At 42.7% G+C, this 40917-nt stretch carries 30 protein-coding genes and 1 pseudogene; 12 read left to right on the plus strand and 19 right to left on the minus strand.

Features of this window, described 5'->3' with window-relative positions:
* Positions 1-208: 208 nt before the first annotated feature.
* From ACEW80_RS17100 to ACEW80_RS17110, 3 genes are all read right to left on the minus strand, one after another.
* Positions 209-1156: a hypothetical protein gene (locus tag ACEW80_RS17100; protein ID WP_373527740.1), complete on the minus strand. Its 948-nt coding sequence runs from the start codon at positions 1154-1156 to the stop codon at positions 209-211.
* Between the two features lie 241 nt (positions 1157-1397).
* On the minus strand, positions 1398-1862 hold the full coding sequence (locus ACEW80_RS17105) for a hypothetical protein (RefSeq protein ID WP_373527741.1): 465 nt from the start codon (positions 1860-1862) through the stop codon (positions 1398-1400).
* A gap of 206 nt (positions 1863-2068) precedes the next feature.
* Entirely contained in the window at positions 2069-2917 is an 849-nt protein-coding gene (locus ACEW80_RS17110; RefSeq protein WP_373527742.1) for a helix-turn-helix transcriptional regulator, read from the minus strand.
* A gap of 298 nt (positions 2918-3215) precedes the next feature.
* Here ACEW80_RS17110 and ACEW80_RS17115 point away from each other — a divergent pair, with 298 nt between their 5' ends.
* Complete coding sequence (locus ACEW80_RS17115) at positions 3216-5324, plus strand: M3 family metallopeptidase (protein WP_373527743.1); 2109 nt, start codon at positions 3216-3218, stop codon at positions 5322-5324.
* A gap of 264 nt (positions 5325-5588) precedes the next feature.
* Here ACEW80_RS17115 and ACEW80_RS17120 read toward each other — a convergent pair whose 3' ends face one another.
* From ACEW80_RS17120 to ACEW80_RS17140, 5 genes are all read right to left on the minus strand, one after another.
* Positions 5589-6419 (minus strand): DUF928 domain-containing protein, encoded by an 831-nt coding sequence (locus ACEW80_RS17120; protein WP_373527744.1) that lies wholly within the window; start codon positions 6417-6419, stop codon positions 5589-5591.
* A gap of 37 nt (positions 6420-6456) precedes the next feature.
* On the minus strand, positions 6457-8787 hold the full coding sequence (locus ACEW80_RS17125; protein WP_373527767.1) for a CHASE2 domain-containing protein: 2331 nt from the start codon (positions 8785-8787) through the stop codon (positions 6457-6459).
* A 183-nt stretch (positions 8788-8970) separates the two neighbouring features.
* Entirely contained in the window at positions 8971-9939 is a 969-nt protein-coding gene (locus ACEW80_RS17130; protein ID WP_373527745.1) for a DUF1822 family protein, read from the minus strand.
* A gap of 264 nt (positions 9940-10203) precedes the next feature.
* Positions 10204-12906 (minus strand): CHAT domain-containing protein, encoded by a 2703-nt coding sequence (locus tag ACEW80_RS17135; protein ID WP_373527768.1) that lies wholly within the window; start codon positions 12904-12906, stop codon positions 10204-10206.
* Positions 12907-13223: 317 nt separating this feature from the next.
* Complete coding sequence (locus ACEW80_RS17140; protein WP_373527746.1) at positions 13224-13874, minus strand: sigma-70 family RNA polymerase sigma factor; 651 nt, start codon at positions 13872-13874, stop codon at positions 13224-13226.
* 304 nt (positions 13875-14178) lie between these two features.
* Between ACEW80_RS17140 and ACEW80_RS17145 the strand changes: the two genes are divergently transcribed.
* The gene (locus tag ACEW80_RS17145; RefSeq protein ID WP_373527747.1) at positions 14179-15867 is read left to right on the plus strand and encodes a SulP family inorganic anion transporter; all 1689 of its coding nucleotides are present in this window, start codon (positions 14179-14181) and stop codon (positions 15865-15867) included.
* Positions 15868-16033: 166 nt separating this feature from the next.
* Here ACEW80_RS17145 and ACEW80_RS17150 read toward each other — a convergent pair whose 3' ends face one another.
* Both ACEW80_RS17150 and ACEW80_RS17155 read right to left on the minus strand, forming a co-directional pair.
* Entirely contained in the window at positions 16034-17413 is a 1380-nt protein-coding gene (locus ACEW80_RS17150) for a DUF2330 domain-containing protein (RefSeq protein ID WP_373527769.1), read from the minus strand.
* A 47-nt stretch (positions 17414-17460) separates the two neighbouring features.
* Complete coding sequence (locus tag ACEW80_RS17155; RefSeq protein ID WP_373527748.1) at positions 17461-18288, minus strand: RnfABCDGE type electron transport complex subunit D; 828 nt, start codon at positions 18286-18288, stop codon at positions 17461-17463.
* 425 nt (positions 18289-18713) lie between these two features.
* On the opposite strand from ACEW80_RS17155, the gene ACEW80_RS17160 reads away from it, so the two are divergent.
* The 3 genes from ACEW80_RS17160 to ACEW80_RS17170 all read left to right on the plus strand — a co-directional run bounded on the left by ACEW80_RS17160 (position 18714) and on the right by ACEW80_RS17170 (position 22899).
* Positions 18714-20798, plus strand: a complete 2085-nt coding sequence (locus tag ACEW80_RS17160) for a TonB-dependent receptor plug domain-containing protein (protein ID WP_373527749.1) — start codon at positions 18714-18716, stop codon at positions 20796-20798.
* A gap of 251 nt (positions 20799-21049) precedes the next feature.
* Entirely contained in the window at positions 21050-21748 is a 699-nt protein-coding gene (locus ACEW80_RS17165) for a polysaccharide deacetylase family protein (protein WP_373527750.1), read from the plus strand.
* Between the two features lie 329 nt (positions 21749-22077).
* Positions 22078-22899, plus strand: coding sequence for an alpha/beta fold hydrolase (locus tag ACEW80_RS17170; protein WP_373527751.1), 822 nt, complete (start codon positions 22078-22080; stop codon positions 22897-22899).
* 20 nt (positions 22900-22919) lie between these two features.
* Here ACEW80_RS17170 and ACEW80_RS17175 read toward each other — a convergent pair.
* A pseudogene (locus tag ACEW80_RS17175) lies at positions 22920-23192 on the minus strand (ferritin-like domain-containing protein); the annotation flags it as partial.
* The gene (locus ACEW80_RS17180) at positions 23179-24252 is read right to left on the minus strand and encodes a DUF3616 domain-containing protein (protein ID WP_373527752.1); all 1074 of its coding nucleotides are present in this window, start codon (positions 24250-24252) and stop codon (positions 23179-23181) included. The pseudogene ACEW80_RS17175 and the gene ACEW80_RS17180, both read right to left, overlap by 14 nt.
* Positions 24253-24529: 277 nt before the next feature.
* Between ACEW80_RS17180 and ACEW80_RS17185 the strand changes: the two genes are divergently transcribed.
* Entirely contained in the window at positions 24530-25513 is a 984-nt protein-coding gene (locus ACEW80_RS17185; protein WP_373527753.1) for a CHAD domain-containing protein, read from the plus strand.
* Between the two features lie 5 nt (positions 25514-25518).
* On the opposite strand, the gene ACEW80_RS17190 is transcribed toward ACEW80_RS17185, so the two are convergent.
* A complete protein-coding gene (locus ACEW80_RS17190) occupies positions 25519-25770 on the minus strand; it encodes a hypothetical protein (RefSeq protein ID WP_373527754.1) in 252 nt (83 codons plus the stop codon).
* Positions 25771-26235: 465 nt separating this feature from the next.
* On the opposite strand from ACEW80_RS17190, the gene ACEW80_RS17195 reads away from it, so the two are divergent.
* Positions 26236-27834: a B12-binding domain-containing radical SAM protein gene (locus ACEW80_RS17195; RefSeq protein ID WP_373527755.1), complete on the plus strand. Its 1599-nt coding sequence runs from the start codon at positions 26236-26238 to the stop codon at positions 27832-27834.
* Between the two features lie 225 nt (positions 27835-28059).
* On the opposite strand, the gene ACEW80_RS17200 is transcribed toward ACEW80_RS17195, so the two are convergent.
* From ACEW80_RS17200 to ACEW80_RS17220, 5 genes are all read right to left on the minus strand, one after another.
* Positions 28060-28767, minus strand: coding sequence for an actin-binding WH2 domain-containing protein (locus tag ACEW80_RS17200; RefSeq protein WP_373527756.1), 708 nt, complete (start codon positions 28765-28767; stop codon positions 28060-28062).
* Positions 28768-28809: 42 nt separating this feature from the next.
* On the minus strand, positions 28810-29514 hold the full coding sequence (locus tag ACEW80_RS17205; RefSeq protein ID WP_373527757.1) for an actin-binding WH2 domain-containing protein: 705 nt from the start codon (positions 29512-29514) through the stop codon (positions 28810-28812).
* Between the two features lie 22 nt (positions 29515-29536).
* Positions 29537-31084 carry an FAD-binding oxidoreductase gene (locus ACEW80_RS17210; protein WP_373527758.1) on the minus strand — a complete coding sequence of 516 codons (1548 nt, stop codon included), beginning with the start codon at positions 31082-31084 and terminating at the stop codon, positions 29537-29539.
* Between the two features lie 321 nt (positions 31085-31405).
* The gene (locus ACEW80_RS17215; RefSeq protein ID WP_373527759.1) at positions 31406-33541 is read right to left on the minus strand and encodes a pentapeptide repeat-containing protein; all 2136 of its coding nucleotides are present in this window, start codon (positions 33539-33541) and stop codon (positions 31406-31408) included.
* Positions 33542-33616: 75 nt separating this feature from the next.
* Positions 33617-33799 (minus strand): hypothetical protein, encoded by a 183-nt coding sequence (locus ACEW80_RS17220; RefSeq protein ID WP_373527760.1) that lies wholly within the window; start codon positions 33797-33799, stop codon positions 33617-33619.
* Between the two features lie 346 nt (positions 33800-34145).
* Between ACEW80_RS17220 and ACEW80_RS17225 the strand changes: the two genes are divergently transcribed.
* The 5 genes from ACEW80_RS17225 (at position 34146) to ACEW80_RS17245 (ending at position 40317) form a co-directional block, all read left to right on the plus strand.
* Positions 34146-34331: a hypothetical protein gene (locus ACEW80_RS17225; RefSeq protein ID WP_373527761.1), complete on the plus strand. Its 186-nt coding sequence runs from the start codon at positions 34146-34148 to the stop codon at positions 34329-34331.
* Positions 34332-34698: 367 nt separating this feature from the next.
* Entirely contained in the window at positions 34699-36576 is a 1878-nt protein-coding gene (locus ACEW80_RS17230) for an NAD(P)H-quinone oxidoreductase subunit F (RefSeq protein ID WP_373527762.1), read from the plus strand.
* A 52-nt stretch (positions 36577-36628) separates the two neighbouring features.
* On the plus strand, positions 36629-37342 hold the full coding sequence (locus tag ACEW80_RS17235; protein WP_373527763.1) for a carbonic anhydrase: 714 nt from the start codon (positions 36629-36631) through the stop codon (positions 37340-37342).
* A gap of 72 nt (positions 37343-37414) precedes the next feature.
* Positions 37415-38911, plus strand: coding sequence for an NADH-quinone oxidoreductase subunit M (locus ACEW80_RS17240; RefSeq protein ID WP_373527764.1), 1497 nt, complete (start codon positions 37415-37417; stop codon positions 38909-38911).
* A 98-nt stretch (positions 38912-39009) separates the two neighbouring features.
* Positions 39010-40317 carry a CO2 hydration protein gene (locus tag ACEW80_RS17245; RefSeq protein ID WP_373527765.1) on the plus strand — a complete coding sequence of 436 codons (1308 nt, stop codon included), beginning with the start codon at positions 39010-39012 and terminating at the stop codon, positions 40315-40317.
* A gap of 190 nt (positions 40318-40507) precedes the next feature.
* Here the strand turns inward: ACEW80_RS17245 and ACEW80_RS17250 are convergent, their stop codons facing one another.
* On the minus strand, positions 40508-40762 hold the full coding sequence (locus ACEW80_RS17250) for a hypothetical protein (protein WP_373527766.1): 255 nt from the start codon (positions 40760-40762) through the stop codon (positions 40508-40510).
* Positions 40763-40917 lie beyond the last annotated feature (155 nt).

Here is a 40917-nt window from a genome sequence, read left to right on the forward strand (position 1 = left end):
CTCCTGAAGGGGACTTGACGCCACGCTCACGTGAGCTAGATCAAATTCTTCGTTTAGCCGCCTAGACCACCAGTTGCAACTTTTTGATACTTAGCTCAGGAATTTAATTTCTGGGTCAATTTCTGCAAAAGTATAGAAGTAAATAATCCATTTGTTATTGCTAGAATACCAACTCAGTAATCGAAGTTTTCCATCCAATAAGAAAAAACTAAGATTTACTCTTATCGGCTTCTTTCTGCGCCGCCTCACTATATTTCTTATATAGCTGAGTACGAATTTTAGCTTCTTGATAGCGGCTGTGCTTTTGCGGCACCGTACCCATTAAATCCGAAGCCCGTTGCCATCTAGCAGCTATCTCCAACCACTGAGTTGAAGTTGTGGCTGTTTTACCAGATGCAGAAGCAAGGTTTGCAATTCGCACAGATATTCCAAATGGGTCAGAAAGGCTATTGTTATCAGCACGAGGTGGTATCTGGGCTTTCCTCTGGTTAGTATTTTCTGTAGTTAAAGATTTGGAAGTTTCTAGTTGCATTAGGTTTTTCAGTTTGTTACCTAACTGAGCATAAACAATCCAACCAAGCAATAACAGTGAGCATAAACCTGCTGCTGCTGCTAATATCTTTGTTTGAGATTTGTTTTTGGGTTTTTCTTTGTTAATAAGTACTAAAGGACGAGAAACTGGAGTTTTAGGGAAATTTGGCTTTCCTAGTTCAGCTTGAGCTTCTGTGAAATCTTTAATTAGTTGCTTTACAATATTGGGCTGAATTAATGTAATTTCCTGTGACCAAAGCAATTGGTTCTCGCGATCGCTGTATACTTCCTTTAACCAAAGTAATTGTTGTTCCCGAACAATTCGACTGTTGATATTGACTCGGCGAATGTTACGCGGGGCGATAGACTCAAGAATTTGCTGGATTTGTTCTACCAGGGAAGATTGCTCAAGTTGCTCTACCCTAGCCGCCTCGCACAGAAGTTGTAAGACACCATCAGAAAAAATGGCTCTAGTTCTGACACCAGACTTGGCTAGCTTTTCGTTCAATAGTTGAATAATCGCAGCAACGCTACCTTGGTGAGCTTGCCAAGAGATATCGTTTATCCGGTCTACGATCTGAAATTTAGTGATAGCTCTTCCACCCTGACTGATTAACGTACTCATTAATTTAGGGACTCTTTTCTACTGACCTTGATCTTGTCTTCGATTTTACTTGTAAAAAGATGAGTTGCCAAATAAAATCATAAAAATAGAGCCTTCCTTCTTGGTTCGCTAAGGAGGAGCTATCACGCTCAGTCAATGCAAGGCTTAGGCTGGCACAGAAGCTACCTGTTTGACATAGTACATTAATTATGTGTTTTAGCGATCGCCAATGTTCATTCGGAGTCTCTCTAATTACAATTTTTTACCGCGATCGCTCGGTTAATTCTGTCGGTGCGGTTAACCAATAGCCCACGATGGCGATCGCAATGGTGATCATAGCCGCTACAACATTTGGATAAATCGAAATTCCACCTAACTCAGGTTCACGAATATTGCCTAGAACCGGATCATTGAGAAAGCCATAGGACGTTCCAGGCCAAAATCCGGCAGCAATCAGCCCAATCCAGAATGCAGAGCCGAGAAATGCAGCTAGCCCCATTGAAAAGCGATCACTCGTCGGACGTACCTTCAAAATTGCTAAGGCTGCACTTCCTAGCGATGCCGCCGCAAAGAATGACATGGCACAGTGAAGCTTGGCGTGAGGCAACCAGGCAGGGTTGTTCATGTGACCCTTTGCCAATAAAACTGCATCAACGCCAATCGGAATCGTCAGGGTTGAAATCGCAGCAGCGACAAGCAGCCATTTAGCGAGTTTTTCTCGATGCATACTGGTATATTTCGGTGCAATTATTAGGATAAGAAAACGAATTTAAGCCTATCTAAACCGTATAACTTACTCACAGAGTCTACTTTATTTATGGGATGTAAGATAGGCGTTTCTTGCGGAATTTATGGAATGATTGAGGTCATTCTTGCTATTGGGCGACCAATAGCAAAGTTCTAGATTGCAGAATCAAGTAAATTTTTGGTACATTATGGCAACTTTTCATTTAGCAACAACCCTGGTGTAACTCCAAAATGCTTTTTGAATTGTTTGGCAAAACGGCTTTGATCAGCACAGCCAACGAGCAGAGAAATTTCTGCGATCTTGTGTTTCCCTTGGTGCAATAGTTCCTTTGCTTTTTCCATTCGCTGTTGAAGCACATATTGATAAGGCGCGATACCCATCGACTGCTTAAACAATCGGCAAAAATGATACTGACTCATACCCGCAACTGCTGCCAGTTCAGCTAAATGAAGCGGTCGAGCTAAATAGCTGTGAATGTAATCCAACACAGGCTGGAGCCGATGTCTAGGCATTTCCCCAATGTGCTGAATTTTGGGTTTGAGTGTACAGTATTGTCTCAGCAGGTGAATAATGAATACTTGCATCAGCGATTCGGTGTAAAGTGAGCCGCCTATACTATCGGTGTCAAGCTCTGTCTGAAACAAGTGCGCGATCGCCTCAATCTGTGGATCGCGTGCACCTATGGTACTGAGTAATTCAACATGGCTTGCATCTAATCCACTCACTTCTGCTGCTGTTCGACTTAAAAAAAGTGGGTCAATTACAAACATTAGTGATTCGTCAGTGCTGTCCCATGCCCAAAGCCCTGATGTTTTAGCAGGACAAATCCAGAAATCTCCTTTGATTTGAGATTTTTCTGATTCCTGTTCACCAATACGGGTGATTTTTTGTTGATTGTGATCGCTTAACAGAAAGCAAAGCAGATGATCGTTGCATCCGAGAAAGTCCAGCTCATTCGGTTCCGAGACATGGCGATCGATGGTCAATCCAGATAATTGCAGGGTGCGGCGCTGAGAAATCCATGCTTCCTTCATCGGAGTCTAATGAGTTCATCGACATTCAGGATACGCCCAATAGAAGACTTTTTATCAGAGGCATTAGCGATCGCTAATGCCTTGGTTTGCAAAGCGCAAATTTTTCTACTTCCTTGAAGATTTTGGTTGAGTTATGGGAATTTCAGTAACAAATATCAGCATAATTTTGTGAGTAATTCTCGTTTTTTTGCCTTTTTTCGAGAATGTCAAGATTATTTAGCACAGCGATCGCTACATTAGAAGATATATACATAAAAATCATTGTTGATTTTTCTTCATCCGCAGTTCACACAAAACCATGAGTGCAAATACTATTATTTCTAACAACCCCCTACTCCAAGGCAATGGTTTACCTGCCTTTGCAGAGATTAAACCAGAACGAGTAGTACCAGCCTTCAATCAGTTGCTGACAGAACTTAACCAGCAGCTTACCACCTTAGAGGCTAGTATAGAGCCTACTTGGAGTGGTTTGGTGGAACCTTTAGAAAAGCTTACAGAACGGCTTACCTGGAGTTGGGGGGTGGTGAATCATTTAATGGGTGTTAAAAATAGCCCGGAACTGCGCGAAGCTCATGAAACCGTACAGCCACAAGTCGTACAATTTATCAACAAGCTTAGTCAAAGCCAACCAATTTACAATGCTTTTAAGGCAATCCGCGTTAGTGATAGTTGGGCAACTTTAGAATTAGCCCAACAGCGCATTGTCGAAGCCGCCATTCGAGATGCACAACTTTCTGGTGTTGGCTTAGAGGGAGAGGCAAGAGAGCGGTTCAACGCCATCCAAATGGAGTTAGCAGAACTTTGTACCAAATTCTCTAACCATGTACTTGATGCCACTAAAGCCTTCAGCTTAACCCTGACAACAAAAGCGGAAATTGACGGCTTACCCCCAAGCTTAGTGAGTTTAGCTGCTCAAGGCGCTCGTGAGGCTGGTGAAAGCAACGCCACCCCAGAAAATGGCCCTTGGCGGATTACTTTGGACTTCCCCAGCTACGGGCCTTTCATGCAGCACAGCACCCGTCGAGATTTACGTGAAAAGCTCTACAAAGCTCATATCACCCGCGCTTCTGGTGGCGATTTAGATAACAACCCCTTAATTGAGCGCATTTTAGAGTTACGGCAAGAACTCGCAGATTTACTTGGTTTTAAGAGTTTTGCCCAGTTGAGCCTTGCGAGTAAAATGGCTCCTAACGTTGAGGCAGTCAACGCCCTGTTAGAAGAACTACGCGGCGCTAGTTATGATGCTGCTGTCAAAGACTTAGAAGAACTCAAAGCTTTTGCAGCAGAACAGGGAGCCGCAGAAGCTCAAGATTTCAAACACTGGGATATCAGCTTTTGGGCAGAACGCCAACGAGAAGCAAAATTTGCCTTTACCTCTGAAGAATTGCGTCCCTACTTCCCCCTGCCCCAAGTGTTAGACGGCTTATTTGGATTAGTTAAGCGGCTGTTTGGTGTCACTGTCACCTCTGCCGATGGTCAAGCGCCAGTATGGCATGAGGATGTCCGTTATTTCCAAATTACTGATAAAACTGGTTCTTCCATTGCCTACTTCTACTTAGACCCCTATAGCCGGCCAGCAGAAAAACGCGGTGGTGCTTGGATGGATGTGTGTATCAATCGGGCTAAAATTACCGAAAATGGTGTCACGTCCATCCGCTTACCTGTAGCTTATTTGGTATGTAATCAAAGTCCTCCCGTAGATGGTAAACCTAGTTTGATGACCTTCTATGAAGTAGAAACTTTGTTCCACGAGTTTGGTCATGGATTGCATCATATGCTCACCAAGGTTGACTATACCGGAGCCGCAGGCATCAATAACGTAGAGTGGGATGCAGTGGAACTACCCAGTCAGTTTATGGAAAACTGGTGCTATGAGCGACCCACTTTGTTTGGAATGGCTAAACATTACGAAACTGGTGAAGCTCTACCGGAACATTATTATCAAAAGCTGCTAGCGGCACGTAATTATATGAGTGGTACTACGATGTTGCGGCAGATTCATTTTAGCAGTGTTGATTTGGAATTACACGATCGCTATCGCTCTGGCAGTAACGAAACTCCGGCGGATGTGCGTTATCGCATAGCCAAGAGTACTACCGTTTTACCACCACTTCCAGAAGATTCAATGTTATGTGCTTTTGCACATATTTTTGAGGGTGGTTATGCAGCCGGCTACTATAGTTACAAGTGGGCTGAGGTACTAAGCGCTGATGCTTTTGCCGCTTTTGAAGAAGTTGGGCTAGAAAATGAAGAAGCGATAAAAGCTACAGGTCGGCGTTATCGGGATACGGTACTGGCACTTGGTGGTGGCCAGCATCCAATGGAGGTGTTTAAAACTTTCCGGGGTCGTGAGCCGAGTACGATCGCTTTGCTCAGGCACAATGGTTTAGTTAGTGCTGAGTGCTGAGTGCTGAGTAAAGAGTGTTGAGTCAATACTTTTCGGTTAAGGTACACAGTCTTTAATGATCCCCCTTAGTCCCCCTTAAAAAGGGGGAAATAGAGCCATTCTTAGCCCCCCCTTTTTAAGGGGGGGTTGGGGGGATCGAGTCTTATCCGAAAAGTATTGAGTGCTGAGTAAAGAGTGCTGGTGTCAACTAAAAACACCTCTGTAGAGAGGTTGCAATAATGCAACATCTCTACACCTATCAAATCTTGGCTTGTGTTTCCTAATCTAAGGTTTGTCCGATAAAATCGGTTCTGCTGCAATATCATCCAAGCTAATACTACCTAGCAAATTCCGCCACTCTGCTTTCAGTGCTGCATCTTTAGGATTTTTTTGACGCAGTTCAGCTAGAGTCGTCAGTGCCTCGTACCATATCCCCTTTTGGGCATAGATAGCATAGCGCTTTAGAAGTTCTGTGGTTTCTAGCTCTTTGATTGTGGCTGGATTCAGTTCGACTCGTTGTATTACCCCTTCGACGAAAGTCGGGGGCGAATTCTTTTCCTTGTCACAGTTAATAGTGAAAAACCAGCGATATTGTTTGTTTAGCGCCAAGGCGGGAGCAGTGCTAGGTAGGGAAACGCGGATGACTCCTGGTTTATCTGGTAGAGCGATCGCTTTTTTGTATACCTCGTTCAAGTCCAAATCTTGCAGCACAAATTCAACTGTATAGTCCAAATCTTTGGTATATGGTACATAGAAAAACCAACTTGGGTGTTCTACTGTTGTCTGTCCCCAGACATTAATCACTGAGTTCTCTTCGGTAAAGGACACTAAAGCAGTCAGGTCAGGTTTAGTAAATGGACATCCACGAGGGCCTCGCCTAGCTCCACCACGAACGCGACCTCCAGGAGGTGGACCAGATGGGGGTGGGGGTTGATTAAAGGTTGTGGCTTGAGCCAGAAGCGTTTTAGAATCAGAGCGTAGACGTAGCCCGCCGTAGGCATCGTGTAAACTACCAGGGGTAGGTTTTGCCAGTATTGGAGTCAGGCTACCTAGCAAACTGGTACAGCTAAAAGCTACTACTAAAGACAGTTTTATCGGTTGTAAATTTGATTTCATAAAAACCTTACTTTTTAGATTTTGGGTTAGTTGAATACTAAGTATTTGAATTTTTAATTGTTGTTTTTGAATCATAAATTGACATCAAGCCCACCATCGCTACCAGCGACAAAGCCGACGGTACAAACGGCACCCAAGCACCCGAAATTAACAGACTTAAGCAAACTACATACAAAATACTAGAGGTAATACTGACTGCCAATGCCAGCCAGGGTAAGGAAAGCTTTCGCCAAGCCAGGACTCCCCCCACTAAAGACCAGCCCCATATCCAGACCACCTCAAGCCACAGTGACCAAACCCGCAGCAATGGTCGCCCATCTTGGACAGCACTAAGGATCTGGCTGACCATATGGGCTTGTACTAATACTCCTGGCATTTGTTCATCTAAGGGAGCGCCATAGGGTGTAGGCCAGGTGTCTGGCGAATCTCCTTTTGCCACCACACCAATCAGAACAATCCGGTCTTTGATAGCACTGGCGTTAATTGGACTAGATAAAAACTGCGTTAGCTTCACCTGCTCGGCTATTTGTTTTGGGGAATGGTAGTTGAGTAAGATTTGACCGCCATTAGCATCAATATTTTGATAGCCGCCGGTGCGAGATTTCAGATTCGGAAAAATAGTTTTACCCAACTGCAAATTCCCTTCAGGGGTAAACTTTGTTTGAATTCCTAAAGGTCGTAGATAGAGGGAGGCTAGTTGTACACTGAATGCGTAGGGAGCAGAACAGAACGATGTCGTCTCCTGGTTCATGAACAGGAGATGCCGACGGATAACTCCATCGCGATCGTGAATAAAGTCACTAAATCCGAGGTTTCCCGTGGGGATTTCTGGCGGCGCCTTAATACCTTTAATATTTGCTGTGCGATCGCTTCCCTTGCAAATTCCAATCAAGTTCTGAGTTTGCTGGAGACGAGTAATTAAATTTTTGTCTGTGGCCTTAAAATCTCGGTAGATATCCAAGCCGATCGCACGAGGTTGGTATTGATTCAGTTTTGCCAGTAGTTTGTTGAGAGATTTTTCCGAAAGGGAAGTTCCCATTAAGGATTCGTTATTTTGTCTTTGAGTTGCCAGATCATCATCGTCAATTGTAATTATTAACAGGCGTGAATCAATTCGCTCGGCAGGACGCGATCGCATCATCAGATCAAAGGCTTGAATTTCTGGACTTTCTAGCAATCCCAGCCATCTCACCCCACAAACCAAGGCTGTAATCGCCAAGCTAGAGAACAAAGTTATCTGAAATCTACGTCCTTTAGACAAAGCTAAATTCGGTATATCTTCACTTTTGGCACACCTTAATTCATCCCAAGTCGGTGGTATCTGCGCTGGATTTTGGCAAATCACTGGTAGCCAAGTCGCACAGGGAAATCGATCCTCAAGCCCTTGCAACCGTTCCCGCGCTTGGCGTACCGCTTGATATAAAGATTCGCCACCGGCAAAACCTTGGAGAAAATACTTTAAGAACTCCTTCGCAACCTGATCTGGGACAGGTTCGCGCATGACAATTATTTGAGGGATTTGCAAATCAGCGAGTTCTCGCGCCAATCCCAATCCATCACAGGAGTTGAATATAGCTAGTTGCAAGCCGTTTCCAATGGCTTTTTTGAGAGCATACTTTAACTCGCCAATGGTGAGGCTATCAGTTTTATTTAGGTAAATTCGTCCGCATTCTCCATTTCCCTGACTGGAACTGTGTCCGGCAAAGAAGAGAATATCCCAGTTTTTTTCCCAGAGATGTTCAGTCAATTCCTGACGTTTTGGTTCTACCAAAAAACTGACCTCTGCATTACTACACTGTTGCAGCAAAGCTTGATCAGCCTGGGTGTCAATTCCCTGACTATTGCCGACGATCGCTAAAATGTTGACTAATGGATTTAGAATGCGTGACTTGTGAATGCGATCGTAGGATGGTGAAGAAAGAGCGATTTCAGCCTTGGGGTAGCGTTCCAATAAGTCCCACAGATGCCAGGGTAACATCTGCAATTGGCTATTTTCTGTTTGCAAAATTACCCGTATTTCTTCCGTGGACGACAATCTTTCTAACCATTTTTCCCTTAAAGGGCGAAATTCATCAGATCGCAGCCAGGTATTAAAGCGTGCCCGCAAAATATGGGAAGTGTTTTCGCAGTCTTGGATCATTGATACATTCGTCACCTGCATTTGGTCAGCATAGAGACGATAACGATTGCCTATCTGCCGATAACTAGACTGCCAATGACTATAGTACAAAGGCATTTCGGGGAATGCGGGTAGCTTCCCCGCAATTTCTGTTGTAGGACGCTCATGTTCTTCCCCAATTTGGAGGGTAACAGCAAACCCCTGCTCAAAACTACCCTCTCCGAATTTCAGAACCACTAACTTACCCATCACCGTCGCTATCTCCCTATGCAAAATCACGCCCTGTTCTAATATCTGACAACAAGCTCCACGAGCGTTTACAGACTTTTTTCCCAATCCCCAAAAGCCGGGTTAAATTTTTAATTTTTAATTTTTAATTAATCAATTACCACTTAATAAGTTAGCGACGAAGAAGGAAGATAGCTAGATGTTTCAAATCCTAAAATGTTCGGTAATACTGGTATCATTCAAGGCTACCCTAACGCTAAATTGCTCTGTGGGTTCACCACGAAACTGTAACTGAATGTAATTGTCTAATTTTCTAGATTGAGCATTTAGAAATACTGCACCCGAACTATCTAGAACGGTGAGATGGATTCCCGACGGCAAGTAGATTTGATTCCCAGTGGCGTGCAATTGCAGATGAATACTAGTTTGTTCATTTTTTTCAGGGCTGATTTCTACAATCAACATGACGGGTTGGTTGAGAATTTGGATACCCAAATCAATCAGTTTTGCACGTTTGGTAATTGATTCTGGGAGGTTAAGGGCATTTAGTTCCACAGTCTTAGCACTGCGAAAGGCATAAGCTGGTCTGAGTTCCGGCACGTTCCACAAGGATTCAATAGTCTGCCAGCCCGTCTCAAATATACCAGTAAACCACTGACTCAAATTCACTAATGAGGTAAGTGGGGATTGGCGCAGTTGCCCTAAGTGGTCGATAAACGTTTCCAACGGTTGCAGTTGCTCTAAAGGCAGTGTTTCAGTTGCGACACTAGGGATAAAACCAAGTAGCCGAGCTTCTTGGAGCGATTCATCAAATTGAACTACTAAATAACCCACCCGTTCTTCCCATGTTTCTGGAGGAATGGAACATATTTGGTGATGCTTCCACACAGGACGACATTCCAGACGACCAACTGAGGGTATCTCTAAGTCAGCGATATTCGCACAAAGGCGCATGATGGGGTTCCAGCTGTCACTAGCTTCGAGGTTAGTAGGAATATCCATCATTTCCAGGTAGTCATTCACCACCCATACAGCCAGCGTATTCAGCCGGACTTGCTCTGCTTTTTCAGGATTTGGCTGCTGATTAGCAAATTGCTGGGCAGTTATGCGAGCTGTTTGGGAAATCGGCAATGTTAAAGCGAAATCGTCTAGCTGATAGGTGGAGTTATTCATAAGTCAATCTCTAGGGATCAATGCTGCTATGTACATATCGTTCGCATTCATTAAATTTATGCCACAAAATTGAGATTTAATACTGGAGAAATAGAGGGCAGGGGGATAAGTCTTTAATACTCGCCGATGAGTCTTTGATACTCGCCGATGAGTCTTTGATACTCGCTGATGAGTCTTTGATACTCGCTGACGAGTCTTTGATACTCGTGAACGAGGTTTTAAAGGGGTTTGGCCTTAAGTTGACACCAATGCCCAATTCGCAAATCACAACCAGTTACCAATCAACACATAAGCAGACCAAAAGCTTGGTGCTTGATAGTTGGGATGTTTCAGGAGATGAAGCTGGGCGCGGTGGACAGCTTCAGCTTTGCTGATTTTGCCACTTTTGAGTTCTTTATAGAAGACACTAACAAACATCGCCGTCGATTTATCATCAATTTGCCACAGGGAAGCGATGGTACTGCGTGCCCCAGATCGGACAGCTGCTCCTGCTAGACCGAGTGCTGCACGGCTGTCTCCTGTTGCTGTCTGACAAGCACTCAAAACTAATAGTTCTACTATGGTTTTACCCTGACTGCGGAAGAGAGTATCAAAATCCTTGACGTTGATTTGACCATCGAAATCTAAAATAAACGTGTCTTCAAGGCGGGAACTAAACTGACCGTGGGTTGCCAAATGCACTATGTTAAATGAAGCAGCACCAATTTCACTCTCTAAATTCTTTTTCTTGAAATCACTATCCAATAGGCTAGTTGTTGAGACTCCGGCTTTAGTAATGCCGTCGAATTCAGATTTGATGGCAAGCAACGGTGCAAACTTGGAAAACTTTAGCGGGGGTTGAGTTAGTCCTGCCGTTAATGCTTTTAACTGCTGTTGTACTAGCGGTTTAGGGTCGAGGAGTTGCAGACCTACACTCAGGGCGATCGCATATTTCTCTACCAAATATTGCTTACCATCGTAAAGAGCTGCCATTGGTAAATTGCGTAACGGGCCATCCAGGACGAACACTAAGGTATTAACACCACTTTTTTGTAATTGTGACTCAATGGGTTTGAGCAGCCAGTTATAAACTTGGTGCGCCTGGGTTTGGACGGCTTTGGTAGCGGTGGGATTAACAAGATTTTTTCGCAGTTCTACTAAGAGTTTCTCTACTTCTGTGTGGGAAATCTGAGTAGTGTAGTTTTGCAGGGGTTGTTTGGGAATTTTAACAATTACCTGGAGTTCATTTTGAAGAATAATCGGATAAAGGATGGCAGCTGTGGGATTATCTCGGTCTACTACTTGATCTAGGGCTACTCTGTTACCTTGCAGACAAGCTTCCCGGAAAAAGTCGTCCAATTCTGCTAGTTGGAGTGCTTCAATTCGCTGGCGGACTTTCTCCAATATTTTTTGATCTGGTTTTCCTTCTTGGGATTTCAGCAGTAACTCTACTGACTGGCGGTAGACGGGTTCTACGCTGTCCCGAAAGTTGAATTGGACATCCTGGTTAAGTACATCTTTATTAACTACTAAATCTCTACGGAGAGACTGGAGAGTTTCTACAGCCGCATCATACGCCGCGATCGCCCCATTTAGATCTTTTTGTGCCCAAAGTAATCTACCTAGCTGCCATTCTAAGGTATAGGTAATTTCTGGTGCATTGCTGCTCTGTGCCAAAGCTAATCCTTGTCGGGTAAGGTCTTGCGCCTCTGACCACTGTTTGCTTTCTTCGTACAAACCGCCTAAACTCTTCAAAGCATAGGCTTCTGTGCGCTTGTCACCTAAACTGCGGGATTGCTCAATGGCTTTTGCGAATAAGAGTGCTGAGTGCTGAGTGGGGAGTGGGGAGTGGGGAGTGGGGAGTGGGGAGAAAGAATTTTGACTGGATGCTTGCAATACACCACTTTTAACTTTAGTCAAGCTTTGTGAAAAATTAACTTGAGCGTAGATGCTGGAACGGCTGAGGGGGAGTTGGTCGAGTTGGGACTCAATCAACGGTAAGATAGTTTGAACCTTTGCCCATTGTTGATCTTCAATGAGTAGTCCCAGGTGATTCAGTTGCGCTTGAACTTTTATTAGGGGTGAGGGAGATGCTGCAACTGCTTGTTGATAATAGGCGATCGCCTGTGACTTTTCTAGTTGTTTACGAGCATTATTCCCCAGGCTAAACAGACTAGCTCCAATATCAGGGCTTGATTGCAGATTTTGAGCAATTGTCAGACTTTCTTCTAGTACCTGGCGTGATTTTGGCAAATTGCCCAACACTAAAAGGGCATCACCGAGCGATCGCAAACTCACTGTTTTTTCTCTGGAATCTGGTTGAGATTTTAACGTCTGACTTACCTGATCGAGGGTTTTGACAGCACGAGGATAAAATCCTTGGCTTCGCCAAGCCTGGGCTTGATTAATTAGCGATCGCACCACACCGCTTTTATTATCTACTTGCCTGTAAATTTTTTCTGTCTGCCGCCAAGTTGCTAAAGCCGCCTCGGACTGTCCCATTGACAGTTGTAGACGACCTTGAATATCTAGTGTTTGGGCAAATATTTGCCGATTTTGATTTTTATCCGGTGATTGAAGCAAATTCAAGCTTTCTGTAATTGCCTGCTGCGCCTGACTCCATGCACCGAGTTGCTGGTAAGCCAAGGAAAGATTACTTAGGGTTGCTGCTAGTGTTAGACTCTCCCCTTGCTGTTCACTGATCAATGGCGTTCGCGCAGCGTCTCGTAGAGAAGTGTGCTTATACGCCCGGACAGCCTGTTGCAACACTTCTACCGCCTTAGCAAAATTTCCAGAATTGTATAAAACTTTGCCTTGTTCTAGTAGTGAGGCGGGATCAGCGACCACAGTCGGCGATATAACATTATTAATTGGCAGTTGGGATGGGGGATTAATTGCGCCAGGAACTTTTGCTAGTACAGGTGAACCGAGAACGCACAGCAAAGCTATCAGAAAGTACAAAGGCAAACGGACAAAGTGAGCTAACATGGTGAGGAATTGGCGAACTCCAAAGGCGTAAAAAAATTTACCTTTTGGACGCCAGAGACTACAACCCAAAATCCTAGTTTTTTTAGTCATAAGTATGACAAAGAATAAGTGATAACCAGGAACGCACAGGATTAAATATCGGCGTTTGGGCTACCAGGGTAATGTTACCATTTGCATCCATGACCTATCCTTGAGCTTCCACAATCTTATTTACTATGATTGGAAAAATATAGTAATTTTATCAGCAAAGTCTAGTTGAAAAGCGATCACAACAAATGCTGACAAGCATGGAGACGATCAAAAATCAACATACATTCTTATAACAATCCCTCCAATTGAGCAAATTTACGCAAGCGCGGTAGACATTGGCGCTGATAAAAACTGCTTAATGTCGGAATTGACAACCCAAATTCCTCAGACAACTCTCTCCAGCTAACTTCCGGGGGTAGGCGTTTGAGAATTAACACCTGACAATTTACGTCGGGACGGCCTTTAATATAAGTTCGGCATAGTTCCCCTTCCGAGTCTGTTTGTACCCATGTCTCCAAGTCTTCTAAAATGGGAGGTACTTGGGGGTTAGCTGGAAGGTTATCTACAGGATCAATCGCTTCACTTGTTCCACCCGATGTAGACTGACGAACCCTAAGAGGGACTGTTGTGGCTTGTTCCCGGTTCTGGTCAAGATAAAAGTCTTGTAGTCTCCTTTTTAGGTAAGCATTCAGCCAAGTGATGACACTGCCATAAGTCGGATCATAAGTTTGACCAGTCATACCATCACAAACATTGCGGCAGAAATACAACCAAGTTTGTTGTAGTGCGTCTTGATAGTAGGGAACACTTTCCCTCCAGAGTCTACTTGCTGTCAAGCGAATAATTTGCGTGAGCAGCTTTTGACGCTGAGGGCTTCCAATTGGGTGTCCACAGGCTTCGGTAACTAAGCAGCGTAGCTGTTCATCGAATTGAACCATGACAATCTATCTTGGCGAAGAAAGCAAGAATATCTTAGTATTGCCCATAACAACACCCTAAAAATTACCTTTCCTCAAGATGCTGGATCTTTTTTTAAAGGGAATGGGGCATGGGATATTGGAAAGGATGGAATAACACCCAATACGGTTCGGTTAAGGGGGAAAGGAAAAGGTAAATAGGTAAATTCAAGCCTTTCTCCTTTTCCCGGACTACAAAAGAGGTGAAGAATGCTTATCCGAACAGTATTGGAATAACACCTGTGTTTGGATTAATAAATTGTATATGAGAGTTGAAAATGACAATATGGCAATCTCTGATATCCAGGAAAAACCACAGGTTTTGCGTCTAGGCCGCTTGTTTCATGAACTGCGCGGCGATTTGACGGGAGGATTGACAGCAGCAGTAGTAGCCTTACCTTTGGCTTTAGCCTTTGCAGTGGCAAGTGGTGTGGAACCAAAGGCGGGACTCTACACCGCGATTGTGACAGGAATTGTGGCGGCAATTTTTGGGGGTTCGCCAGTACAGATTACAGGGCCGACAGGTGCAATGGCTGTGGTTTTGGTGGGAATTGTCGCCAAGTACGGCATTGAGAAAGTTTGGATTGCTGGGGTGATGGCTGGGATTATCCAGGTTGCTTTAGGGATTGCCAAACTTGGACAGCTAGTGAAGTTTATTCCCTATCCAGTAACGGCAGGTTTTACTAATGGTATCGCCGTTATTATTTTTTGTGGTCAGTTAAATAATTTCTTTGGTTTAAAACTACCGCGTAGCGAACATTTTTTACCGGGACTTTGGCAAACCATAACTCACGCAGAAGCTTTAAACTGGGCTGCTGTTGGGTTGGTAATGGTGGTGATTGCAGCCCAGGTTTTATGGTCTAAGATTAATCGGACAATACCAGGCTCTTTGGTGGGGTTGGTGTTGGCAACAGGGATAGCTACTTATTTTCATCTAGATGTACCAACCATTGGAGCTATTCCGCAATCTTTACCGATGCCCCAAGGTATTCCTCACTGGAATGATTTTAGCTTGATTCGAGAACTAATTAATCCAGCTTTGGCTTTGGCAGCACTGGGAAGTATTGAATCGTTGCTATCGGCAGTGGTGGCTGATGGGATGACTGTGAGCGAGAAACACAATAGCGATCGCGAGTTGATTGGTCAAGGGTTAGCAAATATTATTGTCCCATTTTTTGGTGGCATCCCGGCAACAGGTGCGATCGCTCGTACTGCTGTTAATGTCCGTTCTGGCGGTAAAACCCGACTGTCTGGGGTAATTCACGGCGTTGCCTTAGCCGTTATTGTCTTAACTTTAGCACCCCTAGCGGCGCAGATTCCTTTAGCAGCACTTGCTGGTATTTTGATGGTGGTTAGCGTGCGGATGATTGAATGGGAAGGCATTGGTTTATTGATGCGTGCTACCTACTCCGACTTTGCTGTGATGATTCTGACTTGGTTAGTGACAATCTTGTTTGATTTAGTTCTCGCTGTTGAAGTGGGATTGATTGCAGCCGGAGCCTTGTTTATCAAACGAATGAGCGAATTAAGCCTAGTTAAAGTACCTGAAACCGAAGTGTTTCCCCCTGGTACTCCTTTAGAATTAGGCAAAGAAATTGCTGTTTATCGAGTAGATGGCCCCGTATTTTTTGGTGCTGCTGAACGGTTTGCTACCTTCCTCCGCGATGAACCAGAAGTGAAATATTTAATTCTACGGTTGCGGTATGTGCCAAATATGGACACAACTGGGTTAGTAGCCTTAGAGGATATTTACCACGACTTGGAACGGCACAATTGCCGTTTAATTCTCACAGCTTTACAACCCGAAGTCAAACAATTATTAGAACGTTCAGGATTGTTAAAAACAATTGGGTTATCAAATTGTTTTGAAACAACAACAGATGCGATTTGCTCAATCTCTCCTCAGATTGCAGGATGTTCTCAACCTGTAGTAGCTGATTTTAAAACAAAAGAATTGATGGAATTAAATGACTGACACTATTTTGCTATTAAGAGAGCAAAAACGTAAAAACCAGTCTGGACAATAGACCTCTTGAATAAATATTTGTTTTTCTCACGCAGAGGCGCAGAGGCGCGGAGAAAAAGTCTAAAATTACGACTTTTGTAAGAAGTCTAATGCTTGTCCCCGCTCCCCACCCTCCTCAATTTAATCCCAGCCAGGACAAGAAAGTTTCCCACCAAGAATATGTCAGATTACCAACACTCAGGTTCATTTTGTTACGAATGTCTTGGATTTTCCAGTTGGTTAGTTTAGCCAGAGTTTGCGCCTCTTGTTCAAAACGCTTGGGTAAAGACCGTTTATATTCTCTACCCGCCTGACATTTAAGTTCCCCTTGGAAGGGATGTTGCAAAACATAACGCCCTTGGAAAGATTCACTATTAGCAGTTTGTTGAAATATCAAGTCTTCAGGGAATTTGTCGCGGGTGTAACGGACGTGTAGCCGGGAAATAAAGACGCTACTGCTGGGAAAGGAACCACGAAAGCCGGGGCGTACTGGCACATTACTTGGAGAATTATCATTTAACCAAAATACACCTGCTTCCTTGAGTTCCTCTGGGGTTAGAGGATCGGCAGAACAAGGATCACAACTGCCCATGTCCCAAGCGTATTCCAAAAAACCAACTTTCCTGTTTTCTTTGGTGTAAACAGTTTGAAACATGGATTTGTAGAATTCACTAAATTCATCTTTGACAAATAAGGGAATGTTTGCATCGGAGGGGATTTTCACGGTGCGGTAGTTAGTGATTTCTGCCTGTCCTTGGGGCGAGAGGATGTAGACAATCAAATCTTGCTCTGTAGTGGCATTGATCATACCCAAACGAATTGGCAGCATGAATTTAGGTGACTTGTAGGAAATTTGTAGCGGACGAAGGAACTGATAGCCAGATTCCTCGAATTTATCTAAGTTGACTTTGGCAACAAAGAATTTCATTGAGGAGCGAATGTAAGGTTGAAGTAACTGTTTCGCTCCTCTGGGGATTTTGTAGCCATTGCGTTTAAGCCAAGTTTCTAGTCCGCCAGATTCTTTAGCGCTGAGGATCAAAATGTCGTATTCGCCGACGTTAAAACGGGCTTCGACTGTCACACCCAAACTGCGATCGCCTCTTGCTCTCCCCGCCTCTCTTTTCTCTGCTGATGGCGCTGGTGCGGATTGTGGTAAGTTATCGCTGTAAGCTGAAGCACAAGGATCTGGATCAAAATATTCTACCAATCGCGGCGCACTAAAAGCATCCAAGCGTTCGATAATCTTGGTTTGGGTCACACGAACTTGCTCTTTTTGCAGCACCGTTGGCACAGGTATTACTATGGCAAAATCTTTGACTTCGCCTTGAAAGTCGTTTGCCATTGTCATGACAGTGCGATCGCCTTTTCGCGCTAGCACTACCTGAGAAGCTTTGTTATACAATTTTGTATCAGCTTTGGCTACATAAAATCCACAAAATGCCCAAGCTGCGGGTGCAAAGCACAAAACAGCTACAATTGCCAACAATAATGGCGTTAAAAGTCGAAAAATCTTCATTTTATTAATGAGTGCTGAGTGCTGAGTCATGAGTGCTGAGTTAGGAGTTAGAAGTTAGAAGTTAGGAGTGAAGAATTATCTCCCTCATCTCCTCTTTGCCAAGAAAACCACGGGGCTGACCAGAGAACATCTAACAAAATGGTCAATGGTGCAAGAGCAAACAGCGCCCAGAAGACGGCGGTGGAAATAAAGAAATAATTTCGCAGGATAAAAGTTAATCCGGCAATGCACATTGCCCAAACTACCCGCCCAATTCGAGAATTAGGAATCGATCGCGGATCTGTAATCATAAATAGAGCGAACAGCAGCAAAGACCCACTCATCAATCGGTGCCAGTAAACATCCCAAGTCCAACCCAGCCAAAGGTTGCGAATCGCTTCTAGTAGGGAGTAAGTACCCAAAAATGCTGCTGTGGTGTCCCAACGACCAATGCGCTGCAAAATCATGCCGCCAGTCCCGACAAATAATAGCCCATACCACCACTCTTCACCCCATTGTCCCGGCGAAACCCAAGCATCGGGGGTGAGAATCAAGGCAGATATGATGCCAAAATTGGCGGGATTGAAGAAATGTTTATCGCCGAATTTGAAGATAAATTTGCTAGCGATCGCAATTGCTGCGGCTATTGCCATTGTCGTCCAGTGATCAGCTCGTAACAGCAGGCCCAGTCCCAAAGATGTAATTAAAGCACTGCGAAGATTGAGGATTTGTTCTTTGCTAGTAACTAATGAAAATATCCATTGAGTTACAAGACAAGTGGCGATCGCTACTACAATTAACTCTGGTCGCAGCGTCCAATCTCGCGTACCGATTCCCAAGACTAAGAACAAGCCCAGAAATAGAATTTGATAATCTCGTATATCTTTGAGCAACATTACTCTTTCATTCAGGGATTACCCGTAGATTTGTCATCAATCTAAACGAGTGCTAACTCAAATAATGTTGCTGTTACAAATTTTGTTACAAAATAGAGCAGTTCGGAGTCCTATATAGCTCTACTAGCAATACGGTTCGGATAAGACTTGATCCCCCCAACCCCCCTTAAAAAGGGGGGGCTAAGAATAGCTCTATTTCCCCCTTTTTAAGGGGAGCCACTGCCGTCTTCTCCCTTGGCGTTAGCCTCTCCCTTTGGGAGAAGGGGAGACGCTAAAAGCGATGGGGTCTCCCCAAATGGAGCAAGTGGCGTGGACTAAGGGGGATCTTTAATTCTAGAAATATGACAGCGTGTCTTTTGACGTAAATTTACTATTACAGCAAAAATACCACGTAGTGACTGTTTTTACTTGGTGTCAAAGAGAACGTGAAAAAAGATTTTTTGCTGCTAACAATTGCTTTGCCGAGTTTACTGATAGCGTTTCCTGGCTTTGCTGCTGAGAGTGAAATTAAGCAGAGAAATGCTGATAAATCAACCGAAGTTATTTCAGATATTCCGAGTTTGAGTGAAATCGAGCTACCCGCCACTAATGCCGAATTATTAACTCAACAATCTGCACCGAGTGAAGTTAATCTAGAAACTCAGCCAGATATCACTGATGAGCCAGACATTTCTATAGAAGCGATCGCAGAACCAGATAACCTACCCGAATCTACACCAACTTACGTTATTGATCAAGAAGAAATTCAAAAGCAGGGCGCTACAAATTTAGCCGATATTTTGAAAAAAATGCCTGGTTTTGCGATCAATGACGTAGGTCATGGAGCAGATATTCATACAGGTACATATTACCGGGGAGCCTCAATTAATCAATCTGTATTTCTGATTAATGGCAGACCAATTAACAATAATGTCAACATTTATCATGGTGGAACTGACTTAAATAGTATTCCTGTAGAAACTATTGAGCGAGTGGAATTATATAGCGGAACAGCCTCAGCTTTGTACGGTTCCTCAGCTTTTGGGGGAGTTGTGAATATCATTACCAAGCAAGGTTACGGTAAACCTAAATTGAGTGGTAGCGCCGAATTTGGCTCATTAAGTTTAAATAATCAACAAGTGACTTATGGTGGTTCATCTAATAATGTCAAGTATAACTTCAGCTTTGAAAGATTCTTTACAGATAACCGTTACCGCGTGCCTGTAGGTGCAGCAAATCGTGATAGTCAGGGGTTTTTCTCAAATGCAGACACAGCTACAAGTACCTACTTTGGTAGCATTGGACTAGATTTAGATCAGAAAAACTCTTTGAATTTAGATGTTACTACACTCAGCAGTCGTCGCGGCTTAATTTATTTCGGGTTCCCTCTCCAAAGAGATAGATTAGACCACGATGGTTTAAATGTTGGCTTATCTTGGAAAACTCGGTTAGGTAATGGGGAAAGCTCCAATCTGACAACTTCAATTGGTTATAACCAAGATTACTTTAGCACTTATGGCCCTACAGGAGCATCATTTTATCGTAGAGGTTCTTTAGATACACAACAACTCACAGCTAGAGTAGATCATGAGTGGAAAGTTACTTCCAATAATAAACTGCGCTGGGGTTTAGACTTGAAAAACACCGACTTAATCGGTGATGTTTTGAGTACAAATCCTATTAGCATTGCTCAAAATGAAACTGAAGATCGGAGTTTGGTCAATACAGCTTTATTTGCTGTCAATACTTTGAATATTAGCGATAATTTTCTGATAGATTTAGGGCTAAGGCAAAGCTTTGACAGCCAGTTTGGTAATTATCTCAACCCTAGTGCTGGGTTACGTTATGCCATCACACCAATAGTAGCAGTGCGTGGAAGTTGGGCAGGAGGACAACGCAATCCTGGGTTAGATCAATTGTATGTTTATGATACAGTTCACGGTTGGGACCCTAATGCTGATTTAAGACCAGAAATTGGCTCTACTTGGACTGCGGGAGTGGATGTTAATTTTTCTGAAAATTTGATTGGACAGTTTACTTACTTTGGTAGTAGTATAGGCGATCGCTTGGGAGTTATAAATGGAAGATGGGAAAACATTGGACTGGTAGAGACTAATGGTTTAGAAGCAGCTTTGCAATTAAGAATTGCGGCTGGTTGGTCAACTTTCCTCAACTATACTTATACAGATTCCCAAATAAAAACAGGCTCAGAAAGAGGTTTACAGTTAAGTTTTATTCCCTACTCTGTACTCCAAACTGGTGTAGGTTATCAAAATGCGGGTTGGCAGGCTAACTTATATGTCACTTACAATAGTGGCACTCGCAGAGCCTTTTTTACTAACCCTGGTGACAGGACTACAGATTTTGCACCGTCTTTCGTTAATTTAGATTTGAGCGGTCGCATACCTTTAACTAGAAATTTAGGACTGACAGTTTACTTAGAAAATTTACTCGGTGAGCAATATGAGCGAGTTAATCGCATATATAGCCCTGGATTCACTTTTCGTGTGGGTTTAAACTCCAGTTTTTAGGTGTTAAATGTAGAGATTTTGAGCATTGCATAGTATAATACTTCAATTCATCCCTTTATTATGCAACGCCCTTTTTGGGGGAAGGGGGAAAGGGTTTGAATTTACCTTTACCCCTTATCCTTTAACCAATTAAGAGGCCAAAAGAGAGATTATTAGGCTTATCCGAAAAGTATTGAGGCGTAACCCGTCGCAGACATCGCAGTTTCACAAGCAACACCTAGAAAAATTTATCAGCAGCAGATAAACGCAAAATGCAGCTAGCTCCCCTGTTCCCACTTTTCTACCGAATTCTCCAGCCGAGTTTTCCCAATTGCCTTTGGTGCGGCGATCGCAATTCTAAAGCGATCGCCTTAACGTTTGATGATGGACCCCATCCGCAATACACACCCGAAGTTTTGGCAGTGTTAGACCGCTACAATATTACAGCCAGTTTTTTTTGGTTGGGTGTTTGCGTCAACCGTTCACCAGCGATCGCTAAAGCCGTGAGCGATCGCGGCCACTGGATCGGATTACATGGCTACGATCATCGCTCTTTTCCGATGCTTTCTCCAAATGATCTGAAGGACAGTTTAGAAAAAACTCAAGCTGCCATCTCCAATGCCTGCAACCTGCAACCTGAAAAAGTGCGGGATGTTCGCCCTCCTAATGGTTTATTCATACCTGCTACTTTAAAATTATTATTTCAGTGGAATTACCGTCCAGTGATGTGGAGTGTTGTACCAGAAGACTGGGTGCGACCAGGCGTTACGACTGTGGTACAGCGAATTGTGCAGCAGGTCAAAAATGGTTCGCTGATTGTTTTACATGATGGTGCTTACGGTGGAGAAGATGTTGCTGCCACAATCCAAATCCTGATTCCGCAACTGCTACAACAAAGTTATGAGTTTGTGACTATTGATACTCTATGGCAGCAAGCTAAGACCAACCATCTGAAAGTACTACCGTCTTGATTTTTGATTTATGCTGCTCGTGAATATTGCATCGCCTCGCACACGGCAGCTACACGTAGCAAAAGTATAATCCGATATTATGATCGGGGAATTAATGGCGATCGCAGCTACTGCAACATGACCAATCGCCCCGCCAACGGCTATCAGATTTTAGTCGACGAGAGATTTTAAGACCTAAGAGTGTAGCTTTATCTATCCCTGCTTCATAATAAGGTTTAGCAGAATTATTTACCAAATTCAGTATTAAGTATTTAATCAAGTAAAAATACTCAGCATTTGCTAAATGCTCTGCTACCGCTAACAGCATTTTTAACTTAGCACTCTTGACTATGCCCAAAGTTCAGATTAACGGGATAGATTTGTTTTACGACATTAAAGGAACAGGTGAGCCTTTGCTATTGATAGCTGGCTTCCTTTGCGATCATGCTTATTGGTCGCTGATCATGCCATCACTAACTTCGCAGTATCAAGTCATTCGCTTAGACAACCGAGGCATGGGAAGAAGTTCTGCCCCTGAAACCCCTTATAATCTGAAGCAGATGGCTAGTGACATTGCAGCATTACTCGATCACATTGCGATCGATAAGGTGCATCTAGCAGGTCATTCAATGGGTGCTCAGATAGCCCAAGAATTCGCATTAGCACACCCTGAAAAGGTACAAAGTCTGATGCTACTCTCATCTTTGGCAAAGGGTGATGGACTATTTAATAGCATCATTGAAACTTGGGGCGATCTCCCTAGTAATGTAAACCTGAAACTTTATGAAAAAGTTGTATTACCCTGGATCTTTACAGATGCCTTCTACTCGATTCCTGGGATGATCGAAGGTCTGATCGAATTTGCAATTAGATATCCCTTCCCACCTGCCACTCATTCACTTTATCATCACAGCCGAGCCATGCTTGACTGTGACACAACAAACCGTCTTCAACAGATTCATTGTCCTACCTTAGTTCTGGTTGGTAAACAAGACATTCTCACCCCGCCAAAGTTTTCTCAGCAACTTGCTCAAGGTATTCCCAACGCTGAACTTGTAGTCCTCGATGGTGGTGGTCATGGCTTCTTGATTGAGTCACCCGATGCTGTTGTTTCAGCCATACTTAACTTTCTGCGGAAGTTAAAGCCAGCTTATACCAATTTTGGATTTTAGTCATTTGTCCTTTGTTTTTATTAATGAGTAGTTCCAAATAAATTTTGCAAGTACTTTGGTGTCAGGATGTTATTCCAAGTCCATAGACGATGCATTGTATAGATGAAGGTGAAGAGGAGGGTTGTTTTGTTTGTGAATGACCAAGGGTTCCAGTTGAGGGTAGCCATCATCCGGCGAAGGGTACGGATAAGGTTGTTACGCTGATAGTTTGGCGTTAGCGAAGCTCACCGAAGGTATCGCGTTTTGATGAGTGTACGTCCAATTCGCAACAGTCCTGTATCAGGAAAAGCCCAGCTTAAACACATCCGCCATTACACTATCATCACCCACCAGCCTAGTTTTTGCTGGAGAGTCATAAACTACTAATAGCGAAGGTATGCCAGCTATATCCTCAAACATCGTTATTCCCTCAGCGTGATCTTCCCGATTTCCATAGGGAATATCTTGCACAAAATCTGGATTGCTGAAGACATTCTCTCGTGAATTCACACCATTTATCCAGCGATAAATTTGCACAGGTCCATCTAAATCCATTGTTGGGCCAGCTAAAATAAATAAGTCTTTTCCATATACATACAAATCCCGAATTCCCAAACCATTCAACCAGATAAAATGCTTTTTATATACCTCCTTCACTTCCCCAATTTGCCTCAGTTTCAATAGTCCAGGGCTAGAATCTTCTAACTCTATTTCCAGTACGACAGCCCAACCCTGCAACACAGGGCCACGCAAACCCAGAAAAATGCGGTTTTGATAAATGCCTATTCCTTCAATATCAAAGCCATTCTCCTTTCCCGGAATTGCTGCCTTAATGAACGAGCCTAAATGGGGATCATTTACTAAAGCTGTCATCAGTAAATTACCCTGATTCGTTAACTCTAGTTTAGCGGCATTCAACTGCACATCTGAATTTTGGGGGTGTGGGCAACAAGAGAACAACTTACCATCTATCAGAGGAATCCGTCCTAAAAGGTAACGGTTGGGTTCTGATTCAATTTTTGCCAGCCTTTTAAAATTGTTTGCATCAGTTTTATCGGGTTTGGATTTTTTACGTTTGTAACTGTGAGAACCAACAAACCATAGGTAATTATCAGTGTAAGCAAGTCCTTCTATGTCAATTTCTTCGTCTTCTGGTGCAGGTAAACTAATAAATTCTGCTACCCGAAATTTTTCATGTTCTGTAAATTTATCAGTATTAACTAAAGAGAGACGTTCAATCGTTGAGGTTTCATCTGACCCCAACCATAAATACTTTTGGTGTGTTAGGAGCACTGCTGATAAGTCTTCTCTATGTTGTTTAAAATTATCTACAAAAGTCAATAAAACTTGATTAAGCAAGTGTGAGTTTGGCATTTTAAATCATCTCCATATTTACAAAAATGTTAATGAGTTATGTTATTATAATATTTTCAGATTTAATAACCAAGTTCTTGCTCAGATTAAATCGTCAGAATGAATCTGCTGTTAATACCTTTGATAAATATGGCATCTTTATAGAAAATGATCAACTGTCAATAATTATAAGCATACTTTACAATCCTCATTGAATAAAACAATATCAAAACTGGATGCAACTTTTTAACTAATGTTATTATGCAATAACCTGATTAGGTAGTCATTAAGATCAATTATGAAATTAGCCACACAACCCACTGTAAAAACTCTAGGAGACTACGCCTACCAAGCGATTCAAAAACACTTTAAGAAAACCTTGAAGTGGGAAAAATCAGTGAAGAAAGATGAAGATCCAGAAGCGTTGCACCAAATGCGAGTGGGAATGCGTCGCCTACGCACGGCTGTAACTCGGTTTGGGCTAGCGGTGGATGTATCCAAACCAGTCAGCGATAAAAATATCGGTAAAATAGCCCGTCGTCTTGGTAGTCTACGAGATTTAGACGTACTTAAAGAAAGTTTGGAAAACAATTACAAACCAAATTTACCCCGCAAAGAGCAGGAATCTCTGCAAACAGCTTTCACAGCTTTGGCTAAACAACGTGAAGATGTACTATCGAGTGTACAGAAAACGTTAAAGAATGAATCTTATAAGTCTCTAAAAGACGCATTGGATAAGTGGTTAGATAAACCCAATTATCAACCCTTCGCATCTTTTACCATTCAACAAGTGCTACCAGACTTACTGTTACCAGAAGTTAGTAACTTCTTACTGCATCCGGGTTGGCTAGTTGGCACTCAATTTGTGGACTCCGAAGTTAAAATCCAGAAAAACTGGGAACTAGAAAAGATAGAACAACAATTGATCATAGAAGGCAAAATTCTTCATAGTTTGCGAAAAGAAGCTAAACGTATACGCTACCAGATGGAGTTATTTACTGATCTATATGGCGAGTCTTACGCAGCTTATCTTACAGAAGTGAAAACTATCCAAGAAATTTTGGGTACAATGCAAGATAGTGTGGTTTTGGCTGAGTGGCTTGCAGATATCTTTAAGTCAGAAATTCAGGCTCAGATGCCCACCCTTGCTAATTTGCTAACCGAAAATCGTTACCAGTCGTGGCAGCAGTGGCAACCCTTGCAAGAACGGTATCTGAAAACTGAAACCAGGCATAGTTTTCATTTAACAATACTGCACCCGCTTTCAGGAGTAATAGGGTGAACTACTCAGACTTGCCTACCTCTGTTGTCTGAGCTTCCCAATTCATCGGCAATAGCATCAATTACTCCATAGTTTTTTTGGTCTGACATTCCCTCCAAGGGCAGGAGTCCTGGTTCCCAGCGAAAAGTCTGTGCGTCCTGGTTTCCGGGCGCAGAACTTTTCAAGACAAGACCCAAATCTTTCTCTTCTCCCTTGGCGCTAGCCTCTCCCTTTGGGAGAAGGGGAGACGCCAAGGGCGATGGCGATTCGTCATACATCCAGAATTTGTTTTTACTGTGTAAAAAATCAATTCTAGATGTAATCCTTATCACCCGCTCACAATCCCCATCTTAGGAGTACCTTGTTCGCGTAGCGTCTCGCAGAGAAGATGGGGACTTCCGCGCTCCGTTAAAAGTTACTCTTGGTTTGGCTCCGCCTTGCCAAATTCGCGTCAGAGCTGCTTTGAAGTGCATTTCCTTCTTAGACTTGGAAACGAGATTGACGAGGCTGGTGATAAATAAAGACGGGTTGCAGCCCGTCTAAAATAGCTTGAAAGTGCAAATACACCTTGTATAGTATTGAAAGTAACACAGTTAATTTTCTCAGAGTTGCCAATTTGCCAAATAAGTCACAATAGATGTTACAAGTACTGGATAAAGAAGCTTCTTTAATCTGTTGTCAGGTTGATTCAGCTTTACATGAACTCAACCAGCACCTAAAATCAAACTTTATAAGCATCAAATATGAATGTTTTACTTCTATACCCCCGTTTTCCAAAAAGTTTTTGGTCGTTTGAAAAAACACTGGCTTTATTAGACCGGAAAGCTATGCTACCGCCTTTAGGCTTGGTGACTGTAGCCGCGATTTTACCCCAAGAATGGCAGTTCAAGCTGGTAGATAGAAATGTTCGCCTCTGTACGGAAGCAGAATGGGCTTGGGCAGATTTGGTTATTATGTCGGCGATGATTGTGCAGAAAGAGGATTTGCTTTCTCAGATATTGGAGGCAAAGCAGAGAGGTAAACGTGTCGCTGTGGGTGGCCCCTTCCCGACAGCGCTACCGGGTGAAATGACATCCGTCGGAGCCGACTATTTGATATTAGACGAAGGAGAAATTACCCTACCCTTATTTGTAGCAGCGATCGCACGCGGCGATCGCACAGGCATATTTCGCTCTGACGGTGAAAAACCAGATGTTAGCAATACTCCGATTCCTCGCTTTGATCTGCTAGAATTTGATGCCTATGCGGAGATGTCGGTGCAATTTTCCCGTGGATGTCCTTTTCAGTGTGAATTCTGCGACATTATTGTGCTTTACGGTCGCAAACCCCGTACCAAAAACCCAGATCAACTATTAGCAGAACTTGATTATTTGTATAAACTGGGTTGGCGACGCAGTATTTTTATGGTGGATGACAACTTCATCGGCAATAAGCGGAATGTCAAATTATTTTTGAAGTCCCTTGTACCCTGGATGGTGGAACATAACTATCCTTTTTCCTTTGCCACAGAGGCTTCAGTTGATTTAGCCCAAGATCAAGAACTGATGGATTTGATGGTAACGTGTAATTTTGGAGCCGTTTTTCTGGGAATTGAAACCCCCGACGAAGAAAGTCTCGCCTTTACTCAGAAATACCAAAACACACGAGACTCACTCACGGAAGCGGTGCATAAGATTACCCGCTCAGGGTTGCGAGTCATGGCAGGCTTTATCATTGGGTTTGATGGTGAAAAAGCCGGAGCAGGCGGGCGAATTGTGAAATTTGTCGAGCAAACAGCAATTCCCACAGCCTTATTTAGTATGCTGCAAGCGCTTCCAGATACAGCCCTCTGGCATAGATTAGAAAAGGAAGGACGACTCCAGAGCAAATCTGCCAACATCAACCAAACCACGTTGATGAACTTTGTACCAACTCGACCGTTAGAAGACATTGCTCAAGAATATGTGCAGGCGTTCTGGGATTTGTATGAACCAGAGCGGTTTTTGGAGCGTACATATAAACACTTCCGTCTTTTGGGCGAAGCAACTTACCCAAAAAAGGGCAAAGGTGCTAAGAAACCATTGAACTGGAAAGTACTCCGGGCGTTGATGATCATTTGCTGGCGGCAGGGTGTACGTCGTCAGACGCGCTGGCAATTCTGGCGCAACTTATGGAATATGTATCAGCATAATCGGGGTGGGGTGAGTAGCTACTTAGCCGTTTGTGCCCAAATTGAGCATTTCGTGGAATATCGCCAAATTGTCCGGGATGAAATTGAAGCTCAAGTAGCTGAATTTTTAGAGGCACAAGCCAGGGTAAAACCTGAAGCACAAATTATGGAAGTGTCAGGAAGCTCTAAATAAATAGTTCACAAGACTCAGAACCCCGACTTCTTAGAGAAGTCGGGGTTCTTGTTGTTCACGAATGATTTAGGATTACTATATATCAATACGCTTGGGTTAAGCAAAGCGCAACCTAACAAAGCCTGGGAAATGTTGGGTTTTGTTCCTCAACCCAACCTACGCAGTTTAAAGTTTTTGGCACGAACCCAAGCGTATTGCGCTATCTATGTGTTTTGCAATCTGAAATTAACGAAAACCCAAAATTTCGGAAATTGCCGTGACAATATCCAGATAAAAGTTGCCTTTTACTGCCCGGAACAACTCAAATTTGGAGTCAGGGGCACCAAAAAACGGTCTGAGAAACCATCCTAATTGCATACCAACAAAGGCATAAAGCAATAACCAGGATCTTAAAATAGTGGTACGAGTTTTTTTGCCCACTTCATCTTGTTGAGAAAGTAATTGCATTCCTTCATAAAGGAATTTAACACCAAAGATGCCTGTGATGCCAAAAATTAATACATTCAACAGTTTAAAAAATTGATAAGAGTCGGGTGTAGTAATGAGAAAAAATAGCGTAACTGGTGCCAAGCTGAATAAAAGCACACTAATTACCGATACAGATGTGAGCAACACAACAAAATGTTGTTGAATACTGCTCCGGGAACCAAACAAAACATTAAAAAAGAACAACGTTGGGAAACAAATGATCAGTGTTAATAAATAAAATGCTGGAAGTTTGATAGCACCGGATAATGCTTGTGCCCAACTGTGGGCTGCACCGATAATCGCGCCGTAGAGGGCAAAGAAAATAGAACTAGTTACGAATAGAGAACTGATTTTATTTTGTAATCTTATTCCCTGACGAATTTCTTCTAAAAATGACTGGCGATCGCGCAATAAGTTAACCAAAACACCAAATTGTTGAATCCCGACATTTTGCTTTTTCAGCATAATTTTATGTGTTGGATATTTTGTTGAATTACTAATTACTAATTAACGAATTCCCAAGAGATAGCCAATAGATTTAATGACACTTAAATAGAAATTGCCTTCTCTTTCGCGGAACAATTCAAAGACAGAACCAGGTGTGCCAAAAAATGGTCTGAGAGTCCATCCTAACTGACTGCCTACGAAAGCGTAGAGAAATAGCCAAAATTGTAAAATCTTCTGGCGTGTCTTGCTACCTTCGTTATCTTGTTCTAAAACTAAACTCGTAGCTTGATATAAAGACGAAACACCAATAAATCCAGTCAAGGCAAAGACAAATACATTTAACAGAATTAAAAATTGGTAATTATTAGTAGTAATCAAGAAAAACAGTGTAATTGGTGCAAAGCTAAATAAAAGTACACTGGTGATTGAAACCGCAGTTAATACTAATGCTAGATGCTGTCCAAAAGTGCGTTTTGAACCAAAAATAATGTTAGCAAAAAACAACGTCGGGATACAAATCAAAAGTGTGATTAAATAAAGGGCTGGGAGTTTAATGGCAGAAGATAAAGCTTGCATCCAGCTATGATATGCCCCAATGATTGCGCCATAAGCAGCGAGAAATAAGGAACTACAAACTAGCAGAGAAATGATTTTAGTTGGTAATCGTGTACCTTGACGAACTTCTTCTAGAAAACCTGGGCGATCGCGCAGAAAACCAATCAGTACTGCAAAGTATTTGATTCCTACAGATTTCCGTTCAATCATGTTATCCTCACACAGATATTATTTAAGTTTCATCTGAGTAATCACCGCCAGAACCATACTTCCAAGCATCAATCAAACGATGCCAGTAATATTGTTGTTCATTTGGTTGATTCTTAATCCATGTTTCTAGCATTGGACTCAACCAAAACAAGGCAGTATATACACCTAAATTACTGTAATGCACCATCCAATCTAACAAACTTCCTAAACCTACTTGCGGAATTATCTTAGCAACTAATATCGGATGAGATAAACCAGTTTTTAACAATGTTTGCGTTAGTGCCGAAAACTGTACTATATCCTGTAAAAATGGTTTTAGCACTGGGGTACCCAACTGTTGCATTTCCTGAAATACTGCCGAGAGTAGTTGGTTAATTTGATCTGGAGCAATTTTCTGATTTACACCAACACTCATCGCCCTTTGAAACAACCAGGTAACAGTCAAACTGGGCTGATAGGGTTGCAGCAATACCATCGCTTTTGCAGATAATTGTTCTGTTTCTAGCGCTTCGTAAATGCCATAAGTTAAACGCTTCAAATGACGCACCATTGCTCCAAAACCACCAAAACTTAAGGGAGATTGATTACCACTGCTATCACCCACTGGTAGAATGCGATTCCAAGGGGTTTTTAGGGGACTTTGGCGATAGGTGGGAAAGAAGCCAAATAGCGATCGCTGAAATTTCAATTTGCTCAATTCCACTCCCTGATATTCTGGTAAAAGACGCAGGTATTCATCAAACAGAGCTTCTAAACTCAAGCGTTGAGGATGTGCATCCATGTAAGTAAACAAGTAAGTGGTTCTGCCATCCCTGGCTGGAAACGCTTCCCAGAAGTACTGGCATTGATTCTGCAAAGATGTAAATGATAACAACAAGTCGCCTGAGTTATTTTCCGGAAAACCTTGGGCGCAACTTCCCACAACTAAGCACAGCGCGTCTGGTTTTTTGCCTTGGCGTGCTTGTTGGGTAATGGGTGAAAGATGTCCCATTGCGTCGATTAATAACCGAGTTTTGAATTGGTTATTTACCATCACCCCATCTGGATGAACCATCGCTTCAGTAAAGGGTGTGTTTTCTAACAACTTTCCACCTGTGGCGAGAAATCGGTTTTTCAAGGTAGCCAGTAGATAAACTGGATCTACGCCGATATTCAAGACATCCTCTACCCAAACTTGTGTACCACCATTAAAACTAACTCGCGCTGGGTTATATTTAGTGGCGATCGCACTTAATAATTCCTCTTCTGTTAGCAACTTCAATTCCACAAACACATCTAATTCTTTACGCGAAATATTCCACTCTTGTTCTCTCCCCCGCAAAATTCCCCGTTCCATCAACGCCACCCGTAGCCCCTTCACAGCTAAGGCGCAACCAATTAAAATGCCCAAAGTGCCACCGCAGATAATTACATCGAAGTCTACGACACCTAAAGGCTGTTGATTTTCTTTAACTAACGTTGGGATAGGTGCGGTGTTTTCGCGCAGAGATGATAAAATGCGATCGCTTTGACGCAACCCTCCTAAAACATCGCCGGGTAATTGGGAAAGAATTTCTTCAGTTAAAGACATTTTGGAAAAATTTAACTCTACATTCCAAAATTACCTGAGAATGAAGAAAGTAGCTGAATAAAAAGACCTCTCCCTGGTTTTAACTACGTAAAACCGTCCCTCTCCGAGTCGGAGAGGGTGTATAGACAAGTCTGAAATAGTTGATTAACCAGCGTTTTACCCCACCCTAACCCTCCCCTTGTAAAGGGGAGGGAACTAGATTTCTTTTCCCCCCTTTACAAGGGGGGATTAAGGGGGGTAATTCGACTTTTGTATAGTCGGAAAGGGAGAGAATTGAGCTTTAATTTAAGGCTAGGAGAGGTTTGTCTAACTCACGTTAAATTATCCCAAACCGAATAGTTTTGCGATCGCAGGTAATAATTTATTAGTCGCTTCAACTAGCGAAGCGATCGCAGGTAAACCAGAAAATAGCCCTTTCAACATGGTGATTGCATTTTTTGCAGTCTTTTGCTTAGTCGATTCTTGAGGATTTTTACCTGCTTCTGCTAAAGCTTCTACCTGTAACAATGCATCAGCTTTGTCTGTTTCCGGCAAATCTGAGGACTGTGAAATTACTTCGTGCAACTGCGTCAACAATTCTTTAATGCCGGGTTTCTCGGCATCGGTTGCATCAGGCAACTGATTCAGGGCAATATTTACATTACCGCTGATGGTTCCCAGATTAGCAACAGAACCACCGCCAGCGATACCGCTGACATTACTGCTGCCTTGAATATTGATGCCACTGATATCTGACATGATGGTATTTCCTTGTGTATAAGATTTAGGCTGCTGGAGTGCAGTTGTGATCATATTTTTTAAATCACTAATATAACTATCTTTTTCTATAAGCAATAATTGCTGACTCTGCGATAAAACTTTGAGTTGATTATAGTCATCAAAATATTCTCCACTCAGTTGAGATTTATCGCTACCTGCGGCGGTTTTGGCTCTGAGCAAGATTTTATCATCGCCGCGTTTCTCCATTGCCACGATTTCTAACTCGGCTTCTGGATGGTTTTCGGTAAGGTTTTTGAAGGCAATAGCGATCGCACGAGGGTCAACGCCTTGATTATGGTATAAGTCGAGGGTGTCAAAAATTGGCTGGATAAAGTCGGCAAAGTCGCCGTCTACAAATACCTCTTGTTTATTATCTGGTTTGCGGAGAGGATCGGGGTCTTCTTTTGTCGGTAAGCGCATGAAGACATATTCACACCTCACCCCATGTAATTTAGTTGTATTTGTAATCCCCCAATCTTCGATGTAGGCTCCGGTGAGGGTTGCACCTGTTAAATCTGTGCCGTCTAGTTGCGTTTGCTTTAACTTTGCTCTTGATAAATTGGCATCTTGTAAATTAGCTTCATTCAGATCAGTACCAATAAAGCTGGCATCGGCTAGGTTAGCTGCTTGTAAGTTGACACCGCGCAGATTTTGACGGTCAAAGTTTTTATCCTGTCTTTGTCTAGTAACTAATAATTGCCGTACTTGGGGATTTTGAAGATAAGTCCAACCAGGACGAACAAGATCAAGCATTTTTACCTGATGCCAACACGTACAAGTGAGGATAGCATTTTGGAAATCTGTACTTTTGACAGTAGCTTGGGTAAAATCAGCGTTGGTTAAGTCAGCGCCATAAAAGCTAGTGCCTTTGATTGCAGCAAAGAAAATTGCTCTTTTAATAATCCAAGCATACTTTTGCTCATTTGCTAAAGCTTGCAGACTAATATCAACACCTAATGTCCCTCCGATTATTAGTACTGCCATTGCTCCAAACAAATTTCCAAAATTATTATTTACAAATATGGTTCCAATATTTGCCCAAGCAACAATTATGATTGCTGCGCCAAAGACAGTTCCAAATACAGCGCTAAATTCATTCCTACTTTCCTCATTGGACTTATCCCAAGGCATCTTGCCTAACACAGCACTAAATGCAGTACCACACACAGCACTAAATGTTGCTTCAAATATAGTGCCTGCTGCTGCCCAGGCGATGGATACAGCTACCCAAGCCACACTTTGAGTTATTGAGTATGTTATGTATCTTGGTCTTTGTATAGTTGTCAACCAAAGCCAAGCAGCTGTTGCAATCACAATCAAACTCAAAGCAACTAATCCACCATCTGCTAAACCCTGTCGTTTGGTAATAATAGAGATAATTAAAAGTGTGATCAAAATAATCACAACGGATGACAAATGTGGAATTTTTACTGCTACTAGAGTCCCTCCTCCAAGAACACCAGCTAACGAAGCAAAGAATGCCAATAGTGTAGAAAGTATTAACGAGCTTATTGCCAAACCCGTTACCCACCGATATTGTAGTCCCGCTTTTACTCCAGTGAAGTTTGCCCCTTTCAAATTAGCATTGGTAAAGTTTGCCCCTTGGATGTCGGCATAGCTAAAGTTTGCACCCGCAAGGTCTTGTCTATCTTTGAAGTTGCGTCCTCGGAGATTTTGACCGGAGAAGTCTAAAGCCATGTTGCACTTTACGAAGGTGAGCAAATTTTACTACACGTTTACCCCTGTAAATTCAGGAATAGTTAGATATATTTGTTAGTCGAGCCTCGGAAGGTCAACATCAAGCCTCGGAAGGTCAACGTCGAGCCTCGGAAGGTCAACGTCGAGCCTCGGAAGGTCAACATTGAGCCTCAGAAGGTCAACGTCGAGCCTCAGAAGGTCAACGTCGAGCCTCAGAAGGTCAACGTTGAGGTTCAAAAGGTCAACGTTGAAGTTCAAAAGCTGATTTTTGCACTTTTATACTAAAAGCGACTTACAGCTATTTTCAGGTAAATAGACCACAGCTTTTCGATCCCCCCTAACCCCCCTTAAAAAAGGGGGAACTAGAATCTTGTGCCCCCTTTTTAAGGGGGTTGGGGGATCTAAAACGACGATAAATTCTAGTGTTTGAGCTTAAGTTGACACGTATGAGCAATGCTAAACCCTTACGACAGATGTGGTTTAAATACATGAAAACTATTGATAGCCCATCGTAGCGATGTATATCGGTAAGTGTGTATTGTGTTTCTCAAGTATTAATGTAGATATAGGCACAACACAATAACTTGCATTACAGGAAATACTAATGAGCCGCTCAAAAATAGTTGCCGTGATTACAGGTGCGATTTCTGTGATTTTAGCGATCGCCTACCTGATCTTAGTCCAACTCCTAGACTACCGCGATATGAAACCCGCCCCGATCAGCCAAGTTGCCTCACCACCTGCCATTGCTATCTCTTGCTGGCAGGTTGACAAAAGCACACAAATATAGATTATATTTAGTCGATTTGTAGAGACGCAATCAATTGCGTCTCTTGTCATTTAGAGCAATTGATAAAACTAATGATAACTATTGATTCATCCCTGACTCAATGTATAGATAAAAATTAATCGTTACTATTCGTTGCTCGAATAGTTGATTACATAAGAATTAATTAGAGCAATAATCTCAAATTTATCTAGTAAAGTAATTCCATTTTGCTTGATATAAAGGTAAGCTGTTTGTAACAAAAATCAGCAAAGACAAATTTACATTATCTGCGGCAGCTACGCGCGTCGTAGACATCGCAGGGTTAACTGGGATCAACGCAAGTTAATTTAAAACCCAGAATTTTTGATGAAAATCTAGAGGTAAATTGATGGCTCAGTTTCTACTTGAGACTGTTTGGCTAGTTCCTTGCTATGCCTTAATAGGTGGCTTGTTAGCCGTGCCTTGGTCGCCGGGGATCATTCGTCACACAGGGCCAAGACCGGCGGGTTATGTCAATTTGATCATGACATTGTTGGCGTTTGTGCATAGTGCCATCGCTTTACAAGCAACTTGGAATCAGCCACCCCAACAAGTGTTTATTCCTTGGCTGTCTACGGCTGGTTTAGACCTCACCATTGCTTTAGAAATTTCCTCGATTAGTGTCGGCGCTTTAGTTGTGATTAGTGGCTTGAATTTCCTGGCGCAGATATTTGCGATCGGCTACATGGAAATGGATTGGGGTTGGGGACGCTTCTATTCTTTGTTGGGATTATTTGAAGCAGGATTATGCGCCCTTGCTTTATGTAATAACTTGTTTTTCAGTTATATAATTCTGGAAATCCTAACTTTAGGAACCTACCTGTTAGTTGGCTTATGGTTTAGTCAGCCGTTGGTAGTCACGGGTGCGAGAGATGCTTTTCTAACCAAGCGGGTGGGAGACTTATTCTTGCTGATGGGTGTATTGGCACTATGGCCTTTAGCTGGAACTTGGAATTATCCAGAACTAGCTGAGTGGGCGACTACTGCAAATGTTAACCCGACAACAATGGCACTTGTGGGTTTAGCTTTAATTGCTGGCCCGATGGGCAAATGCGCCCAATTTCCTCTGCACCTATGGCTAGATGAAGCGATGGAAGGCCCGGTTCCTAGTACAATTTTGCGGAACTCGGTAGTAGTCGCTAGTGGTGCGTGGGTGCTGATTAAACTGCAACCTGTGTTAAGCCTGTCGCCCATAGTTTCCTCTGCAATGGTGGCAATTGGTGCGGTGACAGCCGTGGGTGCTTCTTTAATTGCGATCGCCCAAATTGACGTTAAACGCTGTCAATCCTATTCTGTCAGTGCATACATGGGCTTAGTGTTCATTGCTGTCGGAGTGCAGCAAAACGAAGCAGCACTGTTGTTAGTACTCACCAATGCCATATCCGCAGCGCTATTAGTCATGAGTACTGGGGGAATTATCTGGAATAGCATCACCCAAGATGTTACCCAATTAGGCGGACTGTGGACACGCCGCCCGATTTCAGGAATAGCATTTATCGTCGGGACTTTAGGGTTAATTGGTTTTCCACCCTTGGGTAGCTTTTGGGCACTGATAAAGTTAGCCGATGGGTTGTGGGAAACGCAACCTTGGTTAGTGGGAATAGTGATAACGGTAAATGCTTTGACAGCCGTGAGTTTAACCAGAGAATTTGGTTTAATTTTTGGTGGTAAACCTAAACAGATGAGTGAGCGATCGCCTGAAGCTCATTGGCCGATGATTTTACCGATGATGATTTTACTTGGTTTTACCCTGCATCTGCCGTTAGTGTTACAAAGCTTATCACTTTTACCCGATTGGGCAACTCTAAATAAAGATGTCGTACTACTGTTAATTTGGTCGAGTATTTTTGGTTGCAGCATTACTGGCGTGATTTATTTAGGCAATATTCCTAAACCGATTCGCCTACCTTGGAAAGGTTTGCAAGACTTATTTGCATACGACTTTTACACTCCCAAACTGTATCGGATGACCATTATTTTCAGCGTTGCCAAAATTTCCCAACTTGCCGATATGATTGACCGCTTTGTGGTTGATGGCATCGTTAATTTAGTTGGTTTATTTTCCCTATTAGGTGGCGAGACTCTCAAATATAGCACTTCTGGACAACCCCAGTTTTATACCTTAACTGTTCTTTTAGGAGTAAGCGTTTTAGGAATCTGGGTAACTTGGCCATTTTGGGGAGTGCAGTTTTTAGATGTGATTTTCCAAATCTCGACAATCAGGTAGTTAGTGACCGTTTTAGTGCAAACTGACAGTTTAATATTGTAAGGATAATTCAATGAGCATACAACATACCCAGTTAAATCTTTCTAGAAGAAGTTTACTCAAGTTTGGTGCAGGTGCGATTGGTACAGGGGTAGTGACAGCAGGGCTTGGCTCAAACTTACTTGCAGCCGAAAAAGCGCCAGCAGAAGATGAAATTACCCCCGATAAAGCATTACAAGAATTACTAGATGGTAATGACAGATTCGTGAAAAGAAAACGTCGCAACGGCAACCAAACCTATTCACGTTTAGTTGAAATAGCCAAAGGTCAAAAACCATTTGCTTCGATTTTAGGGTGTGCAGATTCACGAGTTCCTTCAGAGATTGTCTTTGACCAAGGACTTGGAGATTTATTTGTCTGTCGCGTAGCTGGTAATATTGCTACACCAGAAGAAATTGGTAGCCTAGAATTTGGCAGCTTAGTGTTAGGCTCTAAGGTGATCATGGTAGTTGGACATGAAAGATGTGGTGCGGTAGATGCGGCAATCAAAGGTGCTCAAGTACCAGGGCAAATTGGTAGTTTACTTGAGGCGATTAAACCAAGTGTAGAAAGCTCAAAAGATCAATCAGGAGACAAGCTAGAAAATGCCTGTAAAGCAAATATTTTGTCGCAAGTTAGAAAGTTGAAATCATCGCCAGTTTTATCTAAGTTAATAGATGAAGAAAAACTGACAATAGCCGGTGGTTACTATGATTTAGATACTGGCAGAATCAGTAGAGTAGGCTAGCTTTTTAAATCTCGTTCCCAGTCGAAGACTAGGAACGAGGAACAAGGATAAAGCACAAAGGACAAAATTACCATGTTAAGTGTTTTGATTTGGCTGCCGATTTTTGCCGCTATTTTCATAGTATTATTACCTGTAAGTCTTCCTAAGAATCGCATTCGTTTAACAGCATTATGGTTTTCTGGGATAGTTTTTGTCTGGAACCTTTTTATCCTGATGAAATTTGATATCAGCAATCCTGGGATGCAATTTCAAGAATATCTTCCCTGGAATGAAACTCTCGGTTTGAGTTATCAATTAGGGGCTGATGGGCTTTCTATATTGATGGTGGTATTAAATAGCCTGCTAACTTGGATTGCTATCTACAGCAGCAGTAGCCAAACTGAACGCCCCCGGCTGTTTTACTCGATGATTTTATTAGTTAGTGGTGGGGTAGCAGGTGCTTTTCTAGCAGAGAATTTGCTGCTATTCTTCCTATTTTACGAACTAGAATTAATCCCCTTTTATTTACTAATTTCCATTTGGGGAGGGGAAAAACGAGCTTATGCTGGGATGAAGTTCCTGATTTATACTGCTGTTTCGGGAGCATTAATTCTGGCAACATTCTTGGGTATGGTGTGGCTGAGTGGTTCTACCAATTTTGCTTTTGATGCAGTCTCTACAGAAAACTTGTCAACAGCAAAACAAATCCTTTTACTAGCAGGGATAGTATTAGGTTTTGGGATAAAAATTCCCTTAGTTCCCTTTCATACTTGGCTACCGGATGCTTATGTTGAAGCTTCAGCACCAATTGCCATTCTTCTCGGTGGTGTGTTGGCAAAGTTGGGAACCTATGGACTGTTGCGATTTGGCTTGGGTATGTTTCCCCATGCTTGGAGTATTATTGCTCCGACTTTGGCAATTTGGGGAGCAATCACCGCCCTCTATGGGGCTGTAATTGCGATCGCTCAAAAAGATATCAAGCGCATGGTAGCATACAGTTCTATCGGCCACATGGGCTACGTATTGCTAGCTAGTGCCGCCAGTACTCCTTTAGCACTCGTTGGTGCAGTCGCCCAAATGTTTAGCCACGGCATCATTTTGGCGATTCTCTTCCACTTGGTAGGAGTTGTAGAAGCTAAAGTCGGCACTCGTGAGTTAGATAAACTCAATGGCTTAATGAGTCCCATACGCGGTTTACCTCTAATTAGTGCCCTACTGGTTTTAGGTGGTATGGCTAGTGCAGGTATTCCCGGTTTAACAGGATTCATCGCCGAATTTATCGTTTTTCAAGGTAGTTTCTCTGTCTTTCCTATCTCAACAATTTTGTGTGTAGTAGCTAGTGGTTTAACCGCAGTTTATTTTGTCATCCTCCTCAACCGTACTTGTTTTGGCAGACTCGATAATTTAGCCTACTATCCCAAAGTCCTATGGTCTGAAAAAATGCCAGCTTTAATTTTGGCAGCTTTTATCATCTTTTTAGGAGTACAACCCGTTTGGTTAGTGCGTTGGAGTGAATCTACAACTACAACAATGGTGGCTGCAATTCCCTCCTTGGAAAAAAACGTAATCTCTGAAGTAGCGCTGAAATAGAAAATAGACCGAAACACTTGTAGAGACGGCGATTTATCGCGTCTCAAAATCTATCCCCCAGACGCGAGTTATCGCGTCTCTACCCATTTCTAATTACCATGACAGCAATTAAAACAGCAATTAAATTACCTCCTTCAAATCATGAATTTGCTGAAGTAATTCACCGTCTAGAAGCAGGTGGCGCAATGTTACCTGATACTCCAGAAAACTTGATGCAAATTATCGGTTTATACAAAGCTTATGCTGTACCAATGGATTTTTATTGGCGTGACCTGCTTTATATTGCCGAACGCGAATTTTTAAACCCGTTACCCTTCTTTAAATACTTCTTACCTAAAGAGTATTTAGAATTGCATAATCATTATGCTGGCGATGATGCCGATTTACGAATTTGGCGCGGCGAAGCTACAGCCCATCCAGAACTTTTGGCATTTATCGAGAAGGGTGAAACTTTTAAAATGCCGAAATTGTTGCACCACTTGTTCCACGATCGCATTAACATGGAATTTGCTGAAGCTTGTATGCGGGCGATGTTGTGGCACAGAGGGATGGGTGGGCAATTTGACCCTTACCTAGATTCAGAAGAATACAAAGCCAACGCCGACCGGGCAATTAAAGCTTACTTCCAACGCAACCCCGTAATGCTGGGACTTTACAAGCTGTTCCCCGATATGTTTTTAGAACAGTGCCGCCAGATGTCATACTACGCTAATCTGGGCTTATTCTGGGAAGTCATGGCCCCGGTATTCTTTGAAATGTCTGACCGCTATGACGAAGGCACGATTACCAGCGTCCCAGAGGCGATGAGTTTCTTAGTTAATGGTATATTTGCGATCGCAGGTCGTCCCATTTACCATCACGTTTATATTCGTGGCGAATGTTACGAAATTGTCTCCAAATCCAAGGGTTTCACATGGCTATATGAAGCCGCATTACCTTATGTAGAAGCTGTTTTCTACCGCACTGCACCCTTCCGAGGAACAAAATCTTATAATGCTCAAGCGCGTCAAGTACCAGAAGACCAGAAAGACTTTCACTATGGCATTCTTTACGCTGATGTATTTCCAGTGGGTACGGCTGGCATTCCTCCCACTTTGTTAATGCAAGATATGTTGCATTTTTTGCCCCCTTATCTTATTGATTACTACAGCCAACATTGCCGGGGTGAAGAAGATATGTTGATTCAATTGGGTGTTAGTTTTCAACGCTCAATGTACTGTGTAACTTCTGCGGTGATTCAAGCCTTACGAACTGCTCTTTTATATCCTTTAGATGACCAAAATCCCAAACATTTACAAGCCAATCGAGATTTTTTTGAAATGCAGCTAAATCGCTTTACTCGTCCTGAATATAACATTCGTGATGCTGCTCGTTTGGGGAGTATTCAAAAGCAAGATTATAGATAAGATATTCCCCAAGTGCCAGGGCAAACGCATCTTGTCAACAAGAAACTCTCAATGTCAATAAATCTCAAAATAATCGCATTAATTCCCGCTTATTGACAAGATTTTAAGCGATGCCTTAACCCCTGAAAAACCAATCAAACAATAAATTCTTGTTCTGCCGTTAATACACTAATTAAGGTTTTTGTCAAGACTAATTAAGATGCGTTTGCCCTGGCAAATCAATCTTACCAGTTCCCAACAGTGGGAATATCTGCTCGTGAGATCCTTCCCTTACCTCAACCGTGTAGCCAAGTTCCAACACCATCTGAATCAAAGCTGCTTTGACTTGATAGAACGACAAGCCAACCTGTCCCATTACTACTGTGCGTCGGAACCTACTGTTAGTCTGATCCCAGCTTTTGCTAAGGACTATGCCACTCATGGGAAGTGTAGACGCGCTTAGCACTGGATCAGCCCTATCAGCTATATTTTTGCAGGCTCAATACTTCTGTACACCTTATAAGAATGTACGTCCTGTGAGATTTCCTTACCAACACTTTCTATTTTTTGCCGCAGGACGGTGGCTTCGGTGTCTTGAGTAAATGCCTGCCATGCCTCTTC

Source organism: Nostoc sp. (assembly GCF_041747015.1).
Classification (GTDB): domain Bacteria; phylum Cyanobacteriota; class Cyanobacteriia; order Cyanobacteriales; family Nostocaceae; genus Nostoc.

Bases quoted from the DNA above. Each gene is read 5' to 3' on its own strand.
- ACEW80_RS17100 (WP_373527740.1), bottom strand. From the start codon at position 1,156: ATGAGTACGTTAATCAGTCAGGGTGGAAGAGCTATCACTAAATTTCAG.
- ACEW80_RS17105 (WP_373527741.1), bottom strand. From the start codon at position 1,862: ATGCATCGAGAAAAACTCGCTAAATGGCTGCTTGTCGCTGCTGCGATT.
- ACEW80_RS17235 (WP_373527763.1), top strand. From the start codon at position 36,629: ATGAGCATACAACATACCCAGTTAAATCTTTCTAGAAGAAGTTTACTC.
- ACEW80_RS17240 (WP_373527764.1), top strand. From the start codon at position 37,415: ATGTTAAGTGTTTTGATTTGGCTGCCGATTTTTGCCGCTATTTTCATA.
- ACEW80_RS17205 (WP_373527757.1), bottom strand. From the start codon at position 29,514: ATGATTGAACGGAAATCTGTAGGAATCAAATACTTTGCAGTACTGATT.
- ACEW80_RS17125 (WP_373527767.1), bottom strand. From the start codon at position 8,787: ATGGGTAAGTTAGTGGTTCTGAAATTCGGAGAGGGTAGTTTTGAGCAG.
- ACEW80_RS17150 (WP_373527769.1), bottom strand. From the start codon at position 17,413: ATGAAGATTTTTCGACTTTTAACGCCATTATTGTTGGCAATTGTAGCT.
- ACEW80_RS17130 (WP_373527745.1), bottom strand. From the start codon at position 9,939: ATGAATAACTCCACCTATCAGCTAGACGATTTCGCTTTAACATTGCCG.
- ACEW80_RS17145 (WP_373527747.1), top strand. From the start codon at position 14,179: ATGGCAATCTCTGATATCCAGGAAAAACCACAGGTTTTGCGTCTAGGC.
- ACEW80_RS17135 (WP_373527768.1), bottom strand. From the start codon at position 12,906: ATGTTAGCTCACTTTGTCCGTTTGCCTTTGTACTTTCTGATAGCTTTG.
- ACEW80_RS17140 (WP_373527746.1), bottom strand. From the start codon at position 13,874: ATGGTTCAATTCGATGAACAGCTACGCTGCTTAGTTACCGAAGCCTGT.
- ACEW80_RS17185 (WP_373527753.1), top strand. From the start codon at position 24,530: ATGAAATTAGCCACACAACCCACTGTAAAAACTCTAGGAGACTACGCC.
- ACEW80_RS17195 (WP_373527755.1), top strand. From the start codon at position 26,236: ATGAATGTTTTACTTCTATACCCCCGTTTTCCAAAAAGTTTTTGGTCG.
- ACEW80_RS17215 (WP_373527759.1), bottom strand. From the start codon at position 33,541: ATGGCTTTAGACTTCTCCGGTCAAAATCTCCGAGGACGCAACTTCAAA.
- ACEW80_RS17245 (WP_373527765.1), top strand. From the start codon at position 39,010: ATGACAGCAATTAAAACAGCAATTAAATTACCTCCTTCAAATCATGAA.
- ACEW80_RS17225 (WP_373527761.1), top strand. From the start codon at position 34,146: ATGAGCCGCTCAAAAATAGTTGCCGTGATTACAGGTGCGATTTCTGTG.
- ACEW80_RS17115 (WP_373527743.1), top strand. From the start codon at position 3,216: ATGAGTGCAAATACTATTATTTCTAACAACCCCCTACTCCAAGGCAAT.
- ACEW80_RS17180 (WP_373527752.1), bottom strand. From the start codon at position 24,252: ATGCCAAACTCACACTTGCTTAATCAAGTTTTATTGACTTTTGTAGAT.
- ACEW80_RS17170 (WP_373527751.1), top strand. From the start codon at position 22,078: ATGCCCAAAGTTCAGATTAACGGGATAGATTTGTTTTACGACATTAAA.
- ACEW80_RS17110 (WP_373527742.1), bottom strand. From the start codon at position 2,917: ATGAAGGAAGCATGGATTTCTCAGCGCCGCACCCTGCAATTATCTGGA.
- ACEW80_RS17210 (WP_373527758.1), bottom strand. From the start codon at position 31,084: ATGTCTTTAACTGAAGAAATTCTTTCCCAATTACCCGGCGATGTTTTA.
- ACEW80_RS17190 (WP_373527754.1), bottom strand. From the start codon at position 25,770: ATGTATGACGAATCGCCATCGCCCTTGGCGTCTCCCCTTCTCCCAAAG.
- ACEW80_RS17165 (WP_373527750.1), top strand. From the start codon at position 21,050: ATGCAGCTAGCTCCCCTGTTCCCACTTTTCTACCGAATTCTCCAGCCG.
- ACEW80_RS17120 (WP_373527744.1), bottom strand. From the start codon at position 6,419: ATGAAATCAAATTTACAACCGATAAAACTGTCTTTAGTAGTAGCTTTT.
- ACEW80_RS17230 (WP_373527762.1), top strand. From the start codon at position 34,699: ATGGCTCAGTTTCTACTTGAGACTGTTTGGCTAGTTCCTTGCTATGCC.
- ACEW80_RS17200 (WP_373527756.1), bottom strand. From the start codon at position 28,767: ATGCTGAAAAAGCAAAATGTCGGGATTCAACAATTTGGTGTTTTGGTT.
- ACEW80_RS17155 (WP_373527748.1), bottom strand. From the start codon at position 18,288: ATGTTGCTCAAAGATATACGAGATTATCAAATTCTATTTCTGGGCTTG.